This window comes from Methanofollis sp. W23 (assembly GCF_017875325.1).
Taxonomy (GTDB): Archaea; Halobacteriota; Methanomicrobia; order Methanomicrobiales; family Methanofollaceae; genus Methanofollis.
The window spans coordinates 1,326,443-1,384,113 of the sequence record NZ_JAGGMN010000001.1 but is presented as its reverse complement, the minus strand read 5'-3'; the positions used below and the strand labels follow the sequence as shown (position 1 = coordinate 1,384,113).

Here is a 57,671-nt window from a genome sequence, read left to right as displayed (position 1 = left end):
TCAAGGGAGTGCGGATCGACCTCTTCCGTGATATTTCCGAGCAAAAAAAAGTTGAAATTGCCATGAAGGCCAGTGAAAAACGTCATCATGCACTGGTCTCATCATCCATGGTCCCTTGTTGCACCACCTCTACCAGTTTCAGGATCCTCTCTGCAAACAAGGCATTCTACGATTTTTATCATGTGGAAAAGAGAGAAAGAGAGTCAATCTTAGATATTATCCCGCCGGAAAGCGCTGCAAAAGCGAAAAAAATACTCAAGACACTCACCGCTGACAATCCTCAACTTCAGGTCCACAATGGGGACGACAGATGGATCGTCAACGGCATCTTCACCGACGAAGAAACACTCACCGAGATCCTCTGGGTGTGGAGGGAAGACTGGTTCAAGGCCGGTGAACGGGCAGAGAAGATCAGGTGCCTGTACAGTTTCGTGCACCTCCTTCACAACGACGAATATTCTGAGCACGAGACCCTCACGCGGGGTTCTGAGATGATCTTCGAGTCGGTGCCATGGATCCACGCCCTCTCGATCTCGATCCCTGACCGCCTCTCGGTGACCACGGGAGACCCTGAGCAGGGTATACAGACATTATTCCCCGTCGACGTCGGAAGCGGACAGAGAGGGGAGGTGACAATCTGGCATGAGGCGAGAGAGCAGAACATCTCCGCTCCGTCCTTCTTCCTCCTTGCCATCGTCGACGAGATCACCCTGTACCTCAGGAACAAAACGGCACAAATGTCTGCTGAACGCTCCCAGGTCACCTACCAGACACTCTTCGAGACGACCGGCACGGCATCATTCCTTCTTGGGCCAGAGATGCGGATCTGCATGGCGAACCGCGAGTTCTCCCAGATGTTTGGGTATTCTGAAGCCGAGATCAGGGACGACATGTGCTGGCTCTCGTGCGTGGAAGACGACGACCAGGCTATGGTCAGGCACTTCCACCAGGCCAGACTGAGCGACCCTGAACACACGCCAAGGACCTATGAATGTCGTGCCTATGCAAAGGATGGATCCCCGCGCGACGTGATCGTCAACGTCTCCCTGATTCCAGGCACCACCCTCTCGGTCATCTCGCTGGTAGACATCACCTCCAAGAAGGAGACCGAGCATGAACTGAGGGAGAGCGAACACCGCTATCGGCTCATCACCGAGAACGCGACCGACGTGATCTTCACCCTGGATGCCGACCTGCAGTTCACCTATGTGAGCCCCTCGATCGAGCGCCTCACCGGGATACCGGGTGCGAGGATCCTCTCCAGGTCGATCGCCGACCTGCTTACTCCACGGTCGTTTACCACATTTCAGGACGCCGCCATCGAAGTCTCGGCACCTTTTGAAAATCCGGAAGATGGCTCAGTCTACTCAAAGGTCTTTGAGATCGAGACGTCCCGGAAAGACGGTACCCCACTCTGGATGGAGGTGCGGATCAACCCCCTGCATGATGCCGAGGAGGGGATATCAGACGGCGTGATGGGAGTGATGCGAGACATCAGCGACCGTAAACTGGCGGAAGAACGGGAGACCCAGTACATCAGGGAACTCTCCTTCCTGTCCAGTGCGGCGATGGGGTTTGTCGACCTCCCGCCAGAAGACGAGATCTACCGGTTCATCGGGGAACATCTCTGCAGTTTCTTCGACGAGGTGCTCACTTTTGTAGGGCAATACGATAGTCTTGATCAGAAACTCACCGTCAGGGCGGTTTCAGGAGTCGATGAAGACGATGAGCCCAGGCTGTACTCCATGGCGCGGAGTTGCATGGGGACAGGCATCGCCCTCCCCGAGACCGCGTACGACAGTCTCCTCGACGGGGAGCTCAGGGCGGTTGACCACGAGACGGCCCTCTCGTTCCTTCCAGGGCAGGTGAAGGCCACTGCTGAGCAGTATATCGACGGGGTGCAGGGCTCGGTGCACGTGATCGGGATCGCACGCAGCAACACCCTGTTTGGATGTGTGGTCCTGGTCCAGCGAAACGACACATTCCTGGAGGCCTCATCCACCATCGAGACCTTTGTAAACCTTTCATCAGTGGCTCTCCAGAGGAGGGTCCTTGAGATGGAACTGGAGTCGACCAAATCGCGCCTCCAGCACATCCTCTCGTCAAGCCCGGTCATGATCTTCTCGCTCGACCCGCCACGAGCGCCCGGGAGCACAGGCCTGATCACCTATGTGACCGAAAATATCACCTCGCTGCTTGGCTACGAGCCAGAGGAGGTGATCTATGACTCGACATTCTGGACGACCACCATCCACCCCTCGGACCGCCGCCGGATCCAGGACGACGAATTCCCTGAACTTTTAGAGAAGGGAGATAAAGTCCTTGAATTCAGGATGCGCCACAAAGACGGGAAATACCGGTGGCTCCACTTCGAGGTGCGGGTGACCAGGGACGACGACGGCAACCCCACGGAGGTGATCGGGTCTGCAATCGATATCTCTGAACGCAAGCGGATCGAGGAAGCGCTCAGGATCATGGACAGTGCCATCACCTCTTCGATCAACGCGATCACCATCACCGACCTGGAAGGGGAACTGATCTTTGCAAACAACTCGGCGCTCAAATTCTGGGGCTACGACGAGGTGAAGAAAGTGGCGGGCAAGCCGCTTGAACGCTTCTGGCAGCCGAAGAAGAAGGTGGCGACGGTCCTTGAACGGATCGGGAGGGACGGCGGGTGGATGGGCGAACTTGTCGGGAAGAAAAAAGGAGGCAAGAGGTTCCATGCCAGTGTCTCGGCGAGCATGGTCACCGACGAGGAGGGCGACCCCCTCTGCATGATGTTCTCCTTCATAGACATCACCGAGCGGACCGAGATAGAGGAGGAACTGGCAAAGTATCGTACCCACCTGGAAGAGATCGTCCTCGAACGGACGAAGAAACTGACCGAGACAAACAAACGTCTCCGTGCCGAGGTCAAGGTCAGGAAAGAGGCAGAGGAACATATCAGGGCACTCAGCACGTTCAGGGAGAGTGTCATCGAGAACGCGACCATGCTCCTTGCGGTCACCGACAGCGAGGGGCGGGTGAATGTCTGGAACCGGGCGGCCGAGGAGGTCACCGGGTATGCAAGAGACGAGGTGGTCGGGGGTGCCGAGATCTGGGACACCCTTGTCCCTGACCCTGTGACCAGGGAGAAGGTCCTGAAGGTGGTGCGGGGCGAGTGCACCGGGTCGGACACGGTCGAGAACCTCGAATTCACAGTCCAGGCCAGAGACGGGGAAGAGAAGGTTCTCCACTGGAATGCACGCCTGCTCAGGGACGGAGGTGACCGTCTTCAGGGCGTGGTCACCCTTGCCGAGGACATCACCAGGCGCAAGAGGATGGAGGAGGAGATCAAGGCGAGCGAGGCGCGGTACCGTGGGGTGGTCGAGGACCAGACCGAATGGATCTGCCGCTTCAGGCCCGACATGAAGGTGACCTTTGTCAACGAGGCGTTCTGCAGGTCGTTTGGGTTCTCAAGAGAGGAGGTACTCTCCTCCACCATCGACGCCGTTCTCCCAGAATGGTTTGCCGACTTCTTCCTCTCGCCCGGGGAGCACACTGACCTCGGACAGCAGAACTTCACCGTGGAAGGCAAAGTGAAAGCGAAGGACGAAGAGGAGACCTGGCACCAGTGGACGGTGCGGGCGATCTCCGCCCCTGACGGTGCGGTCTCCGAGTACCAGGTGGTGGGCAGGGACATCACCCTGGTGAAGAAGGCGGAAGAGGAGTTTATCAGGACCGAGAAACTTCTCTCTCTCTCCGACCTTGCAGGGGGGATCGCTCACGACTTCAACAATATCCTCACCTCGGTGATGGGCAACATCAATCTTGCCAAGATGAAGGTCTCGCCTGACGACTTTGTCTACCAGCGCCTGACCGAGGCGGAGGCGGCGACGATGAAGGCGGGAGACATCACCCGTCAACTCTTCAGTTTCTCAGATCTCTCCGAACCTGAGAAGGAGACAGTCGATATCGCCGACCTGGTCCACGAGGCCGCGAGTTATGCCCTGCGCGGCTCGAAGTGCAAGTGCCGGTTCGCCCTTGAACCCGAACCGATGGCGGTGATGGGCGACGCCGCCCAGGTCCTCCAGGTTCTGCACGCCCTCATCATCAATGCCGACCAGGCAATGCCTGAAGGAGGGACGGTGACCATCGGGGCGGGCCCGGTGGAGGTCGCCGGGAACGATCCGATCCCGATCCCGAAGGGGCGCTATATCAGGGTAGCGGTGGAGGACCACGGCGTGGGGATCAGGCCCGAGCATATGGGCCGCATCTTTGACCCGTATTTCACCACCAAGAAGCATGGGTCAGGGATCGGACTGGCAATGGCCCTCCCGATCATCAAGAACCATGGCGGGTGGATGGATGTTGCGTCAGAACCAGGACAGGGGACGACGTTCTCCCTTTATCTGCCTGCAACGGCAAATGGTGGGTGTGAACAGATGACACCTGTGGCCATCACCGGAGGGGGGTCCGGATCCATTCTCTTGATGGACGATGAGGTCGGGATCCTGGAGACGACGAGCGACATTCTCAGGCACCTCGGGTACACGGTGGCGACGGCGCAGGACGGCGAGGCGGCGGTGGAGGCGTTCGCCAGTGCGCAGGAGACCGGCACTCCCTTCGACGGGGTCATCCTGGACCTGACGGTGCCGGGAAAGATGGGCGGCCTTGAGACGATGGAGAAACTCAAGGAACTGGACCCCGCGGTGCGGGTGCTCGTGTCGAGTGGATATCTCAACGACCCGATCATCAAGAACCCGGGCAAATACGGATTTTACGGGAGTATTGGGAAGCCGTACCTCCTCGAAGAGTTGAACAGGATCCTCCAGGATCTTCTCACTCATTAAGACTTTTTTTGGCTCTGTAGAATTCGGCATGAACCCCTGGCTCACGCATACTGGATGAATATTTCTCGTGGCGTGATCTCCCATGTAATGACAGGAGAATCGGTGAGGGTCGTGTTCTTTTCGCCGCCCCTGCCTCTCCTCATCGTGGGGGTTCAGGGGAGTCTCCGCCCTGGCGTCGGATTGCAGTGAAGAGTCTACAATGAGGGGCGGCGGTTCTGATCGGCGTGCCTTCCCCTGTCATACGCGCCGGGGGGCGGCACGCCTCCCGCAGAGATAGTCATCAAGAGGTTTTCTACAGAACCGTAAATCCTGGATTTTCGAGCAGGCGAAACGATAGAATATCTTTGAGCGACATGCTCTCCTCCACCATAGATCGAGGACTACACCCCCCTCGTTGTGGTCGTTCATTCTGCTTTCCCCGGCCTTGTCATGGTCCATGGGGGCCGAGGGTTGGGCCCCCCGGCCCTTCCTTCACGACGGACCGCCCATGAGATGAGGGCGCCGGAGGTGCGGTCACGCACATGCCCCTCTATACAATGACGACGCTCCTGCACGTGCCTTCACGTCTCCCAGGATCCGGGATATTAAGCGCCTTCTCGCGGTCTGGACTGCGTAAAAGAGAGGTGCAGGAAAGAGACCGTGCACAGGAGCCGAACATCTATAATCCCCTGGTGAGATAGATATGGGTACGAAGATATCCGCGGGGAATTTGTTTTGAAGTATATATTCGTTACTGGCGGCGTAATGAGTGGCCTTGGCAAAGGCATAACAGCAGCATCGATCGGGAGGATCCTGAAAAACCGGGGGTATCAGGTCACCGCGATCAAGATCGACCCCTACCTGAACATTGATGCAGGTACCATGAACCCTGCACAGCACGGGGAGGTCTTCGTGCTCAGCGACGGGGGTGAGGTTGACCTGGACCTCGGCAACTACGAGCGTTTTCTTGACATCGAGTTGACGCGCAACCACAACATCACCACCGGCAAGATCTACAAGAGCGTCATCGAGAAAGAACGGCGCGGAGATTTCCTGGGCGGGACCGTCCAGATCATCCCGCACATCACCGACGAGATCAAGGCCTGCATCGCCAGGTCTGCAGAAGAGTTCGAGAACAACGGCTACAAGGCTGAGGTATGCCTCGTCGAGGTCGGCGGCACGGTCGGCGACATCGAGTCGATGCCCTTCCTTGAGGCGGTGCGCCAGATGCGCGGCGAACTCCCTGCACACGACACCGCCCTGCTGCACGTGACCCTGGTCCCTGCAGACACAATGGGCGACCTCAAGACCAAACCGACGCAGCACTCGGTCAAGGCGCTGCGCGAACTCGGACTGCGCCCAGACATCATCGTCTGCCGGAGCGACCGGGTTCTTCCGATGCACTCGCGCCGCAAGATCTCAGAGTTCTGCGACGTCCCGCTCAACGCGGTCGTCAGTGCGGCCGACGCCTCCGACATCTACCATGTCCCGATGGAGCTTGAGAAGGAAGGGGCTGCCAATGTCGTCCTCGACCTCCTTGACCTCGAAAAGCGCGGGGTGGACGCCGAGTGGTACCGCACCGTCACCGAGGACTACACCAACCGGGTGACCATCGGGATCGTCACCAAGTACGGGATCGAGGATGTGTATCTCTCGATCAAGGAAGCCCTCAAGCACGCCGGCCGTACCCTCTCTGCCGAGGTGCAGATCAAGTGGCTGGACGCAGAGACCTACGAACCTGCAGAACTTGCTGAGCTGGACGGCGTCCTGATCCCGGGCGGTTTTGGCCAGCGCGGGGTCTCCGGAAAGGTCACTGCGATCAGGTACGCCAGGGAGAACCAGATCCCGTTCCTCGGGATCTGCCTTGGGTTCCAGATGGCGGTCGTGGAGTTTGCCCGTGATGTCCTCGGGTATGAGGACGCGATCTCTGAGGAGTTCGGCGAGGGCACCCAGGTGATCGCCCTCCTTCCAGAGCAGGAGAACGTTACCAAACTCGGCGGGACCATGCGTCTTGGGAGTTATCCGGTCGACGTGGTGGAGGGGACCAGGGCATGGGACCTCTACCAGAAGACGTCGATCACCGAGCGGCACCGGCACCGTTACGAGGTGAACCCCGAATATATCGAGGAACTGAAAGAGAATGGGCTGGTCTTTTCAGGGATGAACGGGAACAGGATGGAGATCCTCGAACTCCCCTCTCACCCGTTCTTCTTTGCGACCCAGTTCCATCCTGAGTTCAGGTCGAGGCCGACGAGGGCGTCACCGCCTTATATCGGGTTTGTGAAGGCGTGCATGGAGTACAAGAACCAGGAACACCAGTAAAAAGAGGTTGAGCAATGGTCAAGGTAGAGCAGTTTATCGAGCGTGCAGTCAAGGAGATCAGGCAGGAGGCCGGGGACGAGAAGGTCGTCGTCGCCCTCTCGGGCGGCGTGGACTCCTCGGTCTGTGCGATGCTGGCGGCGCGGGCGATCGGGACGAACCTGGTCCCCATCTATGTGGACACCGGACTGATGCGCAAGGGCGAAAGCGAACGGATCTGCGAGGTCTTCGCTCCCCTCGGCGTGAAGAGAGTCGACGCCGCCGACGAATTTTTTGCGGCGCTGAAGGGGGTCATCGATCCTGAAGAGAAGAGAAAGGTCATCGGTGAGCGGTTCATCAGGATCTTTGAGCGCGAGGCAAAGGCCACCGGCGCGAAGTACCTCCTGCAGGGGACGATCTATCCTGACCGGATCGAGAGTGAAGGCGGGATCAAGAGCCACCACAATGTCGGCGGCATGCCCCTGGACATGATGTTTGAGAAGGTGATCGAGCCCCTGCGTGATCTCTACAAGGACGAGGTGCGCGAGGTCGCCGGCGGCGTGGACCTCCCGGCCGAGATCCAGCACAGGATGCCCTTCCCTGGCCCGGGGCTTGCAGTCCGTGTGCTCGGCGAGGTGACCCCTGAGAAGATTGCGGTCGTCAGGGAGGCGAACGCGATCGTGGAAGAAGAACTCGTCGAGCGCTATCAGCCCTGGCAGTGCTTTGCCGCGCTTCTCGGCCGGGGGACCGGCGTCAAGGGCGATGTCAGGTGTTTCGGCTGGGTCGTCGCCGTCAGGGCGGTGAACTCGCGCGACGGCATGACCGCCGACCCGCTGGAGGTGCCCTTCGACGACCTGGTCAGGATTGCCGGGCGGGTTGCGTCCGAGATCGCCGAGGTCTCGCGGGTGGTCTATGATATCACCCCCAAGCCCCCTGCAACAATCGAGTACGAATGAGATGATGATGGTATGGAATTAGCAGAAAACTACCAGGAACTGGACGCGGAGTATTATATGCCCGCCTTCTCGCGCACGACCGAGATCGTGCGCGGGCAGGGGGCCCGCCTCTGGGACGTAGAGGGGAATGAGTATCTTGACTGTGTCGCGGGGATCGCGGTCTGCAGCACTGGGCACTGCCACCCGAAGGTGGTGGAGGCGATCTGTACGCAGGCACATGAACTGATCCACTGCTCAAACCTCTTCTATGTCCCGCACCAGGCCGAACTCGCCAAAAAAGTCGTGGAGATCTCAGGGCTTGTCGGCGGGAAGGCCTTCTTCTCGAACTCCGGCGCCGAGGCGAACGAGGGAGCGATCAAACTTGCCCGTCTTGCTACCGGCAGGAAGAAGTTCGTCGCCTTCACGCACAGTTTCCACGGGCGGACGATGGGGGCGCTTGCGGTCACTCACAAACCCGCGATCAGGGAGCCCTTCGAGCCCCTTGAACCTGCATGCACCTTCGTCGAGTACGGCGACCTCGATGCCCTTGAGCAGGCGATGGACGACGACATCGCCGGGGTGATCGTCGAAGGGATCCAGGGCGAGTCAGGGGTCTTCCCTGCGCCGAAGGGATTTCTTGAAGGGATCAGGGAGTGCTGTGACCGCCACGGCGCCCTGATGATCATCGACGAGGTCCAGACCGGGATGGGACGGACCGGGAAGTGGTTTGCGTTCCAGCACACCGGTGCACAGCCAGACGTCCTCACGATGGCCAAGGGGATCGCAAGCGGGTTCCCGATGGGGGCGCTTGTCGCCCGCAAGGGCCTGGAGTTCAAGGGAGGCGAGCACGGGAGCACCTTTGCCGGAGGTCCGCTTGCCTGCGCTGCCGCACGGGCGACGATCGGCGTGATCGAAGACCTTCTCCCGTCCATCCCTGAGAAGGGCGCACGCTTTGCCAGGGGCCTCGCTGCCTGGAACCCCAGGCAGGTGGGGCTGATGATCGGGTTCACGGTCGGCGAGCGCTGTGCAGAGGTGCAACACTACTGTGCCGAGCACGGGGTGCTGGTCAACTGCGCCGCCGACGGGAACATCAGGCTCGTGCCGCCCCTTGTCATCACCGACGAGGAGATCGACACGGCCGTCGGTGTGATCAATGAGGCGCTCAATCGTTAGGCGTTGTTACGCGACTGCAGGGGGGTACGTCTTTGCAAAGAGCGCGGAGGAGATCGCGCGCGAGCAGGGGCTTTCGAGAGTGGCGCGGCTTGCAAGCAACGAGAACCCCTCTCCCCCGTCTGAGGCGACGATTGCTGCAGGGCTCTCCGCCCTGAAAGAAGGGAACCGCTACCCACCGGCCCGGCAGGAGGCCGTGGTCGACGCCCTCAGGAGGGTGCATGGCGACCATGCCTTCCTCCTCGGCAATGGCATGGACGGGGTGATCGAGACGGTGGTGCGCACTGTGGTGGAACCTGGCGACCGCGTCGTCATCTCCACCCCGACGTTTTCTTTCTATGGACTTGCCGCCGCGGCGCAGGGGGCCGAAGTCGTCGAGGTTCCGCGCGAGCCCGACTTTTCGGTTGACCCCACGAAGTTCATCGAAGCGTGCCGGGGGGCGAAACTCGCCTTCCTCTGCACGCCGAACAACCCGACCGGGGATGTGGTCCCGGTCGAGGCGGTCAGGAAGATCCTGGACGGCATCGATTGTCTTCTCTTCCTGGACAATGCCTATATCGAGTTCTCGGACGCGGACTACCGCCCGCTGATGCAGGAATACGACCACCTCATCGAGGGGCGGACGATGTCCAAGGCCTACTCGCTGGCCGGGGTGCGTTTTGGGTATGCCTTTGTTCCGGAATGGCTTGCACCTCACCTGGAGCAGGCGGCCACGCCCTTTGCCGTAAACTGTGTCGCCCTTGCTGCGGCCGAAGCGGCGCTTGCAGACCAGGCGCACATCGACGAGGTCGTGGCGCATGTGAGGCAGTGGCGGGAACGCTTTATGACCGAGATCCCCTTCCCGGTCGCTCCCTCTGAGGCCAACTTCGTCCTCATCGATGTGGCGCCCATGACAGGGGACGAGGCGATGGAGCGACTGGCAGAGGGGGGCGTCGTCGTCAGGTCGTGTCGGAGTTTCCCCGGGCTTGAAGACCGGTATATCAGGGTCTGCATCGGTGCCGACTGGGAGAACGAACTCTTTCTGGAGAAGGTCAGGGATCTGCAATGATGGTCGGGATCACCGGGACGCCCGGTACAGGCAAGAGCACGGTTGGCGTGGTGCTGGCCGGGCGCGGCCGCCGTGTGGTGCATACCACCGAGACAGTCGGGCCGTTCATCCTCGGGAAGGACCCGGCGCGTGACACGAGAGTCGTGGACGCCGAGGCGTGGGCGGCGGCCTTTGAACCGATCGACGGGGTGGTGGAGGGGCACCTTGCCCATCTTCTTCCCTGCGACCTGGTGGTGGTGCTCCGGTGCCGGCCTGATCTCCTGAAAGAGAGGTTGACCGCGCGCGGGTATCCGCGCGAGAAGGTGCGAGAGAACGCCGAGGCCGAGGCCCTGGACGTCATCCTGATCGAGACGTTGGAGGGCTTCCCCAGGGAGAAGGTGCTCGAGGTGGACGCCGGTGCACTGAACCCTGAGGAAGTCGCCGACCTCGTCGAGGGCTTCATGGCCGGCGAGGTCGCCCCCTCTGTCGGGATGGTTGATTGGTCCTCTTATATCCTGGAGGGGCTATGACCCTCGACCGCCTCCGTCCCTATGTCAGCGGACTTCTCTCGCCGGCGATCGCCGGGGCCGCACGTCTCAGGCTCACGCCAAACTTCTTCTCGGCTGTTGCACTGATTGCAGCCTTCGCGGCCGGGGGTGCCTTTTACTTCGGCGAGATCGTCTGGGGTGTCATCCTGGTCGCGGTGAATGCGGTCTTTGATGCCATGGACGGGGCGCTTGCCCGTGAACTCGAGGTTGCGAGTCTGCGCGGCGACTTCATCGATCATGTCTCTGACCGCTACGCCGATATCGTCATCATCACCGGGCTCTTTGCAGGCGGTGCGGCCTCCTGGCAGATCGGGGTCTTTGCCCTCACCGGGGTGCTGATGTCCTCGTATATGGGCACGCAGGCCCAGGCCCTCGGGGTCGGGAGGTACTACGGTGGGGTTCTTGGCCGGGCCGATCGCCTGGTGCTCCTGATCATCGCCGGTCTGCTTGATCTCATCTTTGCGGCGCCGGTGTACGGGCTGCCGTACCTCGGATGGCTCCTGGTCATCTATGGGGTGTTCGGGCATTACACCGCCCTGCAGCGGATCGTCTATATCTGGAAGCGGCTCTGATCCGCTCTTCTTTTTTTTGCGTTGAATTTTTTTTCTGGTGAGTGCATCAGGAGCGGACCGTGCGCCGCATCGGCGCGATTGATCAGGGGAGGGGTGATGATCCGACGTGCCGCCCACAATTGCAGAATCTCCACCGTCGTCTCGCGCCGGGGGGCGAGTGCCCCCCGAACCCCCCACGGGGAGGATAGGCGGGGGCGGCAATGAAGTGGTGGTCTCACATAGTATCCTGCTCTGAGGGGTGAGCACGGATCCAGACACCCCCGGGATCCACGATCATGTTCATCCCGTATGCTTGAACCCGGGGTTCATGAGCAATTACCATGAAAATGATCCCGACGATCCTCTCTTCAGGTTTGTATGAGCGTTTGAACTCTCCATATCCAGTTGAAACCGATACGCAGAGGATAGACAATTCCTCTGATGGATCGACCGCCCCCACCTATCCTCGTCGTGGGGGTCCGGGGGCGGAGCCCCCGGCGTGAGCATGAGGGAAGGCTATGGATTCAGTTCGCAGGGGGGTTGAGGTGATGAAAAGAGAATGTTATCTACAGAGTCCTTCAGGTCATATCCCGGGCCCGGAAAGTTCCGGGATGACCTCGATCAAAAAAAAGTACAGATCCTCAGAACCACGCGTCCAGCGTCTTCTGCCCGGCCTTCATCCCCAGACGTTCAAGGGCGCTCTCCACCCTCCCTTCAGAGAAGGCGTACTCCTCGCAGAGCATCTCCACCACCCCGTCGCGCGTCGGACTCCCCCAGGAGAGATGGTAGTCTTCGGTGACCGGCGGATCGAGGAAGAAATTGCGGATGGGCTCGGGGTCGAACTCAGGCGCCTTCTCCTGGACTGTCTCGACAAACTTCCCCTTCTGCACGATCTTCAGGGCCGTTTTCGCCCCGATCCCCCTGATCCCGGGGTTGAAGTCGGTCCCGACCAGGATCCCGATCTCGATGAGGTTCTCGCGGGTGATCACGAGCCCGTCCAGCACCTGCTGGAGATCGATCCTCTCCGGGCGCACCGTCACCGTCCGGCCGCGCATCTTCCGCCTGCCCGAGATGGTGAGGTTCCTGACCAGGTGCGGCGCCCCGAAGAGGAGGGCGTCATAGTCCTGTGAGGCCACCGCAGCGACATCACCCCTCCCCGCCATGAACGCCGCCTGCGCCTCGCCCTCGCTTGGCGCCTGGACACACGGGATACCCATCAGCGAGAGCAACCGTTTTGCCGAGGCGATCATCCCGGCATCGATCCTGGACGAGGCCCTCGCCTGTTTGTAGGCCTCCTCCTGGTCGCCACGCGCCAGCGCTTCTTTCCATGCCTCGCCTGCGGCGTCTCTCACCTCCCGCCGCTTCTCGATCGTCGTGCTCTTCAACTGGGGCGGTGCCCCGTCGAAGACATAGACCGGCCTGAGCCCCTTCTCCAGGAAGTTGACATTCCTGAAGAACAGTCCTGAGAGATGGGACGTGACCCGCCCCTCCCTGTCCATCAACGGGGTGCCGTCCGGCTGCCTGATTATGGAGAGGAACTGGTAGAGTGCATTGAAGGCATCGACTGCCACGACGCCCCGCATCTCCTCGAGGTCAGTCTCCTCCCGGTAGTCCTTGATAATATCTCTGAGTGCAACGCCCATGGAAGATCACAAGAATAATTGTCTGCTCTTTTATCGGTACATCCTGCGGGTGAGTTCGCTCACCGTCGTATCGATATGCTGGACAGTGTTATCATATTTCTGTGCCATCGTCTGCGAAAGCTCCTCCATGTTCACCCTCATCGTGCGCTCGCGCGAGACGATACTCTCTTCGAGCCGCCAGATCTTAGAGCCAAGAGAGAGAAAAAGCCCGCCAAGAGAGAGCATCATCAGCGTCGTCGCCACTGCCATCGTCAGGTCCTGCCAGACCCGCCAGACCAGCGTGAGGGTGGAGACCACAAGGAGTATGGTGAGGACGATATCGACAAGGACATCTCTGATCTCCATGCTTTTAGATAATAGAATACTATTAATTAACCTAACGATATTAGAAGAGGTCTGCAATGGATATCAGGAATAACGTCCCTCTGTTGGTGATGCCGCTTATGCTCCTCCTTGTGGAGGCCGTCGGGATCTATCTCGCCCTCCCGATGCAGGCGGCAGGTGTCGTCGCCTTTGAAGACCCGTCCTCGGTCGCAAACCCCTTCATCTTCATCGCTCTCCTCCTGGGGTTCACCCTGGTCATGCTCGTCCTCATTAAACTCGGGGGCAAACGGGTGATCCTCGGACTCGTCGCCCTTTCGGTGTTCCTCACGCTTTACTTCGTCTTCTGGAGTCTAGGAGTGACTGCGCTCGACCTTTCATCCATCGCCCTTCCTTTTGCTCTCGTAGGCGCGGCGGTCGGGACCGCCCTCCTCTTCCTGTACCCAGAGTGGTATGTCATCGACACCCTCGGCATCCTCATCGCCGCCGGCGTCGCCGCAATCTTTGGGGTCTCCCTTGCGGTCCTGCCGGTGATCCTTCTCCTCGTCCTGCTTGCCGTCTATGACGCCATCTCGGTCTACAAGACCAAGCACATGCTCACGCTTGCCGAGGGGATCATGGAACTCAAGACTCCCATCCTCTTTGTCGTCCCTAAACGACGGAGTTTCTCGTTCAGGCATGAAGGGATGGACCTTGGAAAAGAGAAAGACGAACGAGGTGCTTTTATCATGGGCATGGGGGATCTGATCATGCCCTCGGTCCTCGTCGTCTCGGCCCAGGTCTTCCTCACTGACTCGACCGTCCTGGGCATCTCGGTCCCCGCCCTTGGAGCCATGCTCGGTTCGGTCGCAGGGATGGCCGTGCTCCTCTACTTTGTCTTATCAGGACGACCGCAGGCCGGGCTCCCCCCCCTCAACGGCGGGACGATCCTCGGTTTCCTCCTCGGGTGTGCCCTCGTCGGGGCGTGGGGCTGGCTCACGATAGTGTGAGAGGACGGCTTCGAGCACCTCTTTTACCCCTCTGCCGGTCTGGGCTGACATAGAGAATTCTGCCTCGCTTTCCGCCCCGAGGTCGGCCTTGTTGGCGACGATGATCACCGGCACCTCCACCCTGGCCTGGATGGCCTCAAGGAGGTGGCGCTGGTCCTCCACCGGGTAACCGCAGTACTCGCTCGGGTCAAGGATGAAGACGACCAGGTCGGCGGTATGGATGATCGCCGAGATCGCCTGCTCCTCGATGGGGTTGCGCTCCTCATCAGGGCGGTTGAGCAGGCCGGGGGTGTCGACGAGCTGGATCCGTGTGCGCCCCTCGTAGCGGTGGCCGACGATCACCCCTTTGGTGGTGAACGGGTATGACGCCACCTCGGGTTCGGCCGAGGAGATCCTGTTGATGAACGAGGACTTACCGACATTCGGGTACCCGGCGATGACCACCGTGAACTCGTCGTCCCTGATGTCAGGGAGTTTCCTGAGGACGTTCCTGGCCTCGTTAAGGAACCGGAGGTCGTCGTCGATCTGGTGGACGATCGAGGCGATCCTGGCCACGGCGCGTTTTCTGACCGCCGCGGTGTCTTCAGCCCACCTGATCCGCGCCCCACCGTGTTCCCAGCCCATCCGTTTGGTGTGCATCGCCGCCCATCCCACGCTCCCGAGTGCCTTCTTGAGCCGTTCGATCCCGAAGAGTGCCTCGACGGTGTCACGGTAGAAGGGCGGTTGCTCTTCAAGGATCGGGAACGACTGGATCACGTGGACGAGGCGGTCATGGACCGCACTTGAGACGGCCCTGACAAACTCCTCGTTCGCACGGTCTTTGTTCATCTTCTTCTGCATTTTTTTCGCAGCGCGCCTGAAGCTGCGGTCCAGTACTTCGTCTGCAGTCGGAACGGTTGGTATTTTTTCAAAATCCACGGCACCCACAACCAAGATAACTATGAAGAGTCCCTTATTCTATTATGGATTTGTCCCTTATCCAGAAAGAGATACTTATCACTCTCATCACCCTGTATCATCAGCACTCGCGTGCAATCAAGGGTGAGGAGATCGCGGAAGTTCTAAAACGCAACCCCGGAACAGTCAGGAACCAGATGCAGTCTCTCAAGGCACTCGGATTGGTCGACGGCGTCCCTGGCCCGAAGGGAGGATACAACCCTTCAACACAGGCCTACACCGAACTCAACATCGGCGAGTACGAGCGCGCGTATATGGTGCCGATCTCCAGGGGCGGTGTCGAGGTCGAAAGCGTCAATGTGTCAGAGATCGACTTCACCACCCTCTGCCACCCTGACATCTGTCATGCCCTCATCAAACTCCTCGGAAGCGTCAAGATGTTTGATATCGGTGACGAGATCACTGTCGGTCCGACGCCGGTGAACAAGATGCTCATTAGAGGCGAGATCTTTGGCAAGGACGAGGTGAAGAGTTCGTTGCTCATCTCGATCAGCGAGATGATCTCTCTCCCTAAAAAATCGGTAAAGCACTATATGAGTTCTCCACTCATCTCCTTTACTCCCACCGATACGCTCAAGGACGCAGCTTCGGTCTTTGCCAGACGCCACATTCACGGTGCCCCGGTGATGGACGGCGATCACCTCCTCGGGATCGTGACGCTCAGCGACCTTGCCAGGAGTATTGAGCAGGGACTTGATCTCTCGACACCGGTGACCAATACAATGACCTCTGATGTCGTTGAGGTCGATGCCGAGACGAAACTCTACGAGGTGATCAGGCGTTTTAAGGAAAAGGAGATCGGGAGAGTGATCGTAGTCGAGAATGGCAGGCCGATAGGGATCATTACCCAGACCGATATTATCGGCGTATTCTTGCTCTAATCTTTTTTTTGGGTCGAATTCATCTCACCACTCTCCAACCATCTTCTCCCACCGTGTGTGCCAAAGGTCGACCTGGAAAGCGAGGTGCCGACCACTTGGTTTTGTAGACCATGTAGAAGGATGAAAATATCATATCAGAACTGGATTGATTCCTGACCCTCATCCTTCATTCGAGGAGCAAATCGGAGTCAAGCATCATGCTGCCCCATGGCCATCTTCGTCGTTGGGGGTCCGGAGTCAGCGCCCCCGGTGCGATTCATGGGAGAAGGCGGGAGAATCACGCCTGCACCCATAATGGGGGAGGGTTTCTACAGGCTTCTATTCTGACTATCCTGGCTCTGTAGAAATCATCTTGATGGTTCTCTTCGCCGGGGGGCATGCCGCCCCCCCCCGAACCCCCCGCGCGAGCGATAGGTGGCAGACGGGATCCCGTCTATCAGGATTGTTTTTCCAGCCTTCCCGGCCCTATCTTCATCCCGGGGTTCCAGGGGGAGACCCGCCGGCGTGAGACGGCGGAGAAGATCCTGTGAATGAGGGGGCACGCTCCACGCTAGAGACCTGCATGAGAGAGATCAAGAGGCTCTCTACAAAGCCGTTTTGTAGACTCTCTTGCCCTTATTCCCTGTGCACGCGTGGATTTACTCTCCCTTCCCTCTTATAGGGACGGGGCGCCCCCCATAACTCCTGGCAGGAAGGCAATACTGGTGACCACGAAGAGGGTGGCGGCGTCTTTGATCTGATCTCGTGGAGGGGGGTGGGCACGTCACTCTTCGTGAGTGCCAGATCTGGTTCCCGGAAGCGCCTTTCCTCTCCTCTGAGCGGGTGCGGGGGGTGGGGATGCCGGCCGATATGGGCGGCTGTGACACCACATTTTACTGCGCGGTCAGACGCCGATATAAGCTAAAATATAGCTCAAATTTGGAAAATAGCTGATTATATTTCATTTCTATTCTGCCAGATCTGCCCCCAACCTGCGCGACCGCCTCTCTCTGCCATCCACCTGGCCGATGAGTATGTCCTGCCTGATGGCCCTGGCCGCGACCCAAGAACACCCAGATGGGTAGCATGAAAGGGTCGTCACCTGATCCAACCACCCACAAGTATAAATAGAGGTATTTATATCAAAGAATGTGTTATTTCAACCCTCCTAAATGCAATGAGGCAGGGTTGACCGAGGAGATGAAGAAGAATGAGTGAACTACCTATTGCCCCGGTTGGCAGGATAATCAAGAACGCCGGTGCTGAGCGCGTGAGCGCGGATGGAAGTGAGGCGCTCGCAGCGCTCATGGAAGAATATGGGACTCAGATGGCGAGGGAAGCGATCAAACTCACCAGGCATGCAGGACGCAAGACCGTGAAGGCGGTCGACATCAAGATGGCGTCAGAGATCCTCAAGTGAACTCCCGCAGAATTCTGCGGAAAAGCAAATCTCCCCTCTTTTCAAAGGATATATATATTCACGAAGCGCACCGAAAAACCATGAATAAAATCTTCTCACGGAGTCTTGCGCGCAAGCAGGTGATGAGCAGTGATGGTATGCTCATCGGCCAGATCAAGAACCTGCTGGTCGACCTCGACAGCGGGGAGGTGATCGACCTGATCGTAAAACCAGACCAGACCTTTGACTCCTCCGGGTACCGGATGGACGGTGAGATGATGTTGATACCCTTTGAGGCGGTCAAGGACGCCCGCGACTATATCGTCGTCGACCGTTATCTCTCCAGAAAGTGAGCGCGGTATTTTCTGACGATCTCAACGAAACCTTCTCCATACTTTTTCTCTGCAACATATTCGGCCGCGGTCAATGGTGCAGGGGCGGCATTGCCCACCGCAGCCCCGACGCCGGCACGCCTGAGCATCTCGGTATCGTTTTCTGAGTCGCCTATCGCCAGGAACTCTTCAGGTGCAAGGTCCATCAGGCCTGCAAGTTCAGAAAGGCCGCTCCCCTTCGAGACTCCCCTGTACTGGAGATGGATCGCAAATCCCGTGTCGATGGCCCTGACCGGCATATCGGCAATGACCTCTGAGACCTCTGCCGGACTGACCGTGCGGGCGAAGGCGATGTCGGCAAAACGGTTTTCAGGAGAATAAAGTGTGAGGGCCTTGCCTTCTTCTGCAAAGTGATCCTCAATGCGGTGGTATGCGTCCCAGCAGACCTCCTGGTGGCCGGCGACATGGAGGGTGCCGTCGAACTGGTGGCGGTAGACCCCGCCGTTCTCGCCGATGATGCTCCCGTCTGTCCCGATCATCTTGCAGAGAATGTCAAGCGAACAGGTGGTGTTGCCGCTTGCAAGCACCACCGGTATGCCGGCATCCACCAGGTCACGGATCGCCAGAATGGCGGCGGTGGAGATCCGCCGCCTCTGGTCGGTGAGAGTCCCGTCGACGTCAGTGACAACCGCCCTGAGCACTCCTGACCACCCTCAAGGCTTGAGCCCGCCTTCTTCGACGACGAATGCTGCTTCGCCCTCGGGAAGGTTCGGGCTGTCCACCAGTTTTGCAATCCTGCGGCCGCCTTTGCTCTTGCGGAGATACAGCCTGAACTTGGCGGCATGACCGACGATGTTGCCGCCGATCGGTTTGGTCGGGTCGCCGAAGAAGACACCTGGGTTGGACTGGACCTGGTTGGTCACCAGGGCGACCGCATTGAACTCCTCGGCCAGTTTGGCCAGGTCGTACATGTGCCGGTTCAGTTTCTGTTGCCGCACCGAGAGAGTTCCTCTGCCTGCATATTCTGCCCTGAAGTGAGCGGTAAGGGAGTCGATGATGATGAGCCTGACCGGATACTCGGTCTCCTTCATCTCGGTGGCAAGGTCGCGCGCGCTCTCGACCAGGAGCATCTGGTGGTCTGAGGTGTAGCCCTTAGCCACATGGATATGTTCGAGGAACTCCTCGAAGGGCGGCACGTCGTATCCCTCAATTTCAAGGCCCCTTACCATCTGTTCGATACGTTCCGGGCGGAAGGTGTTCTCGGTATCGATATAGACGCACGACCCCTCGAGGCCCCCGAACTCTTCGGGGAGGTAGGCATTGACCGCCATCTGGTGGGCGATCTGACTCTTGCCCGACCCGAACTCACCATAGACTTCAGAGATGGACTTGGTCTCCATCCCGCCCCCGAGCAGGTCGTCGAACTCAGGAACAAGAGTCTTGAGTTTCTTGACCTCTTTGCGGTCCTCGAGGACGGCGATCCCGGTCTTGAATCCCCCGATATCGGCGAGTTCTCGGGCGCCCTTGATGACTTTCTTTGCACTTGCCTCCCCGATCTCCGCCGCTTCGGCGAGGTCGGCGGGCGAAGCGGTGGCGACGCTCTCAACCGTTGCATACCCAGCTTCCCTGAGTTTGTCGGCCGTGGTCGGGCCGACTCCAGGGAGGTCTTCAAGATCCAGTGAACCAGAGGACATATTTTTTTCACTCCTTTTGATATGTGGTCTCACACCAGCAGAAGAGGTGCGGAATGCCGGAAAAATACACGCGAGATGGTGGTCTCCAGGCACACATATCATTTTCGCACTCCCCCCTATAGTCTCCTTCCCGTGCGCGGTGTGAAAGTGAACACGCGGGTGGGGGGTCGGTGCCCTCTCCTTTGCGAGGTCTCTTCCTGACATTCGCGCTGGCGAAGATATTAGAGATCAATCATGGAGGTCATCCCAAAACTCTCCGGCCCTCCTCCCCACCGATTGAGAGCGATGGATGACAATGAAGAGATCCCAACTTTTTTCATCGCGCGCCCATACATTCGTCGCCTTCCCCCTCGCCCATGCCAGAGGCGCTGTCCCCGGACCCCCGGGATGGCGATGGGGACGGGAAGGCAGAGAAAAGACCATGTAGACGGGACGCAATCCTCCGCCAACTCCGTCAATCTTCATCGGCGGGGGGTCCTGGGGGCAGCTAAGCCCCCCGGTCGAGGAGAGAGTTTAGAATTTCAGGAAGGAAACACTTCAGTTTGAGGAGATATCCAACCCTGGAGAGTTTTGAGATATGTTCTTGTTGAATCGGATATGGTCCGTGGCGTGAGAGTATACGCGATTGAACACATCTCAGAAGTATGCGGTGCCTGTACAATCTGCTGGATCAGAACAGATCTTCAAGAAATTTGGCTATGTAGAAACCCACTGGACAGAACTCTCTGGCAGGGTGCAGGCCGCTTCCCTGTTCTCCACGCAAAGACTGGTGGCAGGTGGTAAATCTCTCTTCAGGTTCACCGACTGTGCCTTCCTGACTCTATCTTCATCCATGATGGTGTGGGAAGGCAAGTCGATCAGAACAGGGGCCATCATCGTAGGATCTTTTCTGTCGTCTCGCATCGGGGGTTGCACCCCCGGACCCCCGCCACACGATTGAGTCGAGGACGGCAGACCCCTCGTCATGATATCATCTAATCTGCCTTCCCCATCGTCCTCACGGAGGCGCGGGGGTCACTTGCCCCCAGCATCCCCCAGCATGACAGTCTGAGAAGGCACGTCGATCAGGCGTGCCGCCCTCAATCGCAGAATCTCCACCAACATCTCGCGTCGGGGATTACACCCCTGAGCCGCGCCGCACGATTGGTCGAGGACACCGCCCCTCTCGTCATGGTCGTCGATTCTGCCTTCCTGATCCCATCGTGATCCAAGGGGTTCGGGGGTTGCACCCCCGGCCTAAAAGGAGGGAAAGCGGATGACACACATCCTCCCCCCACAAAAAGTGGGGTTTACATGAAAATGATCCAGTCGTTCTATTCTGGATTTATGGATGAGAATTCGAACGCACTGATAATCCTCAAAACCGATACACAGAGGAAAGAGACACCTTCTGAACGATCAGGTTCTCTGCCTTCCCACCCTCTCTTCATCCCGGACCCCCCACGACAAAGATAGGTGGGGGCGGCGATGGAACATGATCCTCACCAATTCTCCGGTCTTAATGTTCATCCTATATGCTTGAGGCGTGTTCTCGCCTCATGCTCATTCTACAGGATCCAGAGAATGGATATTCGTGCAACGAAGAGATTAAAAAAGGTCTAAATCCGGCTCTGTAGAAACCTTCCCCCTTTATGGGTGCACGCGTGATTCTCCTGCTTTCCCTCATGAATCACGCCCGGGGCGCTGCCCCGGCCCCCTGGGATCACGATGGGGCCGGGAAGGCATATTCGAAATTCATGAATGAAGTGGGAGTGCTGTCCACGACCCAGCCTGGTGCGGGAGGTTCTGAGGGCGGCACACCCCCCGCCAGAGAGTTTCTACAGGGCCCTAAATCCCTCTCATCTTCCCGAGCATTTCATCGAGGTCTTCCAGGCGGTGCTCCAGGGAGGAGCGACTGACCCCGGCCGGTTCGACCGCGCAGGGAGTGATCAGTCTGCCTTTCAGGACGCCGTCCACCCGCACCTCCTGGCCAGGGAGAAGATCGCAGGAGAGGAGATAGGTCTCGTGCCCGTCGTCGAGCGTCGTCCCAAGGGGGGAGGGGACGACCGTCCCTTCAAAGGAGATCTCGTGCTCATCTGCCTGCGGGAGGACGAGCATGCTCCCGCGCCCGACCGAGACCTCCACCCCCCCGTATCGCCCCTCCCTGGTGCGGGCATGATAGACCTTCACCTCCTCGCCGGGACTGATGGACTCGAGGGCCTGGTCTCCCCAGAGGACCAGGTGCACCGTACCCGAGTCGTCGACGAGATCGAGGTTCCGCACCCATGAGCGCGTCCCTTTCCTGGTCGTGAACCCGTGCGGCGGCTGCACGCCGGTGACTTCCCCGGTCACCGACACCGTCAGGTCCGGGCGCACGTCCCTGGCCGGTGTGAGCATGACCTCCACCTCGCGCCCGGCCGGTTCGATCTGTCCCCCTTCGCCGAGACTGAACTCGGTCCCATAACGCCGGTCCCTGCCCCCCGGACGTGCGCCGACGATCCTGACCGACTCGCCAGGATAGACTTTTGCGAGCAGGGTAGGTTCCCAGCAGACGAGCCTTGCCGTCCCGGTCTCGTCACCGATCACCGCAGGTACCATCGCCCCCGCCGACCCATCCCGTCTTGTGAAGATCTTCTGCTCCTCGATCCCCAGCACCCGCACCACCAGGTCGCCGGACCCTGCCGGGGAGGCGCAGTTCCTCTCAGTGCCGAAGGGACACTCGATGGCGACGGTGGACTTCCTGAGGGCCATGGCCGAGAGGCTCCATCCGCTCCTGCCAGAGAGCCGACCGATCACCTCGAGTACTTCTCCTTCCTCGATCTCGGCCACCGCCCCGGTCTTCTCGTCCCAGAGCACGACCTCGACCTTTCCGGTGGCATCACCGAGGAGAAGCGTGGCACGCACGCCCAGGTCGCCGTCGGCCCGGGTAAATTCCTCAGGCTCACCGATCGCAATCACCTTGCCGAAGAAAGAGAAGAGAGAAGGGCCAGGGCGGATCTCTGCGATTGTGAGGTGCTGCCTCCCGCAGTCGCTGACGACCATGAGAGCCGCGGCGTTCTCATCGAGCAGCCCCCCGGCGTCGCTCATCCGTGCTCTGACCCGCTGTTCAAATTCTTCACGGCTGATGAGGTCGTCGACAAGGGCGTAGTGAAACTGCACTCGCGACGCTCCTCAGTCCTGCCAGGCAGGCTCCTGCATTGCGGCGGTGACGTCGTCGAGTTCTTCGGTGCGGCGCATCAGGGCGTGCTTCCCGCCGCGCACCGCCACTTCGGCGCAGCGCGGCCGGCTATTGTACTGCGAAGACATCGCAAACCCGTAGGCCCCAGCGTCGAGGACGGCGACGAGATCTCCTGCTACAGGTGCAGGGAGGGCGCGGTCCTGGGCCAGGAGGTCGCCGGTCTCGCAGATTGGGCCGGCGACCGTATAGGTGCCGTCGGCAGGTTGGTCGGCCTTGTTCGCGACGACGACCTCGTGGTATGAGTCGTACATCGCCGGTCTGACCAGGAGGTTGAAGCCGGCGTCGACGTTCACAAAGGTCCGGTGCGCACGCTTCACCGAGTTGACCCTGGCAAGGAGGACCGAAGAGTCGCCGACAAGCCAGCGGCCTGGCTCAACCCAGAGAGCCGGGTCGATCCCGGCGTCCCTGATCCCCTGCAGGAAGACCGGCATCACGGCGTCGGCGTACTCTTCAGGAGTTGGGGCGGTGTCGGTCTCGTGGCGGTACGGGATCCCGAGCCCCCCGCCGATGTCCAGGAACCTGATCTCGGCACCGAGGTCGGTGACCTCCTTTGCGACCTCGACCATCACCTCAGCCGCCCGGGCGAAGGGTTCGACCTCAAGGATCTGGGAGCCGATATGACAGTGGATCCCTGCCGGGTCGATATGCTCGCAGGCGAGCGCCTCGGCATAGGCCCCGACGATCTCCTCTGCCGGGATCCCGAACTTGCTCGTCTTCAGCCCGGTGGCGATCTTCGGGTGGGTCGGGACCTCGAGGGCCGGGTTGACCCTGAAGGCGATCTCGACACTCTTCCCGGCCTCGGCGGCCGCCACCTCAAGCTGGTGGAGTTCGTCGACCGAGTCGACTGAGACCCGCACGCCTGTCTCGACGGCAAGAGCGAGGTCTGCCGGGCTCTTGGAACTCCCATTGAAGAGGAGGCGGTCTGGCTGCATCCCGGCCTGCATGGCGAGTTTGAGTTCGCCTGACGAGAAGACGTCGGCGCCCGCACCCTGCTCGGCGAGTGCCCGCATGACCGCAAGGTTGCCGTTTGCCTTGGCCGCAAAGAGCACCTGGACCGCGGGGTAGTGGGCGGTGAGCGCCGAGGTGAATCTCTTGAAATTTCCGACGATGCGGTCGAAGTCGGTGACGTACAGCGGCGTGCCATAGGTCCCGGCAAGGTCGACGAGGTCGAGGCCGCCGAGGTGGAGGTGACCGTCCTCGACGGTGAGGTGGGATGGGAGTTTCACAGGCTCACCCTCCCGATCCGCTCGGCGGCTTCCTCGATCCGCTCGACCGACCTGGTGATGGCAAAGCGTACATAGCCCTCGCCACTCTCGCCAAACCCGACCCCTGGGGTGACGACGATCCCAGCCTCGTCCAGGAACTTTGCCGCCGCCTTCATGCAGTCGTCGACCGGCATCCAGACATAGAAGGTCGCCTTGGGGGCCTGGACATCGAACCCGTCCTCGCGCAGTCCTTTCACCAGGGCGTCACGCCGCTCCTGGTAGGTGGCGCAGGCGTCGGCGACGCACTGTTGCGATCCGGTGAGTGCGGTGATCCCGGCGTGCTGCACGGCGTCAAAGACCCCTGAATCGACATTGGACTTGACCCGCGCCAGGCCGGAGAGCACCTCGGGGTTGCCGACGGCCATCCCGATCCGCCATCCGGTCATATTGTAGGTCTTGGAGAGAGAGTGCATCTCGACCCCGACCTCCTCGGCCCCGTCCGCTTCCAGGAAGGAGGGGGCCTTGTAGCCGTCAAAGGTGATCTCAGAGTAGGCATTGTCGTGGACGACGACGATGTCGTGCTCGCGGGCAAACTCCACGACCTCGTTGAAGAAGGACATGGGCGCGGTCGCAGCCGTCGGGTTGTTCGGGTAGTTGAAGAAGAGGATTTTTGCCCGCTTCAGCACCTCTGCCGGGATGTCGTCGAGGACAGGGAGGAACTTGTTCTCGGCACGCAGGGGCAGGAGGTGGGTCTTCCCCTCGGCAAAGAGCGTTGAGGTCTTGTAGACCGGGTAGCCCGGGTCGGTGGCCAGGACATAGTCGCCCGGGTTGACGAACGCCTCGGGGATATGGGCGATCCCGTCTTTTGACCCCATCAGGGCGACGACCTCGTTGCCTGGGTCCAGGGAGACCGAAAAGCGGTTCTGGTACCATGTCGCGACCGCCTCTTTGAAAGGAAGTATCCCGTCGTAGGCGGGGTAGTGGTGGTTCTCAGGGTTCTGGACCGCCCTGACCATCGCCTCGACGATATGGGCAGGGGTCGGCAGGTCGGGATCGCCGACACCCAGGTCGATGACGTCGACGCCCTCACTCTTTTTCTGGGCTTTTAACGCGTCAATTCTGGCAAAGAGATATGGTGGCAGGTTATCCAGTCTCTGTGAGTACATCGTCCTAGTTTTCGTGTGGCAAGGATAATTAAGTTCGCACCCTTCCCGCGGCATGGAGGGAGGGTGGTCAGAGAGAGAAGAGAAACGGGCCCTGTAAAGATGGGCATGAGAGGAAAACACGATCCATGCATGTTTTTGAAAATGAGCACGACACCACATAGAAGCACCATCAAATGAATAGTCGCCCCCGCCTGTCTTCGTCGTGGGTGGTGCGGGGGGCGGTTAGTGTTCATTCAAGAACGAAATGTCGTCACCACAATGCAAAAAACGAAGTACCTCTCTCCTTGCATGAAGAAAACATAGGAAAAGACCTCACCCTCTTAATGATCTCAGGGATCCGCGAGTCGCGCCTTTTGGGGCGTATGGAATGGGAAGCGACGTCGATCATCATTGCCGCCCTACAGAAGAAAAACGAAGACATTTTTATCACTCTCTCGCGCCTGGCGGAGCCCTCGGAACACCCCCACGGCGAGGTGGAGGAGAGGGCGTCACACTTCGGAAGGAAAGCCTTCAGTTCAAGATGATGGTCAGGCCACAGGGAGTTGTGGGATCTGCTCATGGTAGGCCTTCATAGATCTGTCAGAATAGCCTTCTGATCGCGTGCCTTCCCACTTCAATCGCACTGGGGGTTGCACCCCTGGAACCCTCACCGTACGATTGGTCGAGGATCCCTCCCCTCTCGTCATGGTCGTCGATTCTGCCTCCCCGACCTCATCGTGATCCCGGGGGTCCGGGGCAGCGTCCTCGGTGGGAAGATAGGGGAATGCGGGTGACACACATGCTCCCCACACAAAATCCCCACACAAAAAATGAGGGTTTCTACAGGGCCATAAGAGGATCTATTCAAGTCCGTTCATTGGTACCCTGGCCAGGGGAGATATTGCAGAACATGGTGCGGGCACAGGGGCTGCCGTCATCTTCGATCAACCCGCCGGAACGCACCTGCATGCAGATGTCGCACATGCGCAGCCCCATATGTTCCACACGGTCGGCCACCATGTCGTCGGCAAGTACCCTGATCGAACTGATCACCTCGGTGCCGAGTTCGATCTTGCAGCCGCGTTTTTTGGAGGCGTACTGCGAAACCGATGCCGGCGTGACACCGAGCATCTGGGCAACCTGCTTCTGGGGCAACCCTTTAGTGATCAGTTCCTGCACAAGGCATGCTCGGATACACGGGAGGATCAACCAGACACCAGTCTCACATGGGAGTTTCATAGAATCACAATCCATAAATTCAGAGCGTTATGATTAACAATTGTTAATGGGGATATCATATAAGGGTTGGGAACGTGTCAACGCCAGGATCCTTGAAATCATCAATGCAGGTACGATATGATGGATCTCTATAAATGCCGGTGTATCCAGGTGAAGGGGAGAGAGGCGCATGAGATCGTCGATGAGGTCTGTGCCGAGCGGCAGTATCGTCTTATGGTGAATGGCATGCCGGTCACCAGGATGGTCGCCTCGGCCGAGCAACTCGAGGAGTTGGGGGCGGGTTTTGTCGTCGCAGAAGGACTTGCCGATCATGTCGACGCCGTCGAGGTGGAGGGGGAGGAGATCAGGGTTACCGCCGGACTTCGATCAGGGGGCGACGGGGTCGTCGGATCCTCAGGGGGGACATCCTTTCTTCACCCCCTGCCCTCTGTCATCTCAGACCTGCAGGTCGACATCGATGAGGTCTACCAGATGACCGCCGCCATTGAGTCTGAAGACTGGCGCCGGACCGGTGGGCTCCACTGTTCGGTCCTCTTCTGCGACGGTACCCTTGTCGCAAAGGCCTGTGATGTTGGTCGGCATAATACCGTCGACAAGGTGATCGGCCGCGCTGTCCTCGACGGTCTCGACCGCTCGCGCTGTGTCATCGGGTGCACAGGAAGGCAACCTGCAGGGATGGTGGCCAAGGCCGCACACGCGGGCGTTCCGGTCGTCATCTCGCGGGCGGCCTCGACCGACCGCGGGATCGAGGCCGCAGAAGAGGCCGGGATCACCCTCATCTGCTTTTCCAGAGGGAACCGGTTCACCATCTACACCCATCCTGAGCGGATCGCGGGAGTGAAGGAGTAAGAAGTATGGAAAGAGATGACACAAGAAAAGAGGGCCTGATCGTCCTGGGGTGCCCTGAGGCCCCGGCGCAGGTGAGCCTCGCCGTCCACCTGGCGCATGGCCTCAGGCGTTCGGGTTACGTGCCGGTGGTCACCGGGAACCCCTCGGCACGGCACCTCCTTGCGATGGCCGACCCTGAGCACCACTATATCGGTGAGATGCTCGACCTTGACAGATGTATCGAGGATATCGCCGCAGGTGAACATGACTATGCCCTTACCTTTGTGCTGGTGCACAGGGAGAGCGGGGTCAGTTATGCCGGGACGCTGAGTGTGGTCTCAACAGGGCGTGTGATCGCGGTGGTCTTTGGGAAGGAAGCAGAGGTTCTCGCATCGCTCATCGACTTTGAGTGCGAGAAAGTGGTCGCTCAGGTGGTCCATAACCCCATGCCACTGAAGAAGGCGATTGACAGGGTGATGAAATGGGATGTGTAGAGGCTCTCAACTACGAGATACTTCTCAGGTATTGCTCATTCAAAGAATACCGAGCATTTATCAAGGAGCATTACCGAGAAAAGTATGAGGTACAGCCTGGGTACAAGATCTTTGACCTGACCCTCATCGGGGTGCCGCCGATACCCATCGGGGTCGAGGGAGACTCTGTGATCTTCCCGTATACCAAACCCTGCCACGGCACCTTCGTCCTGAAGGTCGAGGGGAAAGAGGAAATAAAAAAACTGAGGTCCAGAAAATGAGAGTTAAAATAAAGGCATTTGCGACATTCAGAAATCATCTTGAGAACGAACGTGAGATGGAGGTGGCAGAGGGGACGACCGTCGCCACTCTCCTCGACATGCTCATCCAGGAACGTCCTCCTCTCAGGGAGGAGATGTTCAAAGAACCGGGAGTTCTCCAGGACCACGTCAATATTCTCAGGAACGGGAGAAATATCCATTTTGAAGACGGTCTTGAGACTCTCCTTTCCGACAATGACGTGCTCTCGCTCTTCCCGCCGGTCGGCGGTGGATAAGAAAAAAAGTTGAAGTCAGGTGAGGTTGGGCAGAGACGGCGGGGATGGGGCGGGTCCACGCCCCCCCAGAAATGGACCGCAGCCCTTCCCGCCAACAGGCCTGGAGGTATGGTGAAAAGAGCCTCCGCCTGTTATATCCTGCACACCTGTGTGGCTGTGCTGTGATGAACTCCGGCAACCAGCATGGTGCCGTCCGCCAGCGCACTGATGTGCGATGGAAGCATGTCCATATCGTCCCTGGGTTGGGACGACCTGGCAGGCCCGGCAAGCCTGTACTTCTCCTACTTTCCGACACCCCGTCATCGAGGATGAAGCGCGTCCCCCCACTTACGCACTACATAGTGTCTCTGGGGCAAAGCACCCCTAGGGGTATCTGATATATAAATGTATCCTGAAATTCCAGAACCTGGAGTAATGCTGAAGTTATCTCTGCTTACAGGTATCAGGAAGGCTATCAGAATCTCCAGGGATCGTTTCCAGATAAATCGCCCCATAAAAAAATCTGGAACAGATGCCAGAATGAAAGGGGGAGTGTCGTGGACCGGGGACACGCGCAAGGCATATATAATAAGCAATACAATTGAAAATTTCTGCGAATCCCAGACCTGCCACCTGGCCGCCCCTCTCTCCGGACACCCGCACCGACCTGGGACCAATCAGGCGCTTTTCAGTCCAGCATGATCTCTCATCTCTTCTGCTATCCGGGTTAGAGTCATATAGCCCTCTTGACCCCGCAGGGTGATGCAATCTCCGAAAAGATGAAATGAAGAACCTTCAGTGGACGCGCATAGATAGATCATGACCGACCTCATCTACCTCCTTGTCCTTGTCGTCACCGGCCTCCTTGTCGGAGTACTTTCAGGGCTCCTTGGCGTAGGTGGGGGATTTTTTATGGTCCCAATACAGTTCGGGCTCTTTTCGTCCCTTGGCGTCCCTGAAGACCTCGCGCTCAGGCTCTCGTTCGGGACCAGTCTGGCGGTCATCCTCCCCACCGTGGTGAGCGGGGCCATCGGTCACCACCGAAAAGGGGCCGTCGTCTGGCGGGCTGGTATCCTTCTTGGCCTCTCCAGTCTGGCGGGAGTGGTCACGGGGGCGTATATTGCGACGCATATCCCTGCCGCACCCCTCGAGATCTTCTTCGGTTTCGTCGTCCTTGCTGCAGGCGCCCGCACCTTTCTCTCTCCGCCTGAGGGGGAGGTGGACGGTGCTCCAGAGGTCAACGTCCGCGCCTGCCTTCTCTGGGGTCTCCCGGTCGGTCTGGTCTCGGGGCTCACCGGGATCGGGGGTGGCGTCCTCCTGGTCCCGATCCTGGTCGTGGCCATGCACTTCGGGATGCGCCATGCCGTTGCCACCTCGATGGTGGTGATGGTCTTCACCGCGGCCGGAGGGGTCGCCTCGTACATTCTCAACGGCCTCGGGACGCCTGGCCTGCCGTCCACTGCTCTTGGCTATGTCGACCTCCTCCAGGCGGCGGTCCTTGTGGCGGCGAGCATCCCTGCTGCACAGGTGGGGGTTCTCATCGCCCACCGCATCCCCCAACAGTTCCTGAAATATGCTTTTGTTGCGCTTACCGTCTTCATTGGATTGAAGATGACCGGGGTCTTCACCCTGATTGGCCTCCCGTTCTGAAGTGGTCAGCAGAAGACTGGACCTAACAGCCAGGGTGGTTGACCTGACAATGATGAACTTTCGGCTCTGGAGAACCCCTCACTTATCGTGGGAAGCATGTGTGTCACCTGTCTTCCTATAGTCTCTTGACGCGAGGGTTCGGGGGCGGCACGTCCCCCGTCAGAGACTACCTCGTTAAGGATTTACCATGAAAATGATCCTGACGATTATCTCTCCAGGTTTGCATGAGAATTTGAACCAGCCAGATCTCGTTGAAGATGATATGCAGATGACAGAAACGCCTTCAGTGTGATCGGCGTTCTGCTTTCCCACCTCTATCGCCATCCTGGGGATCCCGGGGGCAACGCCCCCGGCATGGGGGTGCAGGAAGGCACGACGATCCGATGTGCCGCCCCCCATCGTCGAATCTTCGCCGCTATCTCGCGCCGGGGGGTTGCACCCCCAGGACCTCCCATGGATCGAAGATAGGTGGGGGCGGCGATGGAATACGATCCCCCCCGATTCTCCTCTCTTGAAAAGAGAGAGAGCGAGTGACGAGAAATGTTCATCCCGTATGCTTGAGCCGGAGGTTCATGTCCGATTCTACAGAGTTCAGGGATTTCTTCAGGCACGGGGAATTGGCCAGGGTCATTTCGTTAGAAATATATGAGTACACGTTCGAGGTGAAGAACGGTGAACTATGGACCGTTATCAGTGCACTATCTGCGGGTACATCTATGATCCTGAGAAAGGAGACCCTGATGGCGCTGTAGGACCAGGCACTCCCTTCGAGGATCTTCCCGAGGATTGGACATGCCCGGTCTGCGGCGCTGCGAAGAGTGACTTTGTGAAGATGGACTGAGCCGACACAAGATACTGCCCGGCGGCGGGGAGGCCTTCCCTTCCCTGCATGTCCAGGTCTTTCCTGATACGGAGGCTATGCAGAGTCTGGCATGAACTCCTGGCTCACGCATATTGGATGAACATTTCTCATCGCGTGCTTATTTCTCTCATTTCAAGACCGGAGAATCGGTGGAGACAATGTTCAATTCGCCGCCCCCATCTCTCCTCATCGCGGGAAGATGCAGGGAGGCGGGTGAGGCATGCTCAACCAGGAATTGGTAAGGGCTTCTACAGGGCCGATACGAAGACTTATAGCAGAAAATGATGACTGTGGAGATGATACCATGACGAAATACAAGTGCTCGATCTGCGGTCATATCTATGACCCGGCAAAGGGAGAACCCGGCCAGGGTATCGAGGCAGGCACCGCCTTTGCAGACCTACCAGACGACTGGAGATGCCCGGTCTGCGGGGCCGTGAAGGCAAAGTTCAACCCGGTGGGGTGAACAATGGCGGTACGCGAGATCGCCCCGGGTGTCTATGCGGTGGGAGCCATCGACTGGGACCTGCGCCTCTTCGACGCCCTCATCGGCACCCCGCAGGGGACAAGTTACAATGCCTTTGTGGTGAAGGGACGCGAGAAGACCGCACTCATCGACACGGTCGACCCGAAGTTCGAGGAAGATCTGCTCAAGAACCTGATGAGGCTCGGACTCGGGTCACTTGACTACATCGTGATCAACCATGCCGAGCAGGACCACTCAGGAACGCTCCCACTCCTCCTTGAGATGTTTCCGGGGGCGACGGTCATCACGAACGAGAAGTGTCGCGACCTCCTGGTGCGTCTGCTGCTCGTGCCAGAAGACCGTATCCAGACGGTCAAGGACGGGGAAAGTCTCGATCTTAGCGGGAAGACCCTTGAGTTCATGATCACGCCATGGGTCCACTGGCCTGAGACGATGATCACCTATGCACGCGAGGACGGGATCCTCTTCTCCTGTGACCTCTTCGGCTCTCACCTTGCCACAAGTGAACTCTATGCCGACGACTTCATGCAGATCTTCCCGGCGGCCAAACGCTATTATGCCGAGATCATGATGCCGTTCAGGGCAAGTGTCAGGGCGGCCCTTGAACGGGTGAGCGCCCTTGACCTCAAGGTTATCGCCCCGAGTCACGGCCCCCTGTACCGCAACTCCTCCCCCATCCTCGACGCCTATGCAGAGTGGACCTCTGATGCGGTCAAGAACCTGGTCCTCATTCCCTATGTCTCGATGCACGGGAGCACCGCGAAGATGGTCTCGTTCTTCACCGACGCCCTCATCGAACGGGGGGTCGAGGTGCAACCCTACGACCTCACCAGGGCCGACCTCGGCGAAGTGGCGATGGCGGCCGTCGACGCCGCGACGATCGTCATGGCGGCACCGACCGTGCTCTTTGGCCCGCATCCGGCAGCGGTCCATGCCTCGTACCTCATCTCGGTCCTCAGGCCGAAGACAAAGTTTGTCTCGGTCATCGGTTCGTATGGATGGGGGGGAAAGACGGTGCAGCACCTCCAGGAGACGCTCTCCCGCCTGAATGCAGAGATGATCGAACCGGTCTATGTGAGAGGATATCCTGGCGGCGAAGACCTGGCGGCGCTGGCCGATCTTGCCGACACAATCGTTAAAAAGCATGAGGATGTAGTCCCGTGATCAGAGGAGAGATGTGTGATGACCACAATTCTGGATGTTTACAAGTGTGAAGAATGCGGGAATGTCGTGAAGATCGCCCATGCCGGCGACGGCGAACTGGTCTGCTGCGGTCGGCCGATGGTCAGAATGGAGGAACAGTGGGAGGAGGCCGGGGCGGGCGAAAAGCATGTCCCGGTCCTCGAAAACGCGTCAGGTGGCATAAAGGTCAAGATCGGGAGTGTACCCCATCCGATGGAGGAGAAGCACTATATCGAGTGGGTCGAGGTGCGCAAGGGGCGCAAACTCTATGTCCACAAACTCAAACCCGGCGATGTGCCTGAGGCCGGGTTCCCGGTGGACGACACCGACGCAAAGACCCGTATCTACTGCAACATCCACGGGCTCTGGACAAACCGGAAGTAACGGTTTTGTAGAAACCCCCGGGATGCCTCCCCGTAGCAAGGGGTGTCCCGCCCCCCAGACCCCCGGGATGCGGGGGCGCCGCGCCTCCAGCGAGAGTGATGGCGGAGGCACGCCGATCAGAACGCCCGCCCTTCATTGTAGGCTCTTTCCTGCAATCTCGTCCCGGGGTCAAACCCCTTCATGATGAGGAGAGGGGGCAGCGAATTGAACACGGTCCTCACCGATTCTCCTGACTTCATATGGGAGATCAGGTCACGAAAAATTTTCATCCCCTATGCGTGAGGCGTGATCTCGCGTCATGCCGAATTCTACAAAACCAGTTCTGTAGAAATCCTCTGGAGAGTTATTTTTGGCGGGGGGTGTGCCGCCCCCCGGTCCCCCGCGCGATTCGAGAGGCGGTGGAGGGCATTACACTCTTCATGACGATTGAGTGTGCTTTCCCGGCCCTATCTTCATTCTGGAGGTCCGGGCGGCATTCGCCCCCGGCGAGAAGATGGGGGAAGGCGGTTGAATCAAGTTCGAACCCAGAAAAGGCAAGGGTTTCTACAGGGCCACAAAATCCTTTTTTTGGCTTTGAGGTTATTCCAAAACTTCCCCGCCCTCTCCTTCTCAGAAGAGAGCACTGGATTTGGTGGAGAATCTTCCCTCTCTCCGTTGCCCAACCATTCCTTCATGCCTTCCAACTCCACCATACCGGGGCGTTGCCTCCGGATCCCGGGGATAGCAATGAGGACGGGAAGGCAGAGCGATGATCGTGATGAGGAGATGCGGTTCCCCGCCAATTTTCATCCGCAAGGGTCCGGGGGGCGGCATGCTTCCCGGTGGAGGATAGGGTTTAGAAATTCAGGAACGAAAGACTTCAGTTCAAGATGATGGTCAAGCCTCAGGGAGTATTAGGATATGTTCTGTACTAAATTCCCGGCCAGACCTGTCATGAGATGGCGACGTTATGGTTCAGGATTCGACCACCCTCTCATAAGGCGCCCAATCCAGTCCCATCTCGTCCCTCGCCCCTGAACACTCTCTCCCACCAGAAGAAGACATGTGCGCAACCCTTATTCCTCAGGCCCCATAGTTCCGGTTGATGAGACCATCCACCTTCAGGGAACAACTTGCCAACTCAGACCGGATCTTCACCATCGGGGTGGCAGGCGACAGCGGGTCGGGCAAGACCACCTTTACTCGCGCGATCAGGGCGATCTTCGGCCCCGACCTTGTGGCCACCGTCACCCTTGATGACTACCACCGATACGACCGCAAAGAACGTCGAGAACTCGGGATCACCCCCCTTGTCCCTGACGCAAACGACCTCGACCTCCTGGCCGAACATGTCGGGCGCCTCAAAGACGGAGAATCGGTCATGAAACCGGTTTATGATCATACGTCCGGCACCTTTGCCGACCCGGTCCCCTTCTCTCCGGCACGGGTGCTCATCCTGGAAGGCCTCCATACCTTCTTTACCCCGTCCTTGCGCGCCCTCCTCGACTTCTCGCTCTTTGTCGACCCTGACCCAGAAGTCAAGAGGCTCTGGAAACTGCGGCGCGATATGGAACGGCGTGGCTACCAGAAAGAAGAAGTGCTCGCCGAGATGGAGACCCGCCTCCCTGACTACGAGCGCTACATCGCCCCTCAACGAAGATATGCCGACACCGTGATCCGGATCGCCTGCTCAGGGTATGGGCGCGACGTGACCCTGGACCAGGACATCTACCAGGTCACGCTCTTCCAGAAACCCCTGGTGCGGCAGACGATGGAGATCGGGCTCTCCATCGACCTTGGTGAGATCTTGATGCTTTCAGACCGTCCATTCACTCTCAGCTACGAGGTGACCACCCTTGACGACAGGAAGATGAGCGCCATCACCCTTGACGGCGCCCTGAACCACTCTGCCATCAGAAAACTCGCCAGGACCATCGGGCGCCAGACCTGCGCCGAAGGCGTGGAGGTCTACCAGCACCGCCACACTCTCACGGCCGGCGAAGTGGTCGAACTCATCCTTGCCTGGCGGATCATCAACCGCTGGTTCGTGCTCACCAGCGGAGAATGGATCGGCCCGTCCATGACCGGGAGAGAAAAAGGATAAGACGTTATGAGCAGAACCTTGTCTGGATGGACCGGTCAGAGTACATCTCCTCTATCGCTCCGGATATCGGGAGGATCCTCAGGTTTATAGGACTCGTCACCTGCGTCCCCCTCCTTGTCGCCGGCATCTATCAGGAGTGGGAGATGCTCCTGCCTATGGGGCTTGTCCCTCTCATCTATGTGGTGCTCGGGTCATTGATGATGCAGGTGCCAAGGCCTGCACGTGAGCCCAGGCTCTCGGCTGCCCTTGCCGCTGTTGCACTTATCTGGCTCCTCTCGGCCGTTATCGGTTCAGTCCCTTTCATCGTCGGCCTCGGGATGCCGGTCACCGACAGCATCTTTGAGGCGATGTCGGGATGGACCGATACCGGTATGACCCTCCTCCCCGACGTCGACGCCACTCCAAAGACCCTCCTCTTCTGGCGGACCTTCATGCAGTGGCTCGGCGGGATCGGGATCGTCGCCTTTACCATCGCCCTGGCAAGCCGCTCTGGATTGGTTCAGCGGGGGCTGTACCGTTCAGAGGCCAGGACCGAGGCCTTCATGCCGAGTGTCGTCGCGACCGGGTTTGCGATGTGGCGGATCTATATCATCATCACAATCCTCTCCATCGGGTTTGTCCTCCTCTCGGGCGTCACGCTCTGGGACGCCACAAATCTTGCGATGACGGCGATCGCCACCGGGGGGTTCACCGTCCACTCTGAGGGGATCCCCTTCTACCAGAATATGACCCTCGAGTTCCTGCTCGTCCCGGTGATGATTGCAGGCGCGATGCCCTTCAAACTCTACTACCTGATGTATCACCACCGGAAGTTCGGGTTTTTCGGGGACCGCCAGGCCATTGCGCTCCTCGCGCTTACCGGGATCGGGTTTCTGGTCGTCGCCCTCGACCTCATCTTCCTGACCGGTGCCGAGACGATAGACGCGGTCCGCCACGGAATCTTCATGGCGACCGCGGCGATCACCAGCACCGGGTTCCAGAACACTTCGCCTTATACCTGGCCGTCGGTCACGGTCCTCTTCCTGGTGATCTTCGTGCTCATCGGCGGGTCGTCGGGATCGACCTCAGGTGGTATGAAGATCTCCAGGGTGATCATCGGGCTCGAGAGTCTTGCCTGGTGGTTCAAGCGGATCTTTGTCTCAGGCAAGGTCGTCGTCCCCTTCAGGCACGGGGGTAAGACAGTGCAGAAGAACATCGCCGAGGTCGAGGTCTCGAAGAACATGCTGATCATCGTCCTCTACTTCCTCACCATCTTCATCTCCACCATCATTATGTTCCATCTCGAACCCGACGCCCCCTTCGAGACCTCTCATGTGATCTTTGATACTGTCTCGGCATTTAGTAACAACGGCATCAGCACCGGTTTTGTCTCGTCTGATATGGGTCTGGGTTCCAAGTGGCTCTTTATCTTCCTGATGTGGTTTGGTCGTCTGGAGATCGTCCCGATCCTGGTCCTCATCTTCGGCCTTGCCAGAGGATTTGAGTGAAGGGAGAAAACGAGGTTCTCTTCTGGATTATCAAAGATGCCTTTCCGTCCCCATCGCCATCCTCTCCAGCTCTGTAGAATCGAGCATGAACTCCGATGAACTCCGGTCTCACGCATACGCGAATGAACATGATCGTGGGTCTCCAGGGCGTGTGGACCTGTGCCCCCTTTTCGCGCAGGACACCACAGGGAGAACACTGTCTCATTGCCGCCCCACCCTTCTCCTCGTCGTAGGGGGTCCGGGGGTGCCCTCCCGGCGCGAGACAACGGTAAAGAGTCTGCGATGAGGAGGGCGGCCGATCAGATCGACGTGCCTTCCCGCACCACTGCACCGGGATGGCGATAGGGACGGGATGAAGATGGGGCCAGGAAGACACAATCAATAGCCATGCAGAGGAAATTGCTGTCTGCCGTCTATCGCTCGTGTGAGGGGTAGGAGGGCGGCCAGCCAGCCCCCCGTAGAACCATCAAGATGATTTCTACACTGCCGTCTCTCCAGGTTTTTCTGAACAATTCGTCCTCTGTCTTCCCCTCTCTTATCTTTCTTTGTCCCAGGGGCCCTGAGGCAACGCCTCCGGCATCTTCACAGACGAAGAGAAGGATCAGAGTTCCTCCCGCCCCCCTGAGATCGGTGGTGAAAAATGTTCATCCTGTATGCGTGATCCAAAGGCTCATGCCAGATTTTCCAGAGTAACTTATTCACTCATTTACTGGATCACCTTCTCTGGTCGACGAGGATAAGTGCCGCCGAGCATGAGGATCTTCGCCACAATGAGTTATCCTGGGGGTTGAGGGGCGGTGAGAAATAGAAAGGGTGCGACATGGCCGGGTTCTGCAATGTCTTGCAGGGAGAGGCCCAAAAGAGGGGGTGCCGTCCTTCTCCCTCTATCTGGACTACATTATTTGTGTTAAAACCAACCGGCTATATATCAGATGCCTCCCTATAGTACCTGGATATGAAACAGATCGCCCTCTACGGGAAGGGTGGGATCGGGAAATCCACCACCTCCGCAAACCTCTCCGCAGCACTTGGAGCAAAAGGCCTCGACGTGCTCCAGATCGGGTGCGACCCGAAGAGGGACAGCACCAGGATGCTGATGCATGGGGCATGGATCCAGACGGTCCTTGACCTGGTGCGGGAGAGGGGCGAGGACACCATCTCGATCGAGGAGGTGGTCCGCGAGGGGTTTGCCGGTGTGAGGTGTGTCGAGGCCGGCGGCCCTGAACCCGGGATCGGGTGTGCCGGCCGTGGGATCATCGCCACCTTCAGGCTTCTGGAACAGCTTGGAGCGCTTCACGGTGACGTCATTGTCTACGACGTCCTCGGCGACGTGGTCTGCGGTGGGTTTGCGATGCCGATGCGGGAGGGGTATGCCGAGGAGGTCTATCTGGTCACCTCGGGCGAACTGATGTCCCTGTACGCGGCAAACAACATCGCCAAGGCCGTGGCACGCCTTGCAAAACGTTCGAAACCGACCTGCAGTCTTGCCGGCGTCATCTGCAACGCGAAGAACATGGCAGGCGAAGAGGATCTGGTCCGTGAGTTTGCCAGGCGGATCAACTCAGAGATGGTGGCCTACATCCCGCGCTCACGCACCGTGCAACTTGCCGAGGTCCACAAGCAGACGGTGATGGAGTACGCCCCCGACTCAGAGCAGGCGGCGGTATACCGCGAACTTGCCGGACGGATCTTTGCCAACGATCAGACGTCGACACCCACACCCCTTGAGATGGATGAACTCGAAGACCTTGCACTCCAGTTCGCAGAGATATGAGGGGTGCACCCTCACCGGCGCCCTCTCGATCACGAGCGGGGTAGAGGACGCGGTGACGGTGGTCCACGGCCCTGAGGGATGCGCCCATCACAATGTCTCTCTTCTTCATGCCGTCATGGCCGAGCAGGGGCGCCCCGCCCTCCCGAGGATCGTCCCGACCGGACTCACCGAAGAGGGCGTCATCTTCGGCGGCGAGGAGGACCTCGCGGCGGCCCTCAGGGCGGTGGCGTCAAGGAAGCCCGGTGTCATCTTTGTCCTGACCACCTGCATCACCGAGACGATCGGGGACGACGCCGCCTCAGTCTGCAGCGAGGACTATGGCGTCCCGGTGGTCATGCTCCCGACCGCCGGGTTTCTCGGCGGATGTTTTTCCGACGGGCTGAACGAGGCCCTCATGACCCTTGCAGGACTGGCCGACCCGGTCGAGGAGGCCGGGGAGACGGTCACCATCATCGGGGAGAAGAACCTGGAGTACGAGGTGGAGGAGAACTTCGCCGAGGTGGAACGGTTGCTTGCGTCCCTGGGTCTTGAGGTCGGGTTGCGGTTTGTCAGGGACGCGCGTTATGCCGACCTCAAGCAGATCGGTGCCGGGCGGCTCAATATTCTCAGGGAGCCGCCCCTCGCCCCGGTGGGCGAGGCGCTGAAGGAGCGCTTTGGCACGCCGTACATCTCCTCGTTTCCCATCAGTCTTGAGGGGAGCACCGCCTTTCTCGAGGAGGTGGGTGCGCTCCTGGACCTGCAGACCGAAGCGGCAGTACGGCAGGAGGAAAAACGGCAGCAGGCGATGATGGACTCGTTTGCAGACCTACGTGGCTCGGTCTTCTCCATCGACCCCATGACCTTCAAGGCCCTGGAGTGCACCCCGGTGCGGCGGGTGATGGAGGCCCTCGACCTGCAGGTCGACGCTGACGGTGCCGGGGTCAGTCTCCCGTACAGCCCGCCGGTCGGGACGGCCGGGATCAGGCGGCTGCTCCACCGGTGGAGGAGGCGGGTCCATGCCTGAGTGCCCGTGCCCTGACCCGCTCTGGCCGTGCGCGATGACCGGGGCGGTCGCCTGCCTCTCAGGATTTTCAGGGTTGGAAGTGGTGATCCACGGTTCGTCGGGGTGCTACTTCTATCCGGCCTCCCTTCTCAAGCGCCCGGTCCATGCCACTCTCATCATCGAGGACGAGGTGATCATGGGCTCTGAGAATCGCCTCCGTTCGGTCGTCTCAGAGGTGGCCTCGTCAGGTCTCCCGGTGGCGGTCGTCCTCTCCTGCGTCCCGGCGGTGCTCGGCGAGGATATCAGAGGAGCGCTCGACGGGATGGACGTCATCGTCGTCGACAGCCCGGGGTTTGCCGGGAGGATGGAGGAAGGATATATGCGGGCGCTTGCGGCTGTCGCCCCTGAGGTGGAAGAAGGGGAGGACGGCGTCACCATCGATGGCCTCAACCCGGTCGACCCCTTCTACAAGGGTAACCTCTACGAGACCCAGCGGCTCGTGGCCCTGGCCGGAGGGAGGGTGGCCGCCGCACTTGCCGCCGGGCCGTTCGAGCAGGTGAAGCGGTGCGGCCCGGTGACCCTCCAGACCGATCCTGACCTGCCTTCTGGGATTGGCAGGACCGCAGGTTCGCTCCTTGGCCTGGAGGCGACGGTCGCCACGGTCTCGAAGGCCGCCGACCACTGTGGTCTCGACTCCACGCCGGTGGCAAAGGAGGCGCAAGCGGCAGAGGAGCGGATCGATCATCTCTGCGACAAGTTCCTTGCCCGTCACGACCCCCCGTCGGCGGCGGTCTTTGGGGGTCGGGCATATGCCGACTTTGCCGCCCGCGCCCTGCGGCGCTATCTTGACGCCGAGATCGTCAGCCTTGCTCCGCGCAATGGCGAGGGCGCGGCTGTCTCCCTGGAAGAGATGCAGGACCGCATCGCCGCCACCGACCCCGACCTCATCCTTGGCTCGTCATATGAGCATGCTGCCGCCCCTCACGTGCCGTACGTTGGGCTCACTTTCCCGCAGCGCGGCCAGGCCCGTCTCCATGCCAGGCCGATCGTCGGGGTCGAGGGAACCCTGGCCCTGATGGAATCGGTGCTCAATGCCTGCGGGCGGACATAGGGGTCCGTGTTTTTTTGTGAGGAAATCTCTGATGATCTGCTGTCCCTCGTGGGCTTCGCCGTGGTGTTGCCCCCCGTACGAGCATGTGAGGAAGGCGTGATGATCAGGCGTGCCGCCCTCATCGCAGAATTTTCATTCCAATCTCGTGCCGGGGGGCGAGTGCCCCCCGGACCCCCCACGGACCCAGGATATGCGAGGGCGGCACGATGATCAATTTCAGGCTCTGTAGAAACCCTCTGGACCTCTCTCTGGCGGGGGGCGTGCCGCCCCCCGCACCCCCCCCGCACTACGATAGGTCGTGGACGGGGCAATCCCTCTTCAGGGAGTTCGGATATGCCTTCCCGGCTCAATCTTTATCTCGGGGGTCCGGGGGCAGAACCCATGGTGAGATGATGGGGAAGGAGGGTGAGTCACGCGCACATCTGGAATTGGTGAGGGTTTCTACAGGGCCTGATTTCTGTTCACTCATCGAACGCAAGAAGAAGGATCAAGGATCGATCCATCCTCACACCAAGGAGCCACAAGAATTTTCATCATGAGGTCATCCCAAAATTCTTCGGCCTTGATATTTGAGCGGAGGAGGTTTCTGAAGTACAGCGTCGTTCAAGACCGTGCTGCGGCCCCGCCCCTATCTTCGTGGTGGGGGGGTCCGGGGGCAGCGCCCCCCGGCGGGAGAAAATCGTTTAACATTCCTCGTCCTTCCAGTGGGGCGGCCCGTCTGATCGGTTCGCCCACTACCATCAATCACGTCGTGGTCGCTGCTCCCGGAACCCCCAGGACGGCGATTGAAGTGGGGAAAGCAGTGGAATGGCTGAGAATAGTCCTGATCAAGGTGATTGATCGAGCCCTGGATACTTTTGGGATATGCTCCATGTATGCTTGAGCCCGAGGTTCATGCCCGATTCAACACAGCCCAATCCAGAGGAGTTCTCCAGAGCATTCATAACAGAAAGGATATCGCAGCGCCGAGGAAGACGCACACGATCAGCGCGACATCCTCCCACCCGGTCTGCTGCATCTGATAACAGGTCGGGCGTGCAGAGGCCCCAAAGCCCCGGCACTGCATCGCCTCTGAGACCTGGCGTGCCCTGGAGAGGACCGAGATGGTCGCCGGCACGGCGAGAGCCAGGATCTTGTGCCGATTTTTGAAGAGATTTTCTCTGTCGAATTCAAGGGCCCTGGAACGCTGGGCATCCATGATATTCCCGATATCCTCGGTGAGGGCCGAGACCGACCTGAGAGCATACCCTAAGGAGAAGGCCAGGGTGTTAGGGAGGCCGGAAGCCCGCAGGCTCCTGACAAAATCGGAGAAGGCGGTCGTCATGATGAAAAGAAACGAGAACCCTCCGACCGAGAGGAGACGCAGGCACATTGCTGTTGAAAATAGGATTCCGCCAGTGGAGAGGGCCAGATTGAAGACCAGGAACTCGGCCGAGAAGTAGGTCGTGCCCCAGGCGACCCGTGGGACGAAGGCATCGATGATGAAGATACAGAGGAGGACAGGGACGAGGAGGCGCAACGACCAGAGGAAGGGGCGGGTCAGGTGCGAGAGCGCGGCGACGGCAAGCACGGTCACGAAGACGAGAAGCAGGGGGAAGGGTTCTTCGGTCGCCATTGCCGCCATGCTGAGGAGGACAAGAGCGACAAGTTTTGTCCTGGGATCGAGGCGGTGGAGCCAGGTGCTCCCCTTGAGATAGTGCACCCCTCGCTCCCGTTTCATCCCCACGCTCCCTCCGATGGGACGACCCGCCCGTCCTGCATCATGACCTCGCGCCCGCCGAGGAGTGCGGCAAACTCATGGTCATGGGTGGTGACGAGCACCGCCTTCCCTTCCTTTGCAAGGCGACGCAACCCCTCCGCGAGTCCTGCCTTGCGGGCAGGGTCGAGGCCGAGCGTGGGTTCGTCGAGGACGAGCACCGACGTCTCCATGGCAAGGATACCTGCAATGGCCACCCGCTGTTTCTCGCCGACCGAGAGGTTGAGAGGAGAAGCCAGGCGGCCAAGCCGCTCCAGGCCCAGGATGTCGATCACCCGTGCGACCGCGGCCTCCCTCTTCTCATGAGAAAACCCAAGGTTCTCTGGTGCGAAGGCGATCTCGTCCCCGATCGTCTCGGCAAAGAGTTGGGTGTCGGCATGCTGCGCCAGGAACCCGACTGTCGAGGCGATCTCGGCCACCGACTTCCCCGCGATCGTCTCCCCCCTGATCCTGACCACCCCCTGGTCTGGCGTGAGAAGTCCGTTCGCATGCCTGAGCAAGGTGCTCTTCCCTGACCCGTTCGGGCCGGCGAGGACGACGACCTCGCCGGTGTGGACCGAGAGGGTGGCGCCGTTGAGAGCCGGGCGGGCGGCCCCAGGATAGGTATAGACGATCTCTTCAAAGGAGAGGATGGGGGGGCGGTCAGGAGTCTCTACTTCAGTCCCATCGCCCTGCTCACGCACCTCTGCCTCAAGGCCTGCCCTCACCGGCGGCCCATCATAAGAGATCGCACCGTCCTGGACCGAGATGAGCCTGGAGCACACCCTGGAAAAATGTTCGTACCGGTGCTCGGCGACGACGACCGTCAGCCCGGACTCCTGGTTCAACCTCTTCAAGACCGAGACGAGGTGTCTGGCACCACTCTGGTCGATCCCCGAGGTCGGTTCGTCGAGGAGGAGGACCACCGGGTGCATGGCAACGACCGAGGCGATGGCGACCCGTTGTCTCTCTCCCCAGGAGAGGGTGTTCACTTCTCTCTGGAGAAGATGCATGATCCCGACGGCCTCGGCCGCCTCCTCGATTCGTCCCCGCATCTGCGCAGGTTCCATACCGAGTTGTTCGAGTCCGAAGGCGATCTCGCTCTCGACATCGCTGGAGAAAAGTTGGTGGTCGGGGTCCTGGAAGACGGTGCCGACCTGGCATGCAAGGTCGCAGACCCTGGTGACCCCAGGGTCTTTCCCGCATACCCGCACCTTCCCTGTGGCCTCACCCAGATCCCCGTGCTGGAAGAGCCCGTTGATGCACCTGAGAAGCGTGGACTTTCCCGCACCAGAAGGACCGGTGAGGAGGATAAATTCCCCTGGTCTGACTGAGAGGTCGAGGTCTCTCAGGACCGTGCCCCACATGGGGTAGGTGCATGAGAGGCCTTGGATCTCGATGACAGGGTCAGGTCGAGGAGGGCGCACCCGCGATCACCCCTGCCCTGATGAGACGAGCGATGACAAGGGCGCCGATCACCCCCCCGATCCCGCCAAAGACAAGATGAGTCACCGAGGCCACGCCGACCCCGAGGACGATGAAAGTGGCCGGGACGCCGAGGAGAAGGTGGACGCTGTAGTTCACTGCCATCTTTGCGATACTTCCCGCGGCGCCGGCGATGAATCCCACGGCGGGGTTGTCCATCCTGAAGTTGAAGACCAGGGCGGTGGCATCGATGACCAGACCCATGGCAAGATACTTGAAGACGTCGAAGAGGTGGAGTGCTTCGAGCCCGAAAAATGAGGCGAGCAGTCCGGTGATCAGTCCGATATAGGTCGCGGCCCCAGGTTTGCGTACCACCCCGCACCCGACAAGGAAGGGGATCACCACAAAGAGACAGGAGTGGCCGGGTGAGTGAAGCGGGACTTTGATCAGCACTTTTGAGACAAAGATAAGGGCGCCGCAGAGGGAGAGGACTGCGATCTCATAGGGGGAGAAGTAAGATTCTTTTCTGGTCATGATACCGCCTCTGTACTGGTCTGAAGCCTGAGCGAGAAGGAGTCCGGCTGGGGTTGGTCCACAGCGACAAGGAGATACACAGCTCCGACACGGCTCCCCCCGGTGTGGGTGATATAGAAACGCCCTGAGGTCGGGGCGTCGGTGGTGACCTGGCCCTTGCGCTCTGCAGGGTCGGTGGTGATATGAAGGGCGTCCTGCCCCACTTTGTTTTGCGGGAACCAGAGAGAGACGGTTGAGGTGGGGATCTCGTCAGGCCCGAGGCCGTGGACATTGGCAAGCCTCATCTCTACCCACTCGCCGGTGTGCCTGAGTGGGGAGGCCTGGGGCATCCCGCGGCCTGGCTCGGCTGTCCCGGTGACGAGGAAGCCGGAGGACCCATAACCGTCCTGTCTGCTGGTCCATGCCCTCCCGCTCCCGAATTTTTTCCCGTACAGGTAGAAGGACGCGGTCCCTGAGAGGTCGTTGAAGGCGTAGTCGACGGCGACGGAGCGGAGGGTGTATAGGGCGGGGTTTCCACCCTGCGGGGTCTCGTTCACCCTGACAAACATGAAGTACCACTCTCTCGTATCGTCTGCGGCAGGGAGGGTGTTGAGGGAGAGGGGGATGAGGTACGGGCGCCAGTCCTGCGGGCCGTAGATGAAGTCGGCCCGCGAGAAGGTCATGTCTGAACTGACCGGGGGTTCGAGGCCGGTCTCAGGGCCGTAAAGCCCTTCGGCAGAGAACTGGACTGCCAGAGCCGCTGCTGCGATTGCGATGAGGAGCGCAAAGGCAACGACGACTCTGGTACGAAATTCCATCTTAATCTCTTTTCACAGGGATGAGGTGCCCGTCCTGTTCATCGACGATGAGGACGATCCAGCCGCCGATCGGGCAGGGCTTTACTGATTTTCCTTCAGGGGCCTCGATGACCCCCTCTGTGATCTGCCGGCCGTCCCGGGTGATGATCGCGTCGATCCCGGCCTCGAAAAGTTCGGCGGCGGTGCACAGGCCGGTGATCTCCCTGATCTTCCCGACCTGGAGGAACCGCCCGTCGTTCCCGGCACGGGCAAGCCCGATCCCTGCCATGGACCCGATGACCCCGTCCTCGGTTCCGCCGAGTCCCTTGAGCATGATGTCAAGGTTCTGTGCAAGGTTTCGCGCCGTCTCCTGCGTGAGCACATTCGCCTTGGCATCTTTCCCGAATGCGATGAGAGCAGGCGTCACCTGGTTGGCAGAGGCGACGGCAAGTCCGGGGTCGCTCCCCTCGACAAAGTCGTCGAGCATGCACTTCTCTGCGATCGCGAAGATCGCAGGGACGTCCTGTTTCTCGGCATGGGGGAGGTGGATGACGGCACAGGAGTTGTGCGAGGTATAGGGGATCGCGTCGTCGACGAAGAGCTGGTGGCGTGTGACGCCGTAGACATTATATTCTCTGGAGAGGGTCGCGGCAACCGCTCTGGCGAGTCTCCCGGTCCCACGGGAGGTGAGGTTGTCGGTGTCGTCCATGGCTACGTAGACTGTCATAGTAATCTGGTGTACTTTTTCGCGTGGATGGATAATAAGGATGCAGGATTTAATCCCGGAATTCTCGGTGAAATCATTTCATTTTGGAAGTGTGGGGGAGGATGGATGTTCAATAGAGTCATTGAACTTCTCCATTATTTTTCGTGATGATCTCCCTGATCACCCTGACAATCGATATGAATTCAGTCTTTTCTGGAGACCTCCCGCCAAAAGAAACTCTGCTGCATTTTGAGAGTGCCTCTCTGACCGTTGCCGTCGTGGGATCGGCCTCAGAGAGGAGGGCGATCGTCTCTTCGTCGGTGAGTTCGGTGCCTGCGCCATGGGTCATGGAGACCTGCTCCCTGAGGGCCCGCGCCGCCCCCCGGTAGGCCTGCACCTCCTCGCCGGCTTCATAGTCGGCCTCGGCCCTGGCAAGGAGGGCGAGAGGGGAGGGTCCGGGGGGCGGCGTGGGCTTCTCTTCTTCTGGAGGGAGGGGAGACGGAGTCTTCTCGTGCCGCCGCCTGGAGGCTGTGTAGGCCGCTGCCAGCAGGAGGATGCATCCGGCCATCAGCCCGATGAGCGGGAGCCAGTTCATCTGCCAGTCGAGGGTGACCTCTCTGACCGCTCCCCCGAAGAGCGTGACATGAATCTCTGCGGTCCCATCGCCGTACGAGAAGGAATAAAACTGTTCCTCTGGGGTGAGGTTCATGACCGTCCTGCCGCGGGCAAGTCCCTCCCCGGTCACCTGACCGGCGTACTCCTGGAAGGTCTGGTTCCCGGCCACAAGGCCGGGGATCTGGAGGGGAGAGGCCGAGGTCAGGCAGGCATAGGCGAGGTCGTCGGCCATCACACCGTCGATCCTGGCCTCTTCACCTTCGCCCCGCAGATAGGTGAGCGTAAACTCCCCACTCTCAGGCTCGCCCTCCTGCCCGGCCTGCTCGAAGCCGTCGATCTTCAACCGGTGGTCAAGGCGCAGGACTACGGGGTCGGCCATCACCCTGGCGAGGAGGTCGTCCTGTGCTTCCCTGATCTGCTGGTCCTCCTCTGCCATCCCGGCCCTGAGGGCGTCGGCGTCCTGCGGCATCTGACCGGCCTGGACCATCCGGTCGGCGGTCGAGGCGGTGTTCTGGCTGCCGCCGGTCCCTTCCTGCGACTGCGCCGCCGATGTCTCGACCGAAGTCACCCTGGCTTCCTGCTCGGACTGGGTCTCTTCATCAGTGATCTCCTCGACAAAGCGGACGGTCACCCCTGAGAGGTGCGCCGCCTTCCCCTCGTACTCGAAGGTGACCGCGAGCCCGAAGGTCGCGGGGATCTCAGAGGTGCCGAGCGTAACGGCGAGGGTGCGTTCCCCGCTCCCGACCTTGATGCTCCGTACCTGGTTCCGTCCGGCACCGACTGTTCCATCGGTCGGTCTCAGTGCCACGGTGAGGGTGCCAGGCACCTCGGCCCCGAAGGAACTGGCGACGTCGAGCGTGATCTCTCCGGTCTCCCCGATCTGGAAGACGTAATCGCTCTGCGGGGCTGAGAGGGTGACCTCCCCCGCCGCTTCGGCGCTGCAGGCCACGACGGCGAAGAGGAGGAGAAGGACAAGGATGAACCGCCTGGTCATGGGAGGATCCTCCCCCTTCCATATCGCAGCCAGCATTCAGCAAGGAGAACGAGGATGGCTGTAAAGAAGAAGGCCCAGGCGACATCGGTCTCCTCGGGTTCCCGCTCGATCTCGTCAGGGAGGGCGGCATAGATCTCCTGGAGGGTGTCGCCGTCGACTGACCTGAAATATATCCCGCCGGTCGTGCTCGCCACTTCCCTGAGTGTCTTTTCGTCGAGGCGGGCATAGTGAGTGGAGCCGTCCTCTGCGGTCCCGAGAGCAACCGGCCCAGAGGACCCGAGGCCGACGGTGTAGACCTGCACGCCCCGCTCCACGGCAAACCCGGCGGCCTGCGTCGGGGAGATGATGCCTGCGTTGTTCATCCCGTCTGAGAGGAGGACCACGATCTTTTTCCGGTTCGGGATGGCGTCGGCCATGTCCACGGCGAGGGCGAGGCCGTCGCCGAGGGCGGTGGGGCCGTCCTTGAGTTTGATGGCCCTGAGTTTTCCGACGACGCGGTCGTGGTCTGGCGAGAGATAGGCGGCGCTCATCGCACCGTTCTCGAAGGTAACGACGCCGGCGTAGTCCTCGCGCTCCAGTCCGTCGAGCAGTTTTTCTGCGGCTGACTTTGCAGACGAGAGACGGTCTGGTGGGTAGTCGGTCGCTGCCATGCTTCCTGAGGTATCGATCGCGAGCACCACTGAGACCCCTTCATGCATCCCTTCCAGTGGCAGGTGGGGGGCGGCGAGGCCGGTGATCAGGAGGGCGATCGCGAGGAGGGTGAGGAGGAAGAGGATCCGAGGCCGCCTTGAGGGTTTCGTATCCGCGATCGCCTCCTTAGCGGTGGACACTCCTGAGAAGAGGAGGGCCTCTCTCTTCCGTGTCTTCTCTGCCCTGAGGTAGAGAAGGTACAGGGCCGGCAGGCCGAGGAGAGCGAGGAGCCAGAGGGGATGAGAAAACCCTGCCACTCAGTGCCACCCCCGCGCTCTTATCAACGCCTCACCAAGGTCGTCCCCTGCCGTGAGTGGGATCAGCGGGGTCATGCACTCGCCGGCGGCCATGGCCAGGTCGTGTGTGCGTCCGACCGAGGCCTCACGGAAACGCTGCCTGACGGCCGGGTCTGAGGTGTCGACGATTACCTGTTCCCCGCTCTCGATGTCTTCGAGAGAGAGGAGGCCGAGGTCGGGAAGTTCCTGTTCATGGGGATCGGCGACGCTGAGGAGCACCACCCGGTGCTTCCCCCTGAGTGCCTTCAGGGCCTTTATGAAAGGAGGGGAGGCAAAGTCTGAGATGATGAGGACGGTGCTCAGGGGGGGAAGGGACGGGGCAAGGGCGCCAAGCGCGGCCTGGAGGTCGGTGCGGCCGGTGAAGGGCATCCGCGCACGCAGGGCGGAGAGGAGGACGGCCACATGTCGCCGTCCCCGGCGTGCCGGGATGAGGTTTTCCATCTTGTCGGAGAAGAGGCAGAGCCCCACCCGGTCGCCGCACGACTCGGCGCCGAGGACGAGGGCCGCGGCCGCGTCGATGATCGTCCGGTCTTTCTGCCCGGCCCCGGCATAACCTCCTGAGGCCGAGCAGTCGACGGCGATGTACAGGCTCATCTCCCGGTCTTCGGTGAAGACCCTCACATATGGATCCGCACGACGGGCGGTGACCTTCCAGTCGATGGCGCGGACGTCGTCGCCCGGGACATAGGCCCTGATCCCGGCAAACTCGATCCCCTGTCCGATGAGGGGGGAGCGGTGCCCGCCCGCAAAGGTGCCGCCGGCCTCGAGGAGGGCCATCAGCGGCACCGGTCTCACCCGTGCGATCAGGTCGGCGACTGTCTCCATCATGGCACCTCGACGACGCCGAGCACCTCGTCGATGATCGCATCACTCCTGATCCCGCAGGCGTCTGCGGTGTAGGTGAGGAGGATGCGGTGGCGCAGGGCATTGTGGGCGACGGCCTTGATGTCGTGGGGGACAATGTAGGCACGCCCCTCCAGGAGGGCGCGGGCCTTGGCCCCCAGCACCAGCGAGAGGGTGGCACGCGGCGAGGCGCCCCACTCGATGTACTCCCCGCTCTCGAGGGCATACCTGTCCGGGTGTCGGGTGGCGTCCACGATCCTGGCGGCGTATTCTCGCACCGCCGGGTCGGCGCGGACGGCGCGCGCGGTGGCCTGGATCGTCTTGAGTTCAGGAACGCCGAGGATGCAGGCGGGGGCGACCTCGGTCCTGGCGGCAAACCGGTCGAGGATCTCGACCTCGTCCTCCACTCCTGGATAGTCCATGATGAGTTTGAAGAGGAAGCGGTCGGTCTGGGCCTCGGGGAGGGGGTAGGTCCCTTCGGACTCGATCGGGTTCTGGGTGGCCAGGACGAAGAAGGGATCGGGCAGGGCGCAGGTCTCACCCTGGATGGTGACCTGCCGCTCCTGCATCGCCTCGAGGAGGGCCGACTGGACCTTCGGCGGGGCGCGGTTGATCTCGTCTGCCAGCACGATGTGGTGGAAGACCGGTCCTTTCACCAGGGAGAAGACGCCGTCGTGCTGGCGGTAGACGGTCGTGCCGGTGATGTCCGAGGGGAGGAGGTCAGGGGTGAACTGGATGCGCGCGAATGAGCAGGCGGTGCAGGCGGCGAGTGTCCGGACGGTGAGGGTCTTTGCCAGGCCCGGCACTCCTTCGAGGAGGACGTTGCCCCCCGCGACGAGGGCGGTGAGGAGGTCTCTGATCGTCTCCTCCTGCCCGACGATCACCTGTTGCATCTCCTTTTTTACCTGTATGAGGGCGTCTCTGCATTCCTGTATCTGTGCGGTTCCTTCTTCTGTCTGTATTGTGTTATTCTGCACAGGACCACAGCCTTAATGTCATATCTTTTGGTATGGAGCGATATTATGATATTGATCTGTCGCCAGGATTAACGATTGGCGGTTAACTCGTGCGGTCCCGCCTGCGTTATTGGTGCGATGTATACATATTTTCCAAATTGGGCCGATAAAAATGGATTTTCCTCGGGCACAGGGACAAAGCGAAAACTATATTTCATCCCCCGACATTAAACATAATTGTTTGATTGGCATCAGAGGTCAATCAACATCCTTGAACAAATAGGCAGACCACACACCTTTGAGGGGAGACACTCACGTACAGGGGTCTGGGGGCAGACTTACACTCCATGAATCCTCGGGCCAGGCGGAAATCGGGTATAATATCCCTGGTTTCATGAAGACCATTGCACTGCTATCATCGTCCTGGCCGGTCTCAAGGTTTAGACCCTCCATTATCTGCCCCCGGGGGCATCCCCTGTCCTCTCCCCTTTTGGGGAAGAGGGACTCATCGGTATGAATACCCTATTTTCGGTTCTGTAGAAATCCTTACAGTGACTATCTCTGCGGGGGGCGTGCCGCCCCCCGGGCCCCCCGCTACACGATAGGCCGAGGTCGGTAAATCTCTCTTCAGGTCCATTAATTGTGCCTTCCCTCCCTATTGTCATCGTTGGAGTCCAGGGGATGCGGCTGGAAGGAACTTATGAAAATTTTCGATAGAGCCCTGGCACGATCGATCTGGGAAGGCGATTGAGTCACTCTGATATCAGGAATGAGTGATGAGTTCTATAAATTCAGGGTTGGAAAAAGTTCTTTAGATGATTCAAATGAGAGAATACTATTTTTCGTCTCTCACCAGTTGGGGAGGTTGGGAGGACGACCGGAAGGAGTTGAGAAGATTGGAGATCATCAAGCGGCCAGTCTCCCGTCAAAGAGGGGCATCAAGAGGAACTCTCCAGATCCTATCTTCGAATCACCGCGCTGGTTCAGACGACGCGGGTCTCCCTGGCGCTCTTGTTTGTCGTGATTCATGTTATTTTCATCCTTAATATGAAGTAAAAACCTCAGTCTCCCTGAATTCAAGTAAGTTAATCTTATTTAATTTACCTATGACATCAAGTAACAATCTTTAATTGATCGAACATTAAGAATTTTATAAGGGACATTCTGCCATATCTGGCATTATTGTTGCTCATTTTATTGTTTAATCTGATATATGGAGCGATTTACTTGTTTGATGATCAACGAAAATCCATGAGGTTAGTGGGAATGGTCATCGCTGCAGCGATGCTCCTCCTCCTGCTAACTCTTGTCATCACACCGGCAGCGGCCGAACCGCTGACCGACTACCGGCACATCCATGTGCAGGTATCAAACGACGGAAATGCACGATTTAACACCTTCGGGAACGACACCTACTATGTCAAATGTGATGGCGGGGGCCTGAATGCCATGCACATCACCAATGACGCTTCAGTCAGAGGTGGTCAGGTCACGATCTCGTCTGACCAGTCCGGCACCTTCTACCTCACGAACACCGGTGGCAGAGGCTATAATGACGAAGTCATCCTGCTGCTTGCAGTGAATGGGACCATTCCTGACGACTTTGCTGTCCATATCAAGTCCAGTGGATACAGGTGGGAACCTGGTTCTATAGATGACAAGGAGTATGTCGCAGGAGCTGTTGACGAATCCTTCGGCAAAGAAGACTTCATCTATGGCCCGCAGATCTGGAGGCCATCCACTCAGCCTGACTATCCCTTCTTCTATGGCCAGGACATGACTGATACTGAGAACACCTTCAATTTCATGTTCATTGACCTCTGCCTCGGGCAGTTCTATGGTGATGAAAACACGACAGACCTCGGTGCAGTCAGGATTGACTACTCATTCGAGAACCTGGAGACCTTTGCGGCTTTTGACAACTACGGCTACTGCAAAGCTTCCAACCAGGATGAAGGCATCTCCTGGACGAACCGTGTGGCCGGATCAGGGAGCAGTGGATATAGCGTCATCGGAGTGCCTGCCCCGACGGAACCGACGCTGACTACCATCACTGTCTCTCCCGAGACTGCCACCCTCCTCGTCAACGAGAACCAGACTTTCACCGCAATGGGCTATGACCAGGACGGGAATGAGATGCCTGAGGTCGCCTTTGCATGGTCGAGCAGTAATGAGACGGTCGGCACAGTCAATGAGACTGGATATTTTGAGGCTCTCTCCTCAGGAACGACGACAGTCTTTGCTGTGAGCGGTGATGTCGAAGGAAGCGCGGCGGTCACGGTCACGGCTCTTCCCCAGGAACTGACCACCATCGAGGTTTCTGCAGCACCGGAACAGGTCCTGTACCCCGGCGAGGGACACCAGTTCACCGCCACCGCCTATGACCAGGAAGGCAATGAGATGCCTGGCATCACCTTCGCATGGTCGAGCAGCAACGAGACGGTCGGTACCGTGAATGAGACCGGGTGCTTCGAGGCCCTGGTTGCCGGCACCACGACGATCACTGCGGAAAACGGTGCAGTAAACGGAACAGTCGAGATCCCCGTCGAGACGCCGCCGGACTGGTCGTTCGACCTCAGCGGTGCCGAAGAGAAGAATGTCAGCAGGTCTGGATTCATCGACCTTGCAAACGAGCATCCTGCAGAGTACACCGACTACTCCTCCAACACCTGGGGTGGCGTTGACCTCAGGGTGCTTGTCGGAATGGTCGATGACGACGACCCAGCCACGCTCAACACCGCCCTCGCAGAGAAGGGCTATACGATCATTGTCAAGGGCGAACGGCGCAGTCGTCCCTTCACCCTGGAGATCCCGAGCACCGACCTGATCGGTGAGAAGCAGATGGTCGTTGCCAACACCATGAACGGCCAGGAGATCAGGCCCGGCACGTTTGGCAGGGAAGTCTACTGGCCCCTGAAGTTCCTCGGCGGATCGCGCGAGATCTCCGCCCTCACCGAAATCGAACTCTCTCTCCCCAAACCCTCCGAGATCAGAGTCACCCCCTCTGAGGCGGTGTTGAAGGTCGGTGAGACCGCGACGTTCAGTGCAGAGACCTTCGACCAGTACGGCAACGCAATCCCGGACACGCCATTTGCCTGGTCGACCGACGACGAGAGCCTCGGCACCATCGATGAGAACGGACTCTTCACTGCCGTCGCAGGCGGGTCGCTCAATGTCACGGCAACATATGCCGGTGCCACCGGCACGGCGGCGGTACGGGTTGTGCCGGCAGGTCATGAACCCGCAACCCTGTATATCGACGCCTCCGGCAGTGGCGACTACACGACTATCCAGGACGCGGTCACCGCGGCCTATGACTGGGATACCATCGTTGTGAGGGACGGAACCTACAACGAGACCGTGACGGTCGACAAATGTCTGACCATCAGATCAGAGAACGGCCCTGAGAAGACCATTCTCAATGCCCCGGATCCGACTGCAAAAGTTTTGCTGATCACCACCAAAGACGTCACCATCTCAGACCTCACCATCACCGGCAGTTCGCAGTCCTACAGGGGCCTTGCGGTCCTGGTGAAAGACGTTGAAGGAGTCACATTCTCAGGCAACATCATCAAGAATAACTGGAACGCGCTCTTCTTCGACGGGTGTTCCGGTTGCGTCGTCCGCGACAACACCTTTGTCAAGAACGCCTTCGGCGTCCACTGTGAACGGACCTCCGACTCTACGATCGTCGGCAACGAAGGCGTCGACAACAACTATGGGGCCTATATCCTGAACGGATGCACCGGGCTCACCGTGAGTGGGAACACGTTCACCGGTGGAGCGACCGGGATCAACATCGGGAGAGAGTGCACCGACAACCTTGTTGCTGAAAACACCCTCTGTCACATCTCGTCAACCGGGATCAGGATCGATGGTGCTGAGAACAGATTTACGAACAACACCATCGACGATATTCCCTTCTACGGGATCTATCTCCAGAACACCGGTGACAACGTCTTTACCGGCAATGTGATCAATGCATCCGCCAGAGCAGTCGGTCTGATCGGCGGTTACAACAATGTATTCGTCGGGAACGTCTTTTCGAACCCGACGTACTGGGCGCTCTACCTCGGTGGAGCCACGACAAAGGACAATGTCTTCTATCTGAACGATTTCGTGAACGTCCCAACCCCGACCTCTGCCGAGGTCAAGCAGGTCTGGCTGTCCCCCGAACCAGTCACCTACACCTATGAAGGGAACACCTACACCGCCCGCCTCGGCAACTATTGGGACACCTACACCGGTGTCGATAAGGAAGGCGACGGGATCGGAGACGAGGTCTATCAGATCGACGGTGTGAACGAACAATTCGGCCCGCTTGTAAAGCCGAAGGAGAACTACCTTGTATCAGCCCAGCCTGAGAACGGCACGGCGTCCGGGAAGGTCTCGCTGAAGGTACCGGGATGCACGTTCTCTGCCGGTGAAGGGGGGAAGAAGATCGCCGTCGACACCTCCCTTGTGGACAGCACCCTCTCTGACGACGGGAGTGAGGTCACGATCTACCGGGGTGCCTACACCCTGGTTTTCATGACCGACGGCAGTGCTACCATGGCGGGTGGGCAGATCACCGGGAACGTCACCGGCATCTCGCTGATCCCGCGGCAGCTCGTCCTTGAGTCCGCTGAAGCCGGCCTGGTCGGCGGGTCGATGGTCGTAAACCTCACTGCTCTTCCTGAGGATGCCGTGCTCGCCGCCACGCTCAGTGTCCACCCCTCTGCAGGGGTCGAATCGGCGTTTACCAGAACTCTCAACAAGCAGGGCCTGAAGAACAGGGGCATCGCCTCTCTCCTTCATGTCGAGAAGACTGGGCTTGAAGACGGTGCGGAGATTGCCAATGCCACGATCGTCATGAATGTGAGCAAGGCGTGGGTCGATGCAGTCGGTGGGCCCGGCAATGTCAGGATCCTCCGTCTCGGCGAAGATGGCCGCAGCAGTGTCCTGAACACTATCTGTGCCGGTCTGAATGATCAGTATGGATATGGGTTCTGTGCCGATTCGCCGGAAGGTCTCTGTGACTTTGGACTTGTTGCGGTCACAAATGCAGCAGCACCGCCAGCATCGCACTCTTCCTCTTCCAGCAGTGGCGGAAGTTCCAACGTCGCCGCGATCTCTGGCTCCATCCCTGCCGGGGAGTCGCAGACCTTTGCGGTGAGCAAGACAGCGATCACGAGGATCACGGTCGAGGCCTATGACGCGATCGACGACCTCTTGGTGACGGTGCAGAAGGCGTCTCTCACGAAGGACGTGCCAGCGCCGGAGGGCCCGACCTATCAACTCATCGAGACCGCCCTCTACCACACCGATGCATCGGCCATCGACACGGTGACCCTTGAGTTTGCGGTGCCGACGACCTGGCTCAAGGAGCACGACCTCTCCACCGGCAAGATCGTTCTCCTCGGGTACGAGAACGATGGGTGGAAGCCGCTCAAGACCACGTTCGTGAAGGAAGAGAACGGCCAGGCCCTGTACTCGGCCGAGGCCTCCGGGTTCTCGTACTTCGCAATCGCGAGCGGCGAGACCACCTCTGCCACCGGACAGGCCGATGAGACGGAGACGCCGACTCCGGTCGTGACCGATACACCTGCACCGGTCGAAGAGACGACCGTGCCGGCGAAGGCGGCGCCGACGACGCAGAAGTCACCGGTCCCCTGGTTCCTCTCCATCGCCGCGATCGGCGCCCTTTTCCTCGTGAAGAGGGACTGAAATCATCTCCTTTTTTTCTGTGCAGTAGGACCGAGTTCAACACATCTATTGAACCTCGGTAAAAAAACAAACTTCATCAGGGGACACGGAGATACAGAAGCATACTTGAACCCCTCTTTCTCTCAATGGTGGGAATATGATGAATGATATCAGAAAAAAATTTGGACGATCACTTCTTGTATTGACGGTGCTGGCGGTCTCCCTTCTCATCGCCTGTGTCGTCCCGGCCGCGGCCGAGGACATAGGCGGGATCACGATGCCGGGGTCCAACCACTTTGACCTCCAGCTCTCCGACGGGCTGACCAAGTACTTCAAGTTCGATGGCGGCGGGCTCAACGCCCTCCACATCAGCACCGACCCTGAGAATGAGCCGTTCGGGCAGGTGACGAACACCGAAGAACAGTCGGGTGTCTTCTATCTCACCAACACGGGGGGGAGAGGATTCACCGACGACATGATCCTGATGGTCGCGGTCAACGGCACCATCCCCGACGACTTCGCTCTCCACATCAGGGCGAGCGGTTACCGGTGGACCCCGACGACGGTCCTGAACATGCCCCCTGCGGCAGATGAGGTCGAGTACGTCGAGGGGTCGTACGAGGGGACGATCACGAAGGAAGACATCGTGTACAGCCCCCAAACCTGGAAACCCGCAGGGAACAACCAGCCAGGGGCATACCCGATCTATTATGGCCAGGACGTCTCTGACGGCTCAAACCCCTTCCATCTCGTCTTCATCGATCTCAATGCAGGGACACTCGGCGAAAATTCCCGGCTCAACGATTTAAGAGACGACGGTGCGGTCAGGGTGGAGTACGAGTTCGAGAACCTCCCCACCTATGCTGCGTTCAACTCCTATGGCTGGTGCAACCAGTCCAACCAGGGCCTCGGGATCTCATGGACGAACCGCGTCTCAGGTCCGGGGAGCAGCGGGTTTTCGGTTGTCGGGACGGCGCCGTCGGGCACGGGCGATGTCTCCCCTGACGGAGGGAGCGACGGGACCACAGATGCCTCAGGTCTCTCTGGAAAAGAGACAACCGCTCCACCCGGCAACTACCTGAACGGCTCGGTCTCTCTCCTCCCTGTCACCGGAACCGGTGGAGTTCTGGGTGCGGGAGAGCGGACGACCCTGACCTTCAACCCGGGAAATGAAACAGGTTTTGTCGAGAGCGCAGTCCTCTATCTCTTCGTGAGCGATGCAAAGAATAAAGAGGACGGCACCGGGACTGAACCCGACCTGACCGTCTTGATCGACGGGACGACGGTCACGCCTGACAAGACCTTCACCGACCGGGCAGGGAAGAAGGACGCAGCGGTGGCGGCGACCTATCTCTTCAACCTTGAAGAGATCACGCCTGGTGATACCTCTGTCACCGTCGAGAATGGTGACGGCATCTGCACCCTCGACGGCGGGGCGCTCCTGGTGGTGCGTGAAGACCTGGCTCTCCCTGAGGTCACCTGGCAGGTCGTGGCCGGGTGCGATGCCCTGGCCATCGATGAGGAAGGCGGAGTCTTCGAGGACGACGCCATGAGCCAGGCCATCTTCGACGACCCCCTCGACCTCGACCAGACGGCCGCCGCCCGTCTGCTTGTGGCGGGCACCGGGCCGACCTCGATCCTCGGGTTCAATGACCGCGAGTGGACTGACGCCCTGCACGCCGACGGCAGGCTCTTAATGGCAGACCTCGACGTCCTCCCGGTGCTCTTCCCGAGAGAGAACACCGCAATGATGCGGGCGACGAAGGACGCCGCCACCGGTGGGGTGCTGGAGAGCAGGGTCGCGGTCCTGGTCACGACCGCCGGCACTCCCCCGGGCCGCAGTGACTCGGGTGCCGCATCCTCGACCGCACCGATGACCAGGGCCTTCATCACCGACAACCAGGTTGTCAAGAAGGTCTCGGCAACCCTCCCTGAGCAGCGTTCCCCTATCCATCTCGAAGTGCATGACCAGGAGTCCGCCGGTGCGGTGCAGGCCCCTGATGCCCCGGTCTATCGCTATCTCGACATCGGCCTGAATGGTGCGAGGGCCGATCCCACCGCACTTACGGTCACGTTCAGGGTGCCCCTCTCCTGGATCGAGGACCAGGAACTCGAAGCTCGTGACGTCGCTCTGATGTGCCATGACGGCACCGCCTGGACCGCACTCGCCACCGATGCAGGGAGCGTGAGAGACGGGTACCAGGAGTTCTCGGCATCGTCAGATACGCTCTCCCTCT

46 protein-coding genes (2 of these 46 running past the window's edge) are annotated in these 57,671 nt (G+C 59.6%); 28 read left to right on the top strand and 18 right to left on the bottom strand.

Going from position 1 to position 57,671, the window contains the following annotated elements; all coding sequences use genetic code 11:
- The 7 genes from J2129_RS05805 to J2129_RS05775 form a co-directional block, all read left to right on the top strand.
- A protein-coding gene (locus tag J2129_RS05805; protein ID WP_209629973.1) for a PAS domain S-box protein crosses the window boundary here: on the top strand, window positions 1-4,832 show its 3' portion. The gene continues 352 nt to the left of window position 1, outside the view; only the last 4,832 of its 5,184 coding nucleotides appear in the window; the start codon falls outside the window, past its left edge; it ends in the stop codon at window positions 4,830-4,832.
- Window positions 4,833-5,546: 714 nt separating this feature from the next.
- Entirely contained in the window at window positions 5,547-7,133 is a 1,587-nt protein-coding gene (locus tag J2129_RS05800; RefSeq protein ID WP_209629972.1) for a CTP synthase, read from the top strand.
- A gap of 14 nt (window positions 7,134-7,147) precedes the next feature.
- Window positions 7,148-8,065, top strand: coding sequence for a glutamine-hydrolyzing GMP synthase (gene guaA / locus J2129_RS05795; RefSeq protein ID WP_209629971.1), 918 nt, complete (start codon window positions 7,148-7,150; stop codon window positions 8,063-8,065).
- Window positions 8,066-8,077: 12 nt separating this feature from the next.
- On the top strand, window positions 8,078-9,217 hold the full coding sequence (locus J2129_RS05790; RefSeq protein WP_209629970.1) for an acetylornithine transaminase: 1,140 nt from the start codon (window positions 8,078-8,080) through the stop codon (window positions 9,215-9,217).
- Window positions 9,198-10,262 carry a histidinol-phosphate transaminase gene (hisC, locus tag J2129_RS05785; protein WP_209629969.1) on the top strand — a complete coding sequence of 355 codons (1,065 nt, stop codon included), beginning with the start codon at window positions 9,198-9,200 and terminating at the stop codon, window positions 10,260-10,262. The genes J2129_RS05790 and hisC overlap by 20 nt, the downstream gene beginning before the upstream one ends.
- On the top strand, window positions 10,259-10,771 hold the full coding sequence (locus J2129_RS05780) for an adenylate kinase family protein (protein WP_209629968.1): 513 nt from the start codon (window positions 10,259-10,261) through the stop codon (window positions 10,769-10,771). The genes hisC and J2129_RS05780 overlap by 4 nt, the downstream gene beginning before the upstream one ends.
- A complete protein-coding gene (locus tag J2129_RS05775; protein ID WP_209629967.1) occupies window positions 10,768-11,361 on the top strand; it encodes a CDP-alcohol phosphatidyltransferase family protein in 594 nt (197 codons plus the stop codon). The genes J2129_RS05780 and J2129_RS05775 overlap by 4 nt, the downstream gene beginning before the upstream one ends.
- Before the next feature lie 620 nt (window positions 11,362-11,981).
- Here the strand turns inward: J2129_RS05775 and fen are convergent.
- Window positions 11,982-12,983: a flap endonuclease-1 gene (gene fen, locus J2129_RS05770; protein WP_209629966.1), complete on the bottom strand. Its 1,002-nt coding sequence runs from the start codon at window positions 12,981-12,983 to the stop codon at window positions 11,982-11,984.
- 30 nt (window positions 12,984-13,013) lie between these two features.
- Window positions 13,014-13,328, bottom strand: a complete 315-nt coding sequence (locus J2129_RS05765) for a hypothetical protein (RefSeq protein ID WP_209629965.1) — start codon at window positions 13,326-13,328, stop codon at window positions 13,014-13,016.
- A gap of 56 nt (window positions 13,329-13,384) precedes the next feature.
- Here J2129_RS05765 and J2129_RS05760 point away from each other — a divergent pair, with 56 nt between their 5' ends.
- Window positions 13,385-14,293 carry a presenilin family intramembrane aspartyl protease PSH gene (locus tag J2129_RS05760; protein ID WP_209629964.1) on the top strand — a complete coding sequence of 303 codons (909 nt, stop codon included), beginning with the start codon at window positions 13,385-13,387 and terminating at the stop codon, window positions 14,291-14,293.
- Here the strand turns inward: J2129_RS05760 and J2129_RS05755 are convergent.
- Window positions 14,186-15,211: a GTPase gene (locus J2129_RS05755; RefSeq protein ID WP_209629963.1), complete on the bottom strand. Its 1,026-nt coding sequence runs from the start codon at window positions 15,209-15,211 to the stop codon at window positions 14,186-14,188. The genes J2129_RS05760 and J2129_RS05755 overlap by 108 nt on opposite strands.
- Before the next feature lie 44 nt (window positions 15,212-15,255).
- Between J2129_RS05755 and J2129_RS05750 the strand changes: the two genes are divergently transcribed.
- From J2129_RS05750 to J2129_RS05740, 3 genes are all read left to right on the top strand, one after another.
- The gene (locus J2129_RS05750; protein ID WP_209629962.1) at window positions 15,256-16,131 is read left to right on the top strand and encodes a CBS domain-containing protein; all 876 of its coding nucleotides are present in this window, start codon (window positions 15,256-15,258) and stop codon (window positions 16,129-16,131) included.
- A gap of 1,189 nt (window positions 16,132-17,320) precedes the next feature.
- A complete protein-coding gene (locus J2129_RS05745) occupies window positions 17,321-17,530 on the top strand; it encodes a histone family protein (protein ID WP_209629961.1) in 210 nt (69 codons plus the stop codon).
- An 80-nt stretch (window positions 17,531-17,610) separates the two neighbouring features.
- Window positions 17,611-17,862: a PRC-barrel domain-containing protein gene (locus J2129_RS05740; RefSeq protein WP_209629960.1), complete on the top strand. Its 252-nt coding sequence runs from the start codon at window positions 17,611-17,613 to the stop codon at window positions 17,860-17,862.
- Here J2129_RS05740 and J2129_RS05735 read toward each other — a convergent pair.
- The 5 genes from J2129_RS05735 to J2129_RS05715 all read right to left on the bottom strand — a co-directional run bounded on the left by J2129_RS05735 (window position 17,844) and on the right by J2129_RS05715 (window position 25,123).
- Entirely contained in the window at window positions 17,844-18,542 is a 699-nt protein-coding gene (locus tag J2129_RS05735) for a phosphoglycolate phosphatase (RefSeq protein ID WP_209629959.1), read from the bottom strand. The two genes, J2129_RS05740 and J2129_RS05735, sit on opposite strands and share 19 nt — an antisense overlap.
- Before the next feature lie 12 nt (window positions 18,543-18,554).
- Entirely contained in the window at window positions 18,555-19,535 is a 981-nt protein-coding gene (radA, locus tag J2129_RS05730; RefSeq protein WP_209629958.1) for a DNA repair and recombination protein RadA, read from the bottom strand.
- Between the two features lie 1,827 nt (window positions 19,536-21,362).
- A complete protein-coding gene (locus J2129_RS05725; RefSeq protein WP_209629957.1) occupies window positions 21,363-22,673 on the bottom strand; it encodes a hypothetical protein in 1,311 nt (436 codons plus the stop codon).
- Between the two features lie 12 nt (window positions 22,674-22,685).
- A complete protein-coding gene (lysA, locus tag J2129_RS05720) occupies window positions 22,686-23,978 on the bottom strand; it encodes a diaminopimelate decarboxylase (RefSeq protein WP_209629956.1) in 1,293 nt (430 codons plus the stop codon).
- Complete coding sequence (locus J2129_RS05715; RefSeq protein ID WP_209629955.1) at window positions 23,975-25,123, bottom strand: LL-diaminopimelate aminotransferase; 1,149 nt, start codon at window positions 25,121-25,123, stop codon at window positions 23,975-23,977. Before J2129_RS05715 ends, lysA begins: the two co-directional genes overlap by 4 nt.
- A gap of 284 nt (window positions 25,124-25,407) precedes the next feature.
- On the opposite strand from J2129_RS05715, the gene J2129_RS05710 reads away from it, so the two are divergent.
- The gene (locus tag J2129_RS05710; protein ID WP_209629954.1) at window positions 25,408-25,647 is read left to right on the top strand and encodes a hypothetical protein; all 240 of its coding nucleotides are present in this window, start codon (window positions 25,408-25,410) and stop codon (window positions 25,645-25,647) included.
- Window positions 25,648-25,966: 319 nt separating this feature from the next.
- Here J2129_RS05710 and J2129_RS05705 read toward each other — a convergent pair whose 3' ends face one another.
- Complete coding sequence (locus tag J2129_RS05705; RefSeq protein WP_209629953.1) at window positions 25,967-26,341, bottom strand: transcriptional regulator; 375 nt, start codon at window positions 26,339-26,341, stop codon at window positions 25,967-25,969.
- Window positions 26,342-26,461: 120 nt separating this feature from the next.
- On the opposite strand from J2129_RS05705, the gene fdhD reads away from it, so the two are divergent.
- From fdhD to J2129_RS05635, 14 genes are all read left to right on the top strand, one after another.
- Window positions 26,462-27,190: a formate dehydrogenase accessory sulfurtransferase FdhD gene (fdhD, locus tag J2129_RS05700; protein ID WP_209629952.1), complete on the top strand. Its 729-nt coding sequence runs from the start codon at window positions 26,462-26,464 to the stop codon at window positions 27,188-27,190.
- A gap of 5 nt (window positions 27,191-27,195) precedes the next feature.
- A complete protein-coding gene (locus J2129_RS05695) occupies window positions 27,196-27,663 on the top strand; it encodes a DUF1890 domain-containing protein (protein ID WP_209629951.1) in 468 nt (155 codons plus the stop codon).
- A complete protein-coding gene (locus J2129_RS05690) occupies window positions 27,651-27,923 on the top strand; it encodes a DUF1894 domain-containing protein (protein WP_209629950.1) in 273 nt (90 codons plus the stop codon). The genes J2129_RS05695 and J2129_RS05690 overlap by 13 nt, the downstream gene beginning before the upstream one ends.
- On the top strand, window positions 27,920-28,198 hold the full coding sequence (locus tag J2129_RS05685) for a ubiquitin-like small modifier protein 1 (RefSeq protein WP_209629949.1): 279 nt from the start codon (window positions 27,920-27,922) through the stop codon (window positions 28,196-28,198). The genes J2129_RS05690 and J2129_RS05685 overlap by 4 nt, the downstream gene beginning before the upstream one ends.
- A gap of 798 nt (window positions 28,199-28,996) precedes the next feature.
- Window positions 28,997-29,827 (top strand): sulfite exporter TauE/SafE family protein, encoded by an 831-nt coding sequence (locus J2129_RS05680; RefSeq protein ID WP_209629948.1) that lies wholly within the window; start codon window positions 28,997-28,999, stop codon window positions 29,825-29,827.
- A gap of 679 nt (window positions 29,828-30,506) precedes the next feature.
- Window positions 30,507-30,668: a rubredoxin gene (rd, locus tag J2129_RS05675; protein ID WP_209629947.1), complete on the top strand. Its 162-nt coding sequence runs from the start codon at window positions 30,507-30,509 to the stop codon at window positions 30,666-30,668.
- Window positions 30,669-30,993: 325 nt separating this feature from the next.
- Window positions 30,994-31,155 carry a rubredoxin gene (rd, locus tag J2129_RS05670; RefSeq protein ID WP_209629946.1) on the top strand — a complete coding sequence of 54 codons (162 nt, stop codon included), beginning with the start codon at window positions 30,994-30,996 and terminating at the stop codon, window positions 31,153-31,155.
- Window positions 31,156-31,158: 3 nt separating this feature from the next.
- The gene (locus tag J2129_RS05665) at window positions 31,159-32,340 is read left to right on the top strand and encodes an FprA family A-type flavoprotein (RefSeq protein ID WP_209629945.1); all 1,182 of its coding nucleotides are present in this window, start codon (window positions 31,159-31,161) and stop codon (window positions 32,338-32,340) included.
- Window positions 32,341-32,358: 18 nt separating this feature from the next.
- A complete protein-coding gene (locus J2129_RS05660) occupies window positions 32,359-32,742 on the top strand; it encodes a desulfoferrodoxin (protein WP_209631268.1) in 384 nt (127 codons plus the stop codon).
- 1,084 nt (window positions 32,743-33,826) lie between these two features.
- A complete protein-coding gene (locus J2129_RS05655; RefSeq protein ID WP_209629944.1) occupies window positions 33,827-34,825 on the top strand; it encodes a phosphoribulokinase in 999 nt (332 codons plus the stop codon).
- A gap of 26 nt (window positions 34,826-34,851) precedes the next feature.
- Window positions 34,852-36,312 (top strand): TrkH family potassium uptake protein, encoded by a 1,461-nt coding sequence (locus tag J2129_RS05650; protein ID WP_209629943.1) that lies wholly within the window; start codon window positions 34,852-34,854, stop codon window positions 36,310-36,312.
- A 955-nt stretch (window positions 36,313-37,267) separates the two neighbouring features.
- Window positions 37,268-38,086: a Ni-sirohydrochlorin a,c-diamide reductive cyclase ATP-dependent reductase subunit gene (gene cfbC, locus J2129_RS05645; RefSeq protein ID WP_209629942.1), complete on the top strand. Its 819-nt coding sequence runs from the start codon at window positions 37,268-37,270 to the stop codon at window positions 38,084-38,086.
- Entirely contained in the window at window positions 38,046-39,089 is a 1,044-nt protein-coding gene (locus J2129_RS05640) for a nitrogenase component 1 (protein ID WP_209629941.1), read from the top strand. Before cfbC ends, J2129_RS05640 begins: the two co-directional genes overlap by 41 nt.
- Window positions 39,082-40,179 (top strand): nitrogenase component 1, encoded by a 1,098-nt coding sequence (locus tag J2129_RS05635; RefSeq protein WP_209629940.1) that lies wholly within the window; start codon window positions 39,082-39,084, stop codon window positions 40,177-40,179. The genes J2129_RS05640 and J2129_RS05635 overlap by 8 nt, the downstream gene beginning before the upstream one ends.
- A 940-nt stretch (window positions 40,180-41,119) precedes the next feature.
- On the opposite strand, the gene J2129_RS05630 is transcribed toward J2129_RS05635, so the two are convergent.
- The 9 genes from J2129_RS05630 to J2129_RS05590 all read right to left on the bottom strand — a co-directional run bounded on the left by J2129_RS05630 (window position 41,120) and on the right by J2129_RS05590 (window position 49,770).
- Entirely contained in the window at window positions 41,120-41,899 is a 780-nt protein-coding gene (locus J2129_RS05630) for an energy-coupling factor transporter transmembrane component T (protein WP_209629939.1), read from the bottom strand.
- Window positions 41,896-43,341, bottom strand: coding sequence for an ABC transporter ATP-binding protein (locus tag J2129_RS05625; protein WP_209629938.1), 1,446 nt, complete (start codon window positions 43,339-43,341; stop codon window positions 41,896-41,898). The genes J2129_RS05630 and J2129_RS05625 overlap by 4 nt, the downstream gene beginning before the upstream one ends.
- On the bottom strand, window positions 43,322-43,873 hold the full coding sequence (locus J2129_RS05620; protein ID WP_209629937.1) for an ECF transporter S component: 552 nt from the start codon (window positions 43,871-43,873) through the stop codon (window positions 43,322-43,324). Before J2129_RS05620 ends, J2129_RS05625 begins: the two co-directional genes overlap by 20 nt.
- On the bottom strand, window positions 43,870-44,670 hold the full coding sequence (locus J2129_RS05615; RefSeq protein WP_209629936.1) for a hypothetical protein: 801 nt from the start codon (window positions 44,668-44,670) through the stop codon (window positions 43,870-43,872). Before J2129_RS05615 ends, J2129_RS05620 begins: the two co-directional genes overlap by 4 nt.
- A 1-nt stretch (window position 44,671) precedes the next feature.
- Window positions 44,672-45,376, bottom strand: a complete 705-nt coding sequence (locus J2129_RS05610) for an ABC transporter substrate-binding protein (RefSeq protein ID WP_209629935.1) — start codon at window positions 45,374-45,376, stop codon at window positions 44,672-44,674.
- Between the two features lie 118 nt (window positions 45,377-45,494).
- On the bottom strand, window positions 45,495-46,964 hold the full coding sequence (locus J2129_RS05605; protein WP_209629934.1) for a hypothetical protein: 1,470 nt from the start codon (window positions 46,962-46,964) through the stop codon (window positions 45,495-45,497).
- Complete coding sequence (locus J2129_RS05600) at window positions 46,961-47,911, bottom strand: VWA domain-containing protein (RefSeq protein WP_209629933.1); 951 nt, start codon at window positions 47,909-47,911, stop codon at window positions 46,961-46,963. The genes J2129_RS05605 and J2129_RS05600 overlap by 4 nt, the downstream gene beginning before the upstream one ends.
- Window positions 47,912-48,775 carry a DUF58 domain-containing protein gene (locus J2129_RS05595; RefSeq protein WP_209629932.1) on the bottom strand — a complete coding sequence of 288 codons (864 nt, stop codon included), beginning with the start codon at window positions 48,773-48,775 and terminating at the stop codon, window positions 47,912-47,914. It abuts the gene before it with no gap.
- The gene (locus tag J2129_RS05590) at window positions 48,775-49,770 is read right to left on the bottom strand and encodes a MoxR family ATPase (RefSeq protein WP_348632295.1); all 996 of its coding nucleotides are present in this window, start codon (window positions 49,768-49,770) and stop codon (window positions 48,775-48,777) included. Before J2129_RS05590 ends, J2129_RS05595 begins: the two co-directional genes overlap by 1 nt.
- 1,230 nt (window positions 49,771-51,000) lie before the next feature.
- Here J2129_RS05590 and J2129_RS05585 point away from each other — a divergent pair.
- The gene (locus J2129_RS05585) at window positions 51,001-55,455 is read left to right on the top strand and encodes a NosD domain-containing protein (protein ID WP_209629930.1); all 4,455 of its coding nucleotides are present in this window, start codon (window positions 51,001-51,003) and stop codon (window positions 55,453-55,455) included.
- Between the two features lie 139 nt (window positions 55,456-55,594).
- Window positions 55,595-57,671, top strand: the 5' portion of a protein-coding gene (locus J2129_RS05580) for a DUF3344 domain-containing protein (protein ID WP_209629929.1). It continues 170 nt past the right edge of the window; only the first 2,077 of its 2,247 coding nucleotides appear in the window; the start codon lies at window positions 55,595-55,597; its stop codon lies off the right edge, out of view.

Excerpts from the sequence above, each read along its gene's own strand:
- guaA (WP_209629971.1), top strand. The coding sequence starts at position 7,148 with ATGGTCAAGGTAGAGCAGTTTATCGAGCGTGCAGTCAAGGAGATCAGG.
- J2129_RS05790 (WP_209629970.1), top strand. The coding sequence starts at position 8,078 with ATGGAATTAGCAGAAAACTACCAGGAACTGGACGCGGAGTATTATATG.
- hisC (WP_209629969.1), top strand. The coding sequence starts at position 9,198 with ATGAGGCGCTCAATCGTTAGGCGTTGTTACGCGACTGCAGGGGGGTAC.
- J2129_RS05780 (WP_209629968.1), top strand. The coding sequence starts at position 10,259 with ATGATGGTCGGGATCACCGGGACGCCCGGTACAGGCAAGAGCACGGTT.
- J2129_RS05775 (WP_209629967.1), top strand. The coding sequence starts at position 10,768 with ATGACCCTCGACCGCCTCCGTCCCTATGTCAGCGGACTTCTCTCGCCG.
- fen (WP_209629966.1), bottom strand. The coding sequence starts at position 12,983 with ATGGGCGTTGCACTCAGAGATATTATCAAGGACTACCGGGAGGAGACT.
- J2129_RS05765 (WP_209629965.1), bottom strand. The coding sequence starts at position 13,328 with ATGGAGATCAGAGATGTCCTTGTCGATATCGTCCTCACCATACTCCTT.
- J2129_RS05760 (WP_209629964.1), top strand. The coding sequence starts at position 13,385 with ATGGATATCAGGAATAACGTCCCTCTGTTGGTGATGCCGCTTATGCTC.
- J2129_RS05750 (WP_209629962.1), top strand. The coding sequence starts at position 15,256 with ATGGATTTGTCCCTTATCCAGAAAGAGATACTTATCACTCTCATCACC.
- J2129_RS05745 (WP_209629961.1), top strand. The coding sequence starts at position 17,321 with ATGAGTGAACTACCTATTGCCCCGGTTGGCAGGATAATCAAGAACGCC.
- J2129_RS05740 (WP_209629960.1), top strand. The coding sequence starts at position 17,611 with ATGAATAAAATCTTCTCACGGAGTCTTGCGCGCAAGCAGGTGATGAGC.
- radA (WP_209629958.1), bottom strand. The coding sequence starts at position 19,535 with ATGTCCTCTGGTTCACTGGATCTTGAAGACCTCCCTGGAGTCGGCCCG.
- J2129_RS05715 (WP_209629955.1), bottom strand. The coding sequence starts at position 25,123 with ATGTACTCACAGAGACTGGATAACCTGCCACCATATCTCTTTGCCAGA.
- J2129_RS05705 (WP_209629953.1), bottom strand. The coding sequence starts at position 26,341 with ATGAAACTCCCATGTGAGACTGGTGTCTGGTTGATCCTCCCGTGTATC.
- fdhD (WP_209629952.1), top strand. The coding sequence starts at position 26,462 with ATGGATCTCTATAAATGCCGGTGTATCCAGGTGAAGGGGAGAGAGGCG.
- J2129_RS05695 (WP_209629951.1), top strand. The coding sequence starts at position 27,196 with ATGGAAAGAGATGACACAAGAAAAGAGGGCCTGATCGTCCTGGGGTGC.
- J2129_RS05690 (WP_209629950.1), top strand. The coding sequence starts at position 27,651 with ATGGGATGTGTAGAGGCTCTCAACTACGAGATACTTCTCAGGTATTGC.
- J2129_RS05685 (WP_209629949.1), top strand. The coding sequence starts at position 27,920 with ATGAGAGTTAAAATAAAGGCATTTGCGACATTCAGAAATCATCTTGAG.
- J2129_RS05680 (WP_209629948.1), top strand. The coding sequence starts at position 28,997 with ATGACCGACCTCATCTACCTCCTTGTCCTTGTCGTCACCGGCCTCCTT.
- rd (WP_209629947.1), top strand. The coding sequence starts at position 30,507 with ATGGACCGTTATCAGTGCACTATCTGCGGGTACATCTATGATCCTGAG.
- rd (WP_209629946.1), top strand. The coding sequence starts at position 30,994 with ATGACGAAATACAAGTGCTCGATCTGCGGTCATATCTATGACCCGGCA.
- J2129_RS05665 (WP_209629945.1), top strand. The coding sequence starts at position 31,159 with ATGGCGGTACGCGAGATCGCCCCGGGTGTCTATGCGGTGGGAGCCATC.
- J2129_RS05660 (WP_209631268.1), top strand. The coding sequence starts at position 32,359 with ATGACCACAATTCTGGATGTTTACAAGTGTGAAGAATGCGGGAATGTC.
- J2129_RS05655 (WP_209629944.1), top strand. The coding sequence starts at position 33,827 with ATGAGACCATCCACCTTCAGGGAACAACTTGCCAACTCAGACCGGATC.
- J2129_RS05650 (WP_209629943.1), top strand. The coding sequence starts at position 34,852 with ATGGACCGGTCAGAGTACATCTCCTCTATCGCTCCGGATATCGGGAGG.
- cfbC (WP_209629942.1), top strand. The coding sequence starts at position 37,268 with ATGAAACAGATCGCCCTCTACGGGAAGGGTGGGATCGGGAAATCCACC.
- J2129_RS05640 (WP_209629941.1), top strand. The coding sequence starts at position 38,046 with ATGAACTCGAAGACCTTGCACTCCAGTTCGCAGAGATATGAGGGGTGC.
- J2129_RS05635 (WP_209629940.1), top strand. The coding sequence starts at position 39,082 with ATGCCTGAGTGCCCGTGCCCTGACCCGCTCTGGCCGTGCGCGATGACC.
- J2129_RS05630 (WP_209629939.1), bottom strand. The coding sequence starts at position 41,899 with ATGAAACGGGAGCGAGGGGTGCACTATCTCAAGGGGAGCACCTGGCTC.
- J2129_RS05620 (WP_209629937.1), bottom strand. The coding sequence starts at position 43,873 with ATGACCAGAAAAGAATCTTACTTCTCCCCCTATGAGATCGCAGTCCTC.
- J2129_RS05615 (WP_209629936.1), bottom strand. The coding sequence starts at position 44,670 with ATGGAATTTCGTACCAGAGTCGTCGTTGCCTTTGCGCTCCTCATCGCA.
- J2129_RS05610 (WP_209629935.1), bottom strand. The coding sequence starts at position 45,376 with ATGACAGTCTACGTAGCCATGGACGACACCGACAACCTCACCTCCCGT.
- J2129_RS05605 (WP_209629934.1), bottom strand. The coding sequence starts at position 46,964 with ATGACCAGGCGGTTCATCCTTGTCCTTCTCCTCCTCTTCGCCGTCGTG.
- J2129_RS05595 (WP_209629932.1), bottom strand. The coding sequence starts at position 48,775 with ATGGAGACAGTCGCCGACCTGATCGCACGGGTGAGACCGGTGCCGCTG.
- J2129_RS05585 (WP_209629930.1), top strand. The coding sequence starts at position 51,001 with ATGAGGTTAGTGGGAATGGTCATCGCTGCAGCGATGCTCCTCCTCCTG.